The organism is Methanococcus vannielii SB (assembly GCF_000017165.1).
In the GTDB taxonomy this organism is placed as follows: domain Archaea; phylum AGJL01; class Methanococci; order Methanococcales; family Methanococcaceae; genus Methanococcus; species Methanococcus vannielii.
On the sequence record NC_009634.1, the window covers coordinates 1,152,417 to 1,210,087 of the forward strand.

At 31.8% G+C, this 57,671-nt stretch carries 53 protein-coding genes, 1 tRNA gene and 2 pseudogenes (2 of these 56 cut by a window edge); 28 read left to right on the forward strand and 28 right to left on the reverse strand.

Features of this window, described 5'->3' with window-relative positions; translation table 11 throughout:
* The 4 genes and pseudogenes from MEVAN_RS05870 to MEVAN_RS05890 all read left to right on the forward strand — a co-directional run.
* Positions 1 to 471, forward strand: the 3' portion of a protein-coding gene (locus tag MEVAN_RS05870) for a 3-isopropylmalate dehydratase small subunit (protein WP_012065956.1). 33 nt of this gene lie to the left of the window's left edge; only the last 471 of its 504 coding nucleotides appear in the window; its start codon lies off the left edge, out of view; the stop codon is at positions 469 to 471.
* A 54-nt stretch (positions 472 to 525) separates the two neighbouring features.
* Positions 526 to 1,533 carry a deoxyhypusine synthase gene (locus MEVAN_RS05875; protein WP_012065957.1) on the forward strand — a complete coding sequence of 336 codons (1,008 nt, stop codon included), beginning with the start codon at positions 526 to 528 and terminating at the stop codon, positions 1,531 to 1,533.
* A gap of 540 nt (positions 1,534 to 2,073) precedes the next feature.
* Positions 2,074 to 4,105, forward strand: a pseudogene (gene fdhF, locus MEVAN_RS05885) (formate dehydrogenase subunit alpha).
* Between the two features lie 21 nt (positions 4,106 to 4,126).
* On the forward strand, positions 4,127 to 5,254 hold the full coding sequence (locus MEVAN_RS05890; RefSeq protein ID WP_012065958.1) for a Coenzyme F420 hydrogenase/dehydrogenase, beta subunit C-terminal domain: 1,128 nt from the start codon (positions 4,127 to 4,129) through the stop codon (positions 5,252 to 5,254).
* A gap of 205 nt (positions 5,255 to 5,459) precedes the next feature.
* Here MEVAN_RS05890 and hypF read toward each other — a convergent pair whose 3' ends face one another.
* The 8 genes from hypF to nifH all read right to left on the reverse strand — a co-directional run bounded on the left by hypF (position 5,460) and on the right by nifH (position 15,000).
* Entirely contained in the window at positions 5,460 to 7,787 is a 2,328-nt protein-coding gene (hypF, locus tag MEVAN_RS05895; RefSeq protein ID WP_012065959.1) for a carbamoyltransferase HypF, read from the reverse strand.
* 43 nt (positions 7,788 to 7,830) lie between these two features.
* Positions 7,831 to 8,706 (reverse strand): topoisomerase DNA-binding C4 zinc finger domain-containing protein, encoded by an 876-nt coding sequence (locus MEVAN_RS05900; protein ID WP_048059162.1) that lies wholly within the window; start codon positions 8,704 to 8,706, stop codon positions 7,831 to 7,833.
* Positions 8,707 to 8,731: 25 nt separating this feature from the next.
* Positions 8,732 to 10,237: a thiamine pyrophosphate-binding protein gene (locus MEVAN_RS05905; protein WP_012065961.1), complete on the reverse strand. Its 1,506-nt coding sequence runs from the start codon at positions 10,235 to 10,237 to the stop codon at positions 8,732 to 8,734.
* Positions 10,238 to 10,271: 34 nt separating this feature from the next.
* On the reverse strand, positions 10,272 to 11,396 hold the full coding sequence (locus MEVAN_RS05910; protein WP_012065962.1) for a DUF2117 domain-containing protein: 1,125 nt from the start codon (positions 11,394 to 11,396) through the stop codon (positions 10,272 to 10,274).
* Between the two features lie 99 nt (positions 11,397 to 11,495).
* On the reverse strand, positions 11,496 to 12,104 hold the full coding sequence (locus MEVAN_RS05915) for a fumarylacetoacetate hydrolase family protein (RefSeq protein ID WP_012065963.1): 609 nt from the start codon (positions 12,102 to 12,104) through the stop codon (positions 11,496 to 11,498).
* 12 nt (positions 12,105 to 12,116) lie between these two features.
* On the reverse strand, positions 12,117 to 12,674 hold the full coding sequence (hpt, locus tag MEVAN_RS05920; protein ID WP_012065964.1) for a hypoxanthine/guanine phosphoribosyltransferase: 558 nt from the start codon (positions 12,672 to 12,674) through the stop codon (positions 12,117 to 12,119).
* Between the two features lie 38 nt (positions 12,675 to 12,712).
* Positions 12,713 to 14,110: an FAD-dependent oxidoreductase gene (locus tag MEVAN_RS05925; protein ID WP_012065965.1), complete on the reverse strand. Its 1,398-nt coding sequence runs from the start codon at positions 14,108 to 14,110 to the stop codon at positions 12,713 to 12,715.
* 11 nt (positions 14,111 to 14,121) lie between these two features.
* The gene (gene nifH / locus MEVAN_RS05930; protein WP_012065966.1) at positions 14,122 to 15,000 is read right to left on the reverse strand and encodes a nitrogenase iron protein; all 879 of its coding nucleotides are present in this window, start codon (positions 14,998 to 15,000) and stop codon (positions 14,122 to 14,124) included.
* 352 nt (positions 15,001 to 15,352) lie between these two features.
* Here nifH and acs point away from each other — a divergent pair.
* A pseudogene (gene acs, locus MEVAN_RS05935) lies at positions 15,353 to 17,262 on the forward strand (acetate--CoA ligase).
* 45 nt (positions 17,263 to 17,307) lie between these two features.
* On the opposite strand, the gene MEVAN_RS05940 reads toward acs, so the two are convergent.
* Positions 17,308 to 18,360, reverse strand: coding sequence for a DNA methyltransferase (locus MEVAN_RS05940; protein WP_048059163.1), 1,053 nt, complete (start codon positions 18,358 to 18,360; stop codon positions 17,308 to 17,310).
* Between the two features lie 68 nt (positions 18,361 to 18,428).
* On the opposite strand from MEVAN_RS05940, the gene MEVAN_RS05945 reads away from it, so the two are divergent.
* The 3 genes from MEVAN_RS05945 to MEVAN_RS05955 all read left to right on the forward strand — a co-directional run bounded on the left by MEVAN_RS05945 (position 18,429) and on the right by MEVAN_RS05955 (position 20,611).
* Positions 18,429 to 18,944, forward strand: coding sequence for a DUF367 family protein (locus MEVAN_RS05945; protein ID WP_012065968.1), 516 nt, complete (start codon positions 18,429 to 18,431; stop codon positions 18,942 to 18,944).
* A gap of 4 nt (positions 18,945 to 18,948) precedes the next feature.
* The gene (locus MEVAN_RS05950) at positions 18,949 to 19,092 is read left to right on the forward strand and encodes a 50S ribosomal protein L40e (RefSeq protein WP_012065969.1); all 144 of its coding nucleotides are present in this window, start codon (positions 18,949 to 18,951) and stop codon (positions 19,090 to 19,092) included.
* Between the two features lie 175 nt (positions 19,093 to 19,267).
* Positions 19,268 to 20,611 (forward strand): SLC13 family permease, encoded by a 1,344-nt coding sequence (locus MEVAN_RS05955; RefSeq protein WP_012065970.1) that lies wholly within the window; start codon positions 19,268 to 19,270, stop codon positions 20,609 to 20,611.
* A 245-nt stretch (positions 20,612 to 20,856) separates the two neighbouring features.
* On the opposite strand, the gene MEVAN_RS09000 is transcribed toward MEVAN_RS05955, so the two are convergent.
* The 3 genes from MEVAN_RS09000 to mmp3 all read right to left on the reverse strand — a co-directional run bounded on the left by MEVAN_RS09000 (position 20,857) and on the right by mmp3 (position 23,782).
* Positions 20,857 to 21,018: a hypothetical protein gene (locus MEVAN_RS09000; protein WP_198002517.1), complete on the reverse strand. Its 162-nt coding sequence runs from the start codon at positions 21,016 to 21,018 to the stop codon at positions 20,857 to 20,859.
* Positions 21,019 to 21,048: 30 nt separating this feature from the next.
* Positions 21,049 to 22,209 carry a homocitrate synthase family protein gene (locus MEVAN_RS05960; protein WP_012065971.1) on the reverse strand — a complete coding sequence of 387 codons (1,161 nt, stop codon included), beginning with the start codon at positions 22,207 to 22,209 and terminating at the stop codon, positions 21,049 to 21,051.
* Positions 22,210 to 22,279: 70 nt separating this feature from the next.
* On the reverse strand, positions 22,280 to 23,782 hold the full coding sequence (gene mmp3 / locus MEVAN_RS05965; protein WP_012065972.1) for a methyl-coenzyme M reductase-associated protein Mmp3: 1,503 nt from the start codon (positions 23,780 to 23,782) through the stop codon (positions 22,280 to 22,282).
* A gap of 249 nt (positions 23,783 to 24,031) precedes the next feature.
* Between mmp3 and yhbY the strand changes: the two genes are divergently transcribed.
* From yhbY to MEVAN_RS05990, 5 genes are all read left to right on the forward strand, one after another.
* Positions 24,032 to 24,415 carry a ribosome assembly RNA-binding protein YhbY gene (yhbY, locus tag MEVAN_RS05970; RefSeq protein WP_156769224.1) on the forward strand — a complete coding sequence of 128 codons (384 nt, stop codon included), beginning with the start codon at positions 24,032 to 24,034 and terminating at the stop codon, positions 24,413 to 24,415.
* 224 nt (positions 24,416 to 24,639) lie between these two features.
* On the forward strand, positions 24,640 to 25,065 hold the full coding sequence (locus tag MEVAN_RS05975; protein ID WP_012065974.1) for a 30S ribosomal protein S19e: 426 nt from the start codon (positions 24,640 to 24,642) through the stop codon (positions 25,063 to 25,065).
* A 28-nt stretch (positions 25,066 to 25,093) separates the two neighbouring features.
* Positions 25,094 to 25,435 (forward strand): DNA-binding protein, encoded by a 342-nt coding sequence (locus MEVAN_RS05980; RefSeq protein ID WP_012065975.1) that lies wholly within the window; start codon positions 25,094 to 25,096, stop codon positions 25,433 to 25,435.
* A gap of 8 nt (positions 25,436 to 25,443) precedes the next feature.
* Positions 25,444 to 26,037 (forward strand): DUF7411 family protein, encoded by a 594-nt coding sequence (locus MEVAN_RS05985; protein WP_083755780.1) that lies wholly within the window; start codon positions 25,444 to 25,446, stop codon positions 26,035 to 26,037.
* A gap of 73 nt (positions 26,038 to 26,110) precedes the next feature.
* Positions 26,111 to 26,266 carry a 50S ribosomal protein L39e gene (locus MEVAN_RS05990; RefSeq protein WP_012065977.1) on the forward strand — a complete coding sequence of 52 codons (156 nt, stop codon included), beginning with the start codon at positions 26,111 to 26,113 and terminating at the stop codon, positions 26,264 to 26,266.
* Between the two features lie 131 nt (positions 26,267 to 26,397).
* On the opposite strand, the gene MEVAN_RS05995 is transcribed toward MEVAN_RS05990, so the two are convergent.
* A complete protein-coding gene (locus MEVAN_RS05995; RefSeq protein ID WP_012065978.1) occupies positions 26,398 to 27,699 on the reverse strand; it encodes a phenylacetate--CoA ligase family protein in 1,302 nt (433 codons plus the stop codon).
* Positions 27,700 to 27,827: 128 nt separating this feature from the next.
* Positions 27,828 to 28,574, reverse strand: coding sequence for a 2-phosphosulfolactate phosphatase (gene comB / locus MEVAN_RS06000; RefSeq protein WP_012065979.1), 747 nt, complete (start codon positions 28,572 to 28,574; stop codon positions 27,828 to 27,830).
* A gap of 19 nt (positions 28,575 to 28,593) precedes the next feature.
* Between comB and MEVAN_RS06005 the strand changes: the two genes are divergently transcribed.
* Together MEVAN_RS06005 and MEVAN_RS06010 are read left to right on the forward strand one after the other, a co-directional pair.
* Positions 28,594 to 29,238: a DUF116 domain-containing protein gene (locus MEVAN_RS06005; protein WP_012065980.1), complete on the forward strand. Its 645-nt coding sequence runs from the start codon at positions 28,594 to 28,596 to the stop codon at positions 29,236 to 29,238.
* 61 nt (positions 29,239 to 29,299) lie between these two features.
* The gene (locus MEVAN_RS06010) at positions 29,300 to 30,337 is read left to right on the forward strand and encodes a TRC40/GET3/ArsA family transport-energizing ATPase (RefSeq protein ID WP_012065981.1); all 1,038 of its coding nucleotides are present in this window, start codon (positions 29,300 to 29,302) and stop codon (positions 30,335 to 30,337) included.
* Positions 30,338 to 30,381: 44 nt separating this feature from the next.
* Here the strand turns inward: MEVAN_RS06010 and cfbA are convergent, their stop codons facing one another.
* From cfbA to MEVAN_RS06035, 5 genes are all read right to left on the reverse strand, one after another.
* Positions 30,382 to 30,834: a sirohydrochlorin nickelochelatase gene (gene cfbA, locus MEVAN_RS06015; protein WP_012065982.1), complete on the reverse strand. Its 453-nt coding sequence runs from the start codon at positions 30,832 to 30,834 to the stop codon at positions 30,382 to 30,384.
* A 96-nt stretch (positions 30,835 to 30,930) separates the two neighbouring features.
* Positions 30,931 to 31,692 carry an ABC transporter permease gene (locus MEVAN_RS06020; RefSeq protein WP_012065983.1) on the reverse strand — a complete coding sequence of 254 codons (762 nt, stop codon included), beginning with the start codon at positions 31,690 to 31,692 and terminating at the stop codon, positions 30,931 to 30,933.
* A gap of 20 nt (positions 31,693 to 31,712) precedes the next feature.
* Positions 31,713 to 33,086: an MATE family efflux transporter gene (locus tag MEVAN_RS06025; protein WP_012065984.1), complete on the reverse strand. Its 1,374-nt coding sequence runs from the start codon at positions 33,084 to 33,086 to the stop codon at positions 31,713 to 31,715.
* Positions 33,087 to 34,058 carry an ATP-binding cassette domain-containing protein gene (locus MEVAN_RS06030; RefSeq protein WP_012065985.1) on the reverse strand — a complete coding sequence of 324 codons (972 nt, stop codon included), beginning with the start codon at positions 34,056 to 34,058 and terminating at the stop codon, positions 33,087 to 33,089. It abuts the gene before it with no gap.
* Between the two features lie 65 nt (positions 34,059 to 34,123).
* Positions 34,124 to 34,519 (reverse strand): PadR family transcriptional regulator, encoded by a 396-nt coding sequence (locus MEVAN_RS06035; RefSeq protein ID WP_012065986.1) that lies wholly within the window; start codon positions 34,517 to 34,519, stop codon positions 34,124 to 34,126.
* Positions 34,520 to 34,628: 109 nt separating this feature from the next.
* Here MEVAN_RS06035 and MEVAN_RS06040 point away from each other — a divergent pair, with 109 nt between their 5' ends.
* From MEVAN_RS06040 to cfbE, 4 genes are all read left to right on the forward strand, one after another.
* A complete protein-coding gene (locus tag MEVAN_RS06040) occupies positions 34,629 to 35,756 on the forward strand; it encodes a site-2 protease family protein (protein ID WP_012065987.1) in 1,128 nt (375 codons plus the stop codon).
* Between the two features lie 87 nt (positions 35,757 to 35,843).
* Positions 35,844 to 36,701, forward strand: coding sequence for a coenzyme gamma-F420-2:alpha-L-glutamate ligase (cofF, locus tag MEVAN_RS06045; protein WP_012065988.1), 858 nt, complete (start codon positions 35,844 to 35,846; stop codon positions 36,699 to 36,701).
* 17 nt (positions 36,702 to 36,718) lie between these two features.
* A complete protein-coding gene (locus MEVAN_RS06050) occupies positions 36,719 to 37,456 on the forward strand; it encodes an ABC transporter permease (protein ID WP_048059164.1) in 738 nt (245 codons plus the stop codon).
* 56 nt (positions 37,457 to 37,512) lie between these two features.
* A complete protein-coding gene (cfbE, locus tag MEVAN_RS06055) occupies positions 37,513 to 38,733 on the forward strand; it encodes a coenzyme F430 synthase (protein ID WP_012065990.1) in 1,221 nt (406 codons plus the stop codon).
* A 17-nt stretch (positions 38,734 to 38,750) separates the two neighbouring features.
* Here the strand turns inward: cfbE and MEVAN_RS06060 are convergent, their stop codons facing one another.
* Positions 38,751 to 40,127 (reverse strand): HD domain-containing protein, encoded by a 1,377-nt coding sequence (locus tag MEVAN_RS06060; protein ID WP_012065991.1) that lies wholly within the window; start codon positions 40,125 to 40,127, stop codon positions 38,751 to 38,753.
* 188 nt (positions 40,128 to 40,315) lie between these two features.
* Here MEVAN_RS06060 and MEVAN_RS06065 point away from each other — a divergent pair, with 188 nt between their 5' ends.
* Complete coding sequence (locus MEVAN_RS06065) at positions 40,316 to 40,792, forward strand: DUF3012 domain-containing protein (protein ID WP_048059165.1); 477 nt, start codon at positions 40,316 to 40,318, stop codon at positions 40,790 to 40,792.
* Between the two features lie 34 nt (positions 40,793 to 40,826).
* On the opposite strand, the gene MEVAN_RS06070 is transcribed toward MEVAN_RS06065, so the two are convergent.
* The 7 genes from MEVAN_RS06070 to ribK form a co-directional block, all read right to left on the reverse strand.
* Complete coding sequence (locus tag MEVAN_RS06070; protein ID WP_012065993.1) at positions 40,827 to 43,172, reverse strand: CDC48 family AAA ATPase; 2,346 nt, start codon at positions 43,170 to 43,172, stop codon at positions 40,827 to 40,829.
* Between the two features lie 112 nt (positions 43,173 to 43,284).
* Positions 43,285 to 43,644: a hypothetical protein gene (locus tag MEVAN_RS06075; protein WP_012065994.1), complete on the reverse strand. Its 360-nt coding sequence runs from the start codon at positions 43,642 to 43,644 to the stop codon at positions 43,285 to 43,287.
* A 121-nt stretch (positions 43,645 to 43,765) separates the two neighbouring features.
* Entirely contained in the window at positions 43,766 to 44,575 is an 810-nt protein-coding gene (purQ, locus tag MEVAN_RS06080; protein ID WP_012065995.1) for a phosphoribosylformylglycinamidine synthase I, read from the reverse strand.
* A gap of 19 nt (positions 44,576 to 44,594) precedes the next feature.
* On the reverse strand, positions 44,595 to 47,576 hold the full coding sequence (locus MEVAN_RS06085; protein WP_012065996.1) for a phosphoribosylformylglycinamidine synthase subunit PurL: 2,982 nt from the start codon (positions 47,574 to 47,576) through the stop codon (positions 44,595 to 44,597).
* A gap of 170 nt (positions 47,577 to 47,746) precedes the next feature.
* Positions 47,747 to 48,217, reverse strand: a complete 471-nt coding sequence (gene ribC, locus MEVAN_RS06090) for a riboflavin synthase (RefSeq protein ID WP_012065997.1) — start codon at positions 48,215 to 48,217, stop codon at positions 47,747 to 47,749.
* Positions 48,218 to 48,794: 577 nt separating this feature from the next.
* Entirely contained in the window at positions 48,795 to 49,478 is a 684-nt protein-coding gene (gene ribB / locus MEVAN_RS06100; protein ID WP_012065998.1) for a 3,4-dihydroxy-2-butanone-4-phosphate synthase, read from the reverse strand.
* A 173-nt stretch (positions 49,479 to 49,651) separates the two neighbouring features.
* Entirely contained in the window at positions 49,652 to 50,044 is a 393-nt protein-coding gene (ribK, locus tag MEVAN_RS06105; protein ID WP_012065999.1) for a CTP-dependent riboflavin kinase, read from the reverse strand.
* Positions 50,045 to 50,152: 108 nt separating this feature from the next.
* On the opposite strand from ribK, the gene MEVAN_RS06110 reads away from it, so the two are divergent.
* Positions 50,153 to 50,914, forward strand: a complete 762-nt coding sequence (locus MEVAN_RS06110) for an MTAP family purine nucleoside phosphorylase (RefSeq protein ID WP_012066000.1) — start codon at positions 50,153 to 50,155, stop codon at positions 50,912 to 50,914.
* Between the two features lie 12 nt (positions 50,915 to 50,926).
* The gene (locus MEVAN_RS06115; protein WP_012066001.1) at positions 50,927 to 51,544 is read left to right on the forward strand and encodes an L-threonylcarbamoyladenylate synthase; all 618 of its coding nucleotides are present in this window, start codon (positions 50,927 to 50,929) and stop codon (positions 51,542 to 51,544) included.
* 48 nt (positions 51,545 to 51,592) lie between these two features.
* Here MEVAN_RS06115 and thiC read toward each other — a convergent pair whose 3' ends face one another.
* Complete coding sequence (gene thiC, locus MEVAN_RS06120) at positions 51,593 to 52,873, reverse strand: phosphomethylpyrimidine synthase (protein ID WP_012066002.1); 1,281 nt, start codon at positions 52,871 to 52,873, stop codon at positions 51,593 to 51,595.
* Positions 52,874 to 52,958: 85 nt separating this feature from the next.
* Here thiC and dph2 point away from each other — a divergent pair, with 85 nt between their 5' ends.
* From dph2 to MEVAN_RS06150, 6 genes are all read left to right on the forward strand, one after another.
* A complete protein-coding gene (gene dph2, locus MEVAN_RS06125; protein ID WP_012066003.1) occupies positions 52,959 to 53,888 on the forward strand; it encodes a diphthamide biosynthesis enzyme Dph2 in 930 nt (309 codons plus the stop codon).
* A gap of 91 nt (positions 53,889 to 53,979) precedes the next feature.
* Positions 53,980 to 54,064: transfer RNA gene (locus tag MEVAN_RS06130), tRNA-Leu, on the forward strand.
* A gap of 358 nt (positions 54,065 to 54,422) precedes the next feature.
* Complete coding sequence (locus MEVAN_RS06135) at positions 54,423 to 54,671, forward strand: FeoA family protein (protein WP_012066004.1); 249 nt, start codon at positions 54,423 to 54,425, stop codon at positions 54,669 to 54,671.
* 13 nt (positions 54,672 to 54,684) lie between these two features.
* Complete coding sequence (locus tag MEVAN_RS08805; protein WP_012066005.1) at positions 54,685 to 55,218, forward strand: nicotianamine synthase family protein; 534 nt, start codon at positions 54,685 to 54,687, stop codon at positions 55,216 to 55,218.
* A gap of 143 nt (positions 55,219 to 55,361) precedes the next feature.
* Positions 55,362 to 56,399, forward strand: coding sequence for a lysylphosphatidylglycerol synthase transmembrane domain-containing protein (locus MEVAN_RS06145; RefSeq protein WP_012066006.1), 1,038 nt, complete (start codon positions 55,362 to 55,364; stop codon positions 56,397 to 56,399).
* 15 nt (positions 56,400 to 56,414) lie between these two features.
* Positions 56,415 to 57,671 carry the 5' portion of a ferrous iron transporter B gene (locus MEVAN_RS06150; RefSeq protein ID WP_012066007.1) on the forward strand. Its footprint extends 564 nt past the window's final position, so only the first 1,257 of its 1,821 coding nucleotides appear in the window; the start codon lies at positions 56,415 to 56,417; the stop codon falls past the right edge of the window.

Here is a 57,671-nt window from a genome sequence, read left to right on the forward strand (position 1 = left end):
TTTGGGGATAATATCGATACTGATGCGATACTTCCTGCAAGATACTTGATATATACTACAGAAGAGCAACTTGCAAAATATGCAATGACTGGAACTGACCCAGAATTTCCTGAGAAGGCGTTATTTGGCGATATAATCGTGGGGGGCAAAAATTTTGGCTGTGGAAGTTCAAGAGAACACGCACCAATGGGTTTAAAAGGTTTAGGGATTTCTTTAGTTATTGCAGAGAGTTTTGCAAGAATTTTTTATAGGAATTCAATAAATATTGGATTTCCGCTTCTTGAATGCAAGGATATTTCAAAATACGTAAAAGAAGGAGACATTTTAAGGGTAGACTTGGATAAAGGACTCATTAAAAATGTAACGACTAATGTAGAATTAACTGGACAAAATCTTCCCGATTTCATGATGGAGATTTTAAATAATGGCGGTTTAATGCCCCACTTAAAGAAAAAACTATTAGAAATTTAATTTTTTTAAATTTTTTTATTTTATCGTATTTATTTTATTTTTACGGTGATTTTAATGTCTGACCCAAAAAATGTGATTTTTAAAGAAAGTGAATGTTTAGAGGGCATTTTTATCGAAGGGCCCGATTTTGATAAAGATATTGATTTAAAGGCTGTTTTAACTGATTATTATGAAAAAATTGGTTTTCAAGCAACTCACCTTGGAAAAGCAGTCAAAATTTGGAAAAAAATTGAAAAATTGAAAAAAGAAGAAGAAATGGTAGTTTTTTTAGGATACACCTCAAATATGGTTTCATCAGGGCTAAGAGAACTTATATCATACCTTGTAAGGCATAAAAAGGTTGATGTTTTAGTTACAACAGCAGGGGGAATTGAAGAAGATTTTATAAAGTGTATAAAACCTTTTGTTCTCGGGGATTGGAATTTAAATGGGGCCATACTGCGTGAAAAGGGAATAAATAGAATTGGAAATGTATTTGTTCCAAATGACCGTTATATCGAATTTGAAACTTACATGACAAGATTTTTTGATATTTTGTCCAAAAAACAAAATTCGGAGAATAAAATCCTAAGTGCAAGCGAGTTTTGTTTTGAACTTGGAAAATTCATGGACGAAAATTTAGGAAATGAAAAGGAAAAATCAATAGTTTATCATGCATATAAAAACAAAATCCCGATATTTTGCCCAGCAATTACTGATGGTTCAATTGGAGATATGCTCTACTTTTATAAAAAAAATGAAAAAGATGGTAATTTACTAATAGATGTTGCAAACGACATTGTTAAATTAAATGACATGGCAATTGACGCAAATAAAACTGCATGCATTGTTTTAGGAGGTTCTCTTCCAAAACACAGTATAATAAATGCTAATCTATTTCGTGAGGGGACTGATTATGCAATATACATTACAACTGCAATTCCATGGGACGGCTCATTAAGTGGTGCACCGCCTGAAGAAGGGGTTTCATGGGGTAAAATTCAGGAAAAAGCAGATTTTGTTGAGATATGGGCGGATGCAACAATAGTATTTCCAATGCTCGTATACGGAGTATTTAAATAAAATCAATATGACAAACTTGATAATTATTTTTAAATTTTTTTAAATGATTAAAAAAGTCATTTCTTTTAGAAGATAAAAGATAGGTGTCTTTTATCTACCTATTGTTGTTGGGACAATATATATTTTTGGATGATCTTTAAAAAGTGGAATACTTTATAGGTGTCACTTTTTGTGCAACTTATGCACATTACCCCATAGTAATGTTGTAATATATATACATTACTATATGGCTTTATGTAATCCATATTTAAAGAAGTATTATCTCCAATTTTTATTTTTAAAATTTAAACGACATTTTGTAACAATTATCAGAAATATTATTTTTTAGATTAGCTATATTAACAAGTTATGATTACATTCAAATAGGTAAGTAATTATATATGATTAAAATATATGTGATGGTGTGGGCCCACAATACCACAATAAAATAAGTGCTAGTTGATGCCTAACTCCTAGAAATTTTAAGATAGTTAATTAAAAAATTTCAAAAGGTTCAAGTTTGGTACGTAAATACAGTTTATAATTTCAAAAGGTGAACAAATGGCTGAATTTAAGGTTGTTCATACTATATGCCCCTACTGCGGAACCGGTTGCGGTATTGACTTAGTAGTACGGGATGGGAAAGTAGTGGACACGCATCCATTCAAGAGACACCCTGTAAACGAGGGAAAAGTGTGTATAAAAGGAAACTACTGTCATGAGTTTATTGATAGTGACGAAAGATTAAAAAAACCCCTTATAAAGAAAAATGGTCAGTTTGTGGAGTCTACGTGGGACGAAGCAATAGGTCTTATTTCGGAAAAATTAAAACAATATTCTTCTAATGAAGTGGCATTTTTTTCATGTGCAAGAGGCACAAATGAAGAAAACTATTCAGTACAGAAATTTGCAAGAACGGTGATGAAAACAAATAACGTGGACCACTGTGCAAGAATATGACACGCACCTACAGTTACAGGACTTGGAGAATGTTTCGGGTCAGGTGCAATGACAAATTCAATCAATGATTTAGCAAAAGCAGATTTATTATTGATCTATGGTTCAAATACTTTTGAAGCACACCCTTTAATTGCAAGAAGTATTATAAGAGCCAAAGAAAACGGTGCAAAAATAATAGTAATTGATCCAAGAACCACACACACTGCAAAAATGGCAGATTTACATTTAAAATTAATTCCTGGGTCAAACATTGATTTGATAAATACAATTACAAATGTAATTATTCAAGAAGGCCTCATTGATGAAGAATTTATTAAAAATCGAACTGAAGGCTATACTGAATTAAAAGAAGTTCTTAAAAAGTATACTCCTAAAAAAACTGCTGAAATCTCTGGAATTCCTGAAGAACAGATAATTGAAGCTGCAAAAATGTATGGAACTGCAAAAAATGCGGCCATAATGTACTGTTTAGGAGTTACCGAGTATACTTTTGGAGTAGATAACGTTAAATCCTGCTGTAATCTTGCAATGGTTACTGGAAATCTTGGGAGGCCTGGAACTGGGGTAAATCCACTAAGGGGCCAAAATAATGTTCAAGGGGCCTGCGACATGGGTGCTCTCCCAAACGTATTCCCAGGATACCAGAAGGTAGAGGAAGCATACGAAAAATTCCAAGAACTATGGGGAACAGCAGATTTGGATAGAAAAACAGGATTAACAAGTCCTGAAGTATTAAATAGTGCTGGAAAGCAAATAAAATACTTGCATATCGTTGGGGAAGACCCAATGGTTGCAGATGCAGATATAAATCATGTTGAAAAAGCTATAAAAAGTCTTGACTTTTTTGTAGTGCAAGATATATTCTTAACCGAAACAGCAAAGCTTGCGGATGTTGTCCTTCCTGCAGCATGTTGGGCTGAAAAAGATGGAACATTTACAAACTCAGAAAGAAGAGTTCAAAAGGTAAGAAAAGCAGTAGATGCACCCGGTGAAGCACTTCCAGACTGGCTTATTATTAAAAAACTCGCTGAAAAAAATGGGACATGGCGAAAAATTCAACTTTGAAAATTCAGAAGATATATTTAGCGAAATGTCAAAAGCAATACCTCAATATGCAGGAATGTCATATGAACGGCTTGGAATTGATGGACTTCAATGGCCATGTAAAACCACAGACGACCCAGGTACTCCAATCCTACATCGGGAACGGTTTTTAAGGCCGAATGGATTGGGTAAATTTGTACCGGTTGAACATATTGATCCTGCAGAAATGACAGACAAGGAGTATCCGCTTATACTCACAACGGGTAGAATAATATTCCATTACAACTCGGGAACAATGACTAGACGATGTGAAAGCATAGTAAATGAAATAGATGAAAACTTTATCGAAATTAATACTGAAGATGCAAAAACCCTGAATATTAAAAATGGGGATACTGTTAAGGTTTCTTCAAGACGAGGAACTGTAAATGCATTAGTAAGGGTAACGGAAAATATTATAAAAGGGGTAGTTTACATGTCTTTTCACTTTTTAGAGGAGGCAACAAATAAAGTCACAAATTCAGCATACGACCCCGTATCAAAAACCGCAGAAGTTAAAATATGTGCCGTTAAAGTTGAAAAAATTTAAGTTATGCCCTGAGGTGATAAAATGAACTATTATTTAGTTCAATCAACGGATGAAGATATTTTAAAGTATGCGGAATGTGGAGGAGCAGTTACTGCAATCTTTAAATATCTTTTGGATAAAAAAATGGTTGATGGCGTATTAAGCTTGAAAAAAGGAGAAGATGTCTACGATGGAATTCCAAATCTAGTCATCAACCCAAAAGAACTAGTGGAAACATGCGGTTCGCTTCATTGCGCTCCAACAATGTTTGGAAAATTAATAAGTAAACACATGAAAGACTTAAATCTTGCAGTGGCCGTAAAACCTTGTGACGCAATGGCAATAAAAGAACTTGAAAAAAGACACCAGATTGACAAGGATAAGTTATACACTATCGGTTTAAATTGTGGCGGAACAATACCTCCTCAAACTGCGAGAAAAATGGTTGAATTATTTTATGGCGTAGACCCAATTGACGTAGTAAAAGAAGAAATTGACAAGGGAAAGTTTATTATTGAGTTAAAAGATGGAACTGAAAAATCCGTAAAAATGGATGAACTTGAAGAAAATGGATATGGCAGACGAAAAAACTGCCAAAGATGTGAACTAAAAGTTCCAAGAAATGCAGATATTGCATGTGGAAATTGGGGTTCTGAAAAAAGATGGACATTTGTAGAAATATGTTCTGAAAAAGGAAAAGAATTACTTAAAAATGCAGAAAAAGAAGGTTACGTGAATATAAAGTCACCTTCTGAAAAGTCGCTAGAAATTCGTGGAAAAATTGAAAAATCCATGATAACTCTCGGTAAAAAATATAAAAAAGAACAATTGGATGAAAGTTACCCTACAACTGATAAATGGAATGAATATTGGAGTCGCTGTATCAAGTGTTACAGCTGTAAGGATGTATGTCCAGTATGTTTTTGTAAAGAATGTGCTTTAACTGAAGACTATTTAGATAAAGGAACTATCCCTCCAAATCCCGTAATGTTCCAAGGAATTAGGCTTTCACACATGAGTTTTAGCTGTATAAATTGTGGTCAGTGTGAAGATGTATGTCCTGTTGAAATTCCTCTTTCCAGCATATATCATAGAGCTCAGCAAAAGCTTCAAAACGCTACCGGGTTTATTCCGGGAGTTGATGATTCAATGCCTTTTTTATATAAATAACTTGTAAATATGAGATTAACTATAAAATTTAAAAATATAAATAAAAATTATTTATTTTTTTAAATTTACAACTAAATAATGCTAATAAGATACTAAAAGAACCATTAATACTGCAATAAATACGTTAAGTTCATTTTTAATGTCATTAACTTATTTCATTTCTATAAATTAACATTTATATTCCTAGATATATTAATATGAATATTTATATTTTATCGTACTTATCCAAATTTAAGAGATAGCCAACAGCCTGTCCAAAGGAAATTCCTCCATCCCCATTTGGAATTTTTTCGTGAAATAGTGGCTTTAAAGATTCCTTTTCTATGTTTTCAATAATTCTTTCGCAAATTATTTTATTATATGATACCCCCCCAGTTATTCCCACGTACTCAATACTGTATTTTTTAGCATTCTCTATCGCAATCTTTGATAGCCCATCTGAAAGTGCAATATGTGCAAAATATGCAATTTTCTCAACGGGCTCGTGGTAGATTAGCATTTCATAGCACTTTTGAACGATTTTAGTTGTATTCAATACATTACCTGTTATTTCGATAGATTCCTTAACAGCATTTTCAATTTCCGCATTTAAACCGGAGTAAGAATTAGCAAGGGCTTCAAGCCTGATTGATGGTTCACCATCGTAAGTTTTTTCAAAACAAACTGATAAAAGGGCAGAAATTGAATCTAGAATCCTTCCAGTGGATGTAGTTTTTGAAACATTGATGCCCTTTTCAAGCTGAAATATAAGTATTTTAAGCTCTTTTTCTGAAAAGTATCCGTAGCGACTTATAAATTCTAAAAGCTCTTTTACCTCTAAAAACTCCTTTAAAATTGATAAAAGCATTCTTAAAGGATATTTTGATGCAAGGTCTCCTCCGGGCTGGAAATGCTCTTTTAAATGGCCTATTCTTTCTATATTTTTATCTTTAAATAAGAATATTTCACCCCCCCAGATATTTCCATCATTACCGTACCCTAAACCGTCTATTGCAATTGTTATGTTATTTTTAAAATTATCCGAGTCTCCAATTAAAGAATAAGCATGACTTTCATGATGTTGGATTTGTACAACTTTACAACCGTACTTTTTACCAAGTTCATTTGCAAAATGGGTTGAATTAAACTCAGGATGTAAATCACAGACTATTGCATCTATTTTATTGGTATTTGTAATTTTTATAAGGTTTAAAACAGCACTTTTTAGGTAGTTAAATGTCTCGTATTTTCCAGTGTTTCCAATATACTGTGTTAAGTAAAACTTATTATTTTTAACAAGGCAGGCGACGGAGTTTAATTCGGGCCCTAATGCAAGAATATTTTTTTTATTGTATTTTATATTTTCTTGATTTATTATTTCAACAGGTTCTGGCGCATATCCTCTAGAACGCCTTAAAAATATCATTTTTTTGTTTATTTCTTTTAATACGCTGTCATCACACCTATTAATTATTTTCCTATCATGAAGTAAAAAATAATCTGCAATATCCCCTAATTTTTCTAAAATTTGGTCGTTATCTACTGACATCGGCAGTCCTGGAAGATTTGCAGAAGTCATTATATAAGAAATTTCGTTAGTGTTTTCAAATAATAAGTAATGGAGCCCTGAATACGGGAGCATTACGCCAATAGTATCCAAATTTGAAACATGCGCTGAAAAATAGTTTTTATAAAATTTATTCTTTTTCAATGCAACAATGGGCCTTTTAGGGGATAAAATAGTATTTAATTCAACTTTAGAGGTATCCGAAAAGTAATTGATATATTCTACCTTAGTCATGATGGCAAATGCTTGAGTTGGCCTATTAAGTCTTTTCCTTAACTCCAATACGGCCGTATCTGAGCTTGAAGAACATACGAGATGGGTTCCACCAATTCCCTTAATTGCAAGTATTTTACCATTTTCAAGAAATTTTACGGCATCATAAATGGACTTACTTATTATTTTTCCATATTTGTCAGTTATAAATAAGTTTGGGCCACAGTTTTTACAACAAGTTGCTTGAGCATGAAATCTGCGGTCTTTCGGGTTTTCATATTCAAGTTTACACGCTTCACAGAGCGAAAAATCATCCATTGATGTGTTTTCCCTATCATAGGGTAGTTTTTCAATTACTGTAAATCTTGGGCCACAGTTTGTACATGCCGTAAATGCGTAACCTTCCCTTCTATCATTTTTATTCATAATTTCGTATAGGCATTCGTCACAAATTGAAATATCGGGTGGAATTGTACCTTCTTCTTCATTTTCTGTCTTTTCACTTAATTTTATAAAAAAATCACTGTAAATTTCTTTTGAAGTAATATTTGTAATTTTTATATCATTTAAATGTGAAAGTGGCGGTTTTTTCGAGATTAAATCCGATAAAAATAGAGATATATCGTTAGAATTACCTTGAACTAATATTTCAACGTAATTCCCCATATTTTTAACATGGCCTTTTAACTTGTTTTCTCTAGCAATTCTGTAGACAAAAGGTCGAAATCCAACTCCCTGAACGATGCCTTTGACATCTATTCTTTTTAATTCCATCACAGTCACCAAAAAAAAAGAATAAATAAAATTTAAAGAAGAATCACTGTTTTTTATTTAAAAACCGCCTGTATAAACACGTTGGGTATGATGAACATCCTAAAAATTCTCCTTTTTTAGTCCTAATTAATTTCAATTTTTCACTGCACCATGGGCAGGTATTTTCATCATTGTGCTTTTTTAATTCTTCTGCAAGCGAATATCCTGAAGTACAGAGTCTTTCACCATTGTATCTTACAACACTATTTTTCGTATCTACGTATATCAAGTAATTTTCAAATACATCGGTATTTTCGAGGTCTACTGTTAAATCACATTCATCTTCATTAAAGCCGTTAGTTAATTCCATCTGGGTTTTTAAAGGAATTAACCAGTAACCCTGTCCTGAATAATTAAATAACTTGCCTTTGTATTTTAATCTGCCGATTAACCAGTTATAATCTCTGTTTGCAATATACTGTGCACTTTCTTCAACTGACTCAAAGACATTTCTATCTTTCATTCTTTCTAAAACTTCTATCGTATGCAAATCTCCTCTTTGGTAGTCTTCAAGGAGCATATTTTTAAAAGTACTTATAAATTCAGTTTTTCCTATTTTTATTGCGAGTAAAAGCCCGTTAAATCCATTTGCAACAACGTACTTTTCTTTTTCAGTAATTGTATCTTTACAAAATCTAAAGTATACTCTTGCATTGATGTATTTGTTTCCATTTTCTGAAGTTCCTTTTTTTAATACAAAATTTGTCCTGTAGTTTTCAGTAACTCCATAGTAAAATACTGGTCTTTTACCGTTTTTAAGGCCTGCAATTGTAATAAGGTATTCTGGAACTATCCAGTTCTGATTCCACGTTTTTCTACCTAATTCTGTCACGTTAAAATGGATATTGCTCGTAAGGGTTTCAAATAATTCGTTTGACATATTTTCACCGAAATAAATATAATTTTTAAATAAACGGCTTTGGAAGTTTTTCATTTTCGCATTCTACGACCATGACGTAAGGTTTGTTATTTTTCAAAAAGTAATGCACATTTTCACAAATTTCGTCTGCATTTTGGATGTATACACTGTCTATCCCGTATGCATCGGCAATTTTGTTGAAATCTGGGTTTTTAATTCTGCCAAACATGTTTAAATGATTGTTCTTCATTACTATAATGAGTATTTTTAAATTGTTTTCAAAAACGGTTCCAAGTTCTTGAATATTCATTGAAAAACCGCCATCTCCACTAATGGATATGACTTCACGATTTATATTATAATCAAGACATCCAAATTTGACACCAATAGATGCTGAAAGTCCAAAACCCATAGTACCCATTGAATGAGACGATATAATGTTTTTTGGAGCCACGCATTTTTTTAATAGTGAAACAAAAACAGTATGGTTTCCTGCATCTGTCGTTATTATCGCATTATCTGGTAAATTTACCAGTATTTCATTTATTTTATTTGAATAATCGCCAAATTGGAACTTATTATGGCGTAAGTCTGGAAAATCAGTTTTAAGGGCCTTTGAAAAGGTTTCATTGAAACTGTTTACAATAGTTGAAATATTACTGGTACTATTGATACCAAAATTAAGGGGAACGACCTTATATAAAATTTTATCCCTGATACTTTCAAAAAGTGTATTGTAAGAAAAGCTTGAACCAATTGAAAATATAGTATCTGCACTTAAAAGGGCGCAATTTGATACACTGTTTCCCCTCCTACCTATAAGTCCAAAACAATTTTCTAAACTTTCATCAACAACCCCTCTTGCAGGATAAGTCGTTACAATGGGCATTTCAAGATTTTTTAAAATATCATTTAGATCCCCTATTTCATTATACGATAAATTTCCATATATTCCTTGGCCAATTAGTAAAACAGGGTTTTTCGAATGTTCATGTTTTTTAATATCATTTAATGCAGTTTCTATTTTGCAATTGTCAAAACATTCATCAAGATTCATTTTGGAAGTTATTGTATTTTCATAGTACATGTTAGAAGGAATGTTTATTTGAATTGGTTTTTTAAGATTTTTTGAATTTGTAAAAGCTTCTTTAAAATAACATAAATCCGCAACTTTAGTGAAGTATCCTGAACTAAAATTTAAAAATTCCATTGGGAGTTCTTGAAAATAGTTTTTACCAATATACTTTTTATCACAACGCCCAGTAATTGCAATTATTGACGAAGAGTCTTTAAAAGCAGTTGCAATTCCAGTTGTTAGGTTAGTTGCACCAGGGCCTGCAGTTGAAAGACATATTCCTGTTTTATTGGTTATTCTAAAATATCCATCAGCAGCATGGGCTGAAGACTGCTCATGTTTTACGTCAATACATTTTATATTACTATTTTCATGTAATTTCCTATAAAGTGGCAGTATTTGTTCGCCAGGATATGAAAAAATCGTTTTTACATGATTATTTTCAAAAAAATCAATTATGGATTCGACATATTTCATAAATTCACTTTCAATAATTTAATGAGTTAATAATTTAATAAGTTATTTCTTCAAACTCAATATTATTTTTAACCATAGTATCTTTTATATTTTCTATATAATAGTCAAAAGATTCAAAATTTTTATCTTTTAATGTTAAATGTATAAGTTTTCCAACATCGTCGTCTTTATGGTTTTTAATTAAAAATATGGCCGAACCCTTTGTTATTGCAGGATTTTTTAAAATATCGTCTTTATCACCGTTAGTTATCCCAATGATTTTAACGCCAAACCTCGCAAGAATATCTCCGCAAATTGTTGTTGTATCATCACCTACGGTAATTACAGCACATATTTTTTTATCTTTTATACGGTCTAAAGTGTCTTCTCCAGCATGGTTTATAAAAATCAATTCACCTACATTTGAATTCAAATCATACTTTGGACTTTCAAAATTTTTTGAAGGATTTTTTCTTAAAATTCCCGTTTTAATAACTGCTTTTTTTAAATCAATATGTCCTAATTTTTCGATTCCATGCACCTTTATAATTCCGCCAATAATATCTACAATTTTTCCGTTTTTTGAAACAATTACTAATTCATTATTTAACGCTTTTCCAATAATGATTCCATTTAGCATAATTGACTCATTGGCATCTACCCCATGTATTCTTCTAAATGACATATTTCCATCGGTAAAAAAAGAAATGCCCTCACTTATGCAGTTTTCAACATTCAGTTTTAAACTCTCTTTTAAAATTAGTATGACTTCTGAAATTTCATTAAAATCTTTTGATTTTTCTAAATATTCACTATTCCATATTAAAATGGTTCCATCCTCTTCTCCGGGCCTTTCAACTTGAATAATTGGCTTTTTAACTGCTGACCTTTCAATAACAATTTTTCCAAAAGTATGCCCTGTAATTTTTGATTTTCCATAATTTAAAATAATTAAAACATCATTATTTTCAAGTTTTTTTAATGAATCTGATGGAAATAGCTTTTCAGAAATATCTATTGTATTTTCAAGGTTTTTATCGATTACTGCAACTCTACCGATTGTACCGCCTAACTTAATCTGTAAATTAATATTAGTATTTTGTCTTAAAATCTCAAAAATTCTTTCTGCAAATCCTGAATCAATGATTTCAGGCCCGTGAACAACAATTCCTACATTCATACTATCACAAAATAATTTAAATTATAAAATTAAAATAAGACTAAAATTTGGATTAAATTCTTTAAAACTAATTATTTAGAATTAATTATTTATATTAAATTATTCTACAAAATTTCGTAAAATACCAATATTTTCAATTTCAATTTCAACCGTATCCCCTTTAAATAGTTGTCCAACTCCAGGTGGCGTTCCAGTAGATATTATATCATCAGGATAAAGTGTCATTATTGAAGAGACGAATTCTACTATTTTATAAACATTAAATACCATTTTTTCAGTGTTTGATTGCTGTCTTATTTCCCCATTTACTTTTAACTTAATGTTAAGATTTTCAGGGTTAATATCCGATACAATTCTAGGCCCAATTGGGCAAAACGTGTCAAAAGATTTTGCACGAGTCCACTGAATGTCTTTATTCTGCAAATCCCGTGCAGTAATATCGTTTAGTATTGTGTAGCCTTTAATGTATTTTTTAGCTTCTTCTTTTTTAACCGACTTACAGGTTTTTTGTATAACGATTGCAAGTTCTGCTTCGTAATCTATCTGTTTTGACATTTCTGGAATTTTTATCCTGTCATTATTATATATTATCGAAGAAACTGGCTTTAAAAATATCACAGGTTCCTTTGGAAGGTCCATATTTAGCTCTTTTGCATGGTCTATGTAATTTAATCCTATACAAACGATTTTTGTAGGATTTATCTTCACGGTTCCACCAAATCATTCTAAAATTTTTACTTTACCATCAACAACTTCAATTTTTACAAGAGTTTTTACTTTATAACCCGTTTCTTTTTCAACAATATTTTTACCTTGGCCCCTATCAATAATGCACACTACATCTTTAATGTCGGCACCCGCTCTTTTTAATGCACGAATTATTGCAACAAGAGTTCCTCCTGTTGAAATAACATCATCAAGGATTACAACCTTGTCTCCTTTATTTATTCCATTTAAATAGAGTTCTCCTTTACTGTATCCTGTTTCTTGATGGACTGGAACTTCACCTTCAAGCAAATATTCTCTTTTTCTCATTATTACATAGGGAATATCTGTTGCAATAGATACAGCAGTTACAATCGGGATTCCCATAGCTTCAGCAGTTACTATTTTATCAACATTTGTATCAATCATTTTTATTACCCTTGTTGACACATCCCTTAAAAGTTCGGGCTCAACTAGTGGCACGCCATCGGATATTGGATGGATAAAATAATGATATGGGCCTCTTTTTACAATGGGGCATGTTTCTAACGAATTTTCAAGTAACCTTTTCATAATTTCACCGTTTTAAAGTTCGAAGTTAGTTTTTTTGTTTATATGTTTTTTGGAGTATCGTATACATTTTTGAATTCAGAAATCATGACTTCTACAGAGTATGCGGCCCTTGTAATGCCCATACTTCTTGGGTCTGCATCCGTTCCCACAACATAAAAACTGTCATCTATTTTTGGATACACAAAAAACTGCCCAATTGAACAGGAAGCTTGTTCAGGGATAGTTTCTTGAACATATACCATGTCGGCTTTATCTAGGTTAATATTTAATTTATTTTCAATAGTTTCGAGTGCTCTTTCTTTTGTTGAATTTACGAAAGAAAATCCCATCAAATGTTTCCCTTTTGGAGCAAGGGATTCATCATAATTTGAAACCGTTGAAGCCCAGCATGGATTATCAATCCATATTTCAGAACCCATGTATGGAAAATAGTTTGTTTTGTCCCCTACCCAAATTGTGGTTGACTTTGTAAATTTGATATTTTTCAATTTTTCCTTATTTCTTTGAATTTTATCTATTTTTGCAATTTTTGGAAGTAAATACGAAGGTGCAGAGTAAATTATAGTATCTGCAATATATTCTCCTTCATTTGTCTTTACAACGTATTTTTTGCCATCTTTTACTATTTTTTTTACTTCTTCATTTTTTATTTTAGTACTTTTAAGTGAGTATGTAATGCAGTTACAAATAGACTGAACTCCTCCAATAGGGTACCCTTGTGTCCAGTATCGCTGTTCATTTGTAAATTTATTAATGTATTTTTTTGATCCGTTTTTAATGGATGTTAAAAAACCATCATTTAGGATATTAATGATTCTTTCAGTACCGAATTTCTTTACAATGGTTGATTTCAACGGATTTATTTTCATATCCTTATATATAAAGGGCAATATATCGTCTTCAGGAATGTACCCTGCCCCCGTAAAAAATCTCCAAAGAGGCGTATTTTTCATATCTTCCCCACTTAAAAAGTAGGAAATCGTGTTAAAGAAGTTTATCGAAGTTTCGTTTAACCCCATGTCTTTTATAATATCGTAAACAGAAGCTTCTTTTGTAAATCCTGTTGTCATAAGGTCCATAATTTTTGAAGTAACCAGTATTTTATCCTTATTTGGAATTATTGGCGTAGTCATCCATTCATGCATCGAAACGGGTACTTTATTTAATTTATCCGTTTTAACATAATATTCTCCGTAATTTTTAAAATTTGGAATATATCTCGAATACTTATTTAATATACGGATTAATGGGCCGTTGTTTAACATAGTAATTGCATGAACTCCAATATCTACAGTGTAATCCCCTATTTTTTCGCTCCTACATAATCCTCCAATAACGTCTTCCTTTTCAAATATTGTTACATTATGCCCTTCTTTTTCCATTACTAGGGCGGATAGAAGTCCAGACGTTCCCCCACCAATTATAATTATATCCATACAATCACCTTTTATTCTAAAATCCTCTCTTTTTTAAGCCTTTCCTTAATCATTTTTCCAATCTGCATTATTTGAATATTTTCAAGTGGTTTTGGAACTGTTCCAGAATTGTTTTCGTAAATTTTTTTTGAAAGTTCTATGTAAATATTACTTATTTCTGAATCAGGCGAATATTCAATCGCAGTTTTTCCATCAATTTCTGCTTCATTTATTATTGACGAATTTGGAACCTTTCCAATTATTTTACCATTTAAATGTTTTGCAAATTCATCAACGATATCAAAGGCGTCCATTGAACCCCTAACGTTATAAATAATGCCGCCTAAATTGCTCCCGCCACGAACGGCAAATTGACTCATTCCATTACATATATTATTTGCAGCATATAATGCCATGTAGTCTGAAGATGTTACAACATACACTTGGTCGGCTAATCCCATTCTTAAGGGCATTGCAAATCCTCCACAAACAACATCTCCTAAAACGTCATAAAGAACAATATCAACGCCTAAATCTTTAAAAACATTCATTTTTTTAAGTAAATCAATAACTACAATAACTCCTCGCCCTGCACAACCGTATCCGGGTTTAGGGCCCCCAGCTTCAACGCAGTATATGCCATTAAATCCTTTGTAAAGTATATCTTCTTTTTTAAGCAAATTTTCATGAATTATTGTATCTATTCCCAACGTATCTATTCCTTTTTCTCTTAAAATGTCTAAAACGGTTGGAATTTCTATTCCACCTCTTAAATTTGATGTACAGTCATGTTTTGGATCACAACCAACGACAATAACCTTTTTTCCGCTTTTTGACAGTGCTGCGGCTAAGTTACATACTGTAGTTGACTTTCCAATCCCTCCTTTTCCGTAAAATGCAATCTGTTTCAATATATCACCAGGAAATAATCAATCAATCTATTGTAAAGTTGTGCAATTCGCTTAAAAATTCCATTTAGTCTGTTAATTAAAAGTAAGATACATATCATACTAAACACTAATATAATTTATTATTAGTCCAAACATGGTAGCTGTAAACATATTCTAACAATCTTTAAACTAAGTTATCGATTGAACCATTAGTTAACTCATATTAAACTACCAACTGAGCTATTTCTTAAATTTAGGTAGTAATACTAAAGAATATTCGATTCTTGACGTATCAGAAATATTTAAATCAAAATTTATATATACTTTGTCGTATCTATAATGATTAATAATGATAAATTATATGAGGGATAAAATGCAAACTGACGACAAATATATAATGCTTGAAAAATACTCTTCCCTTCAAAAGGAAGCACGAGATGACCCTGAAAAATTTTGGGGAGAACATGCAAAGTGTTTAGAATGGGAAAAAACTGGGATAAAGTCTTAGAATGGGATCCCCCATATGCAAAATGGTTTAAAGGGGGAATATTAAATGCAAGCTACAACTGCGTTGATAGACATATTAAAGGAAACCGCAGAAACAAAGCAGCAATAATTTGTGAAAATGAAGATGGAACATGCGGAATTTTAACCTATTATGAATTATATCGGCAGGTAAATAAGTTTGCAAACGTTTTAGAGAACTTAGGCGTTGAAAAAGGTGACGTTGTAACAATTTATATGCCAATGATGACTGAAGCAATTATTTCAATGCTTGCATGTTCTAGAATTGGTGCAATCCACAACGTTGTATTTTCTGGATTTTCATCTGAAGCACTTTCTGACAGGATTAATGATTCAAAGTCAAAGGTAATTGTTACTTCAAACATTTTATACCGGCGTGGAAAAGAAGTAAATTTGAAAAAAATAGTTGATAAAGCTATATTTAATTGTAATTCAATAAAACACGTGGTTTATGTTCAAAGGGGTAATGAGGAGTTAAAATTAGATTCAGGACGTGATTACTACTGGCACGAACTTATGGAGGGTGCTAAAAGCTACGTTGAACCAGTTCCCGTCGATTCAAACCATCCACTTTTTATATTATATACCAGTGGTACAACTGGAAGTCCAAAAGGTGTAGTTCATTCTACGGGCGGTTATTTAACCTATGCATCAAAAACAATGGACTGGACATGGGGATTAAATGAAATGGACGTGTTTTGGTGTACTGCTGACATAGGTTGGATTACCGGACACTCTTATGTGGTATATGGGCCGCTTTCCCTTGGGGCCACAATTGTATTATATGAGGGAGCAATTGATTATCCTGAGCCAGATCGACTTTGGAAGACTGTTGAAAGGCATGGAGTTACAATATTATATACTGCACCAACTGCAATAAGAATGCTAATGATGTATGGTGAAAAATGGGTAAATAAAAATGATTTATCAACATTAAGACTTTTAGGGAGTGTCGGGGAGCCAATAAATCCTAGGGCATGGAAATGGTATTACAAAACAGTCGGAAATGAAAAATGTCCAATATGCGATTGCTACTGGCAAACTGAAACCGGAGGGCACATGATATATCCCCCAATAGGGATACAATCAGTTCCATTAAAACCGGGTTCTGCAACGTTTCCAGGAATTGGAATTGATTTAGATGTCGTTGATAACGATGGAAATCCGGTATCTCCAGATACTAAAGGAAATTTGATTATAAAAAGCCCTTGGCCAGGAATGTTAATGGGCCTTTGGAATAACGATTCAAGATACCGAAATGCTTACTGGGAAAGATTTAAAAACAAATTTTCAACTTCAGATTATGCTATAAAAGATAAAGATGGATATATTTGGGTACTTGGACGTGCTGATGAAGTTTTAAATGTTGCAGGACATCGGATTGGTACAGCAGAACTTGAACACGAATTAGTTTCAAATAAAATGGTTGCAGAAGCAGCAGTAATTGGAAAACCTGACGATATAAAAGGTGAAGTCCCAGTTGCATTTATAATATTAAATGAAAATTACCGGGATTTACCTTCAGATGAATTGAAATCTACCCTTATAAACCATGTTCGAGATACCGTAGGCCCGGTTGGAGCTCCTTCAATGATTTTCTTTGTAAATAAGCTTCCAAAAACAAGAAGTGGAAAAATTATGAGAAGAATATTGAAAAAATTAATAATGGGGGAAGAACTTGGGGATGTTACGACTTTAGAGGATAATACAAGTTTAGAAGAAGTTAAAAAAGAACTTGAAGACTTTAAATATGATTAAAAAACTTATAAATATTTTTTTATTAATTTTTTAATGGTTCTCTAATTATTTTTTGTAAACATGAATGTATCTTGTAAGGCTTTTATGAACCCTCATTTCATAAAATTCGGTTAATTCTAAATTTAATTTCATTTTATTTGGGGCAGCAAACACTAAATAATCTCCTTTTTTTAATATTTCCACTATTCCTTCAAATATTTCCAAAATATCCCCTTTTTTTGAAGTTGATATTCCATAGGGCGGATCAGTGACAACAGCATCTATTTTCTCGATATTGAGGCTTTTTAGGTAGTCTAATATATTTTTTGCATTCCATTTTTTGATTGATATTGTTTTTTTAGATAAGTCGTAAGTATTTAGATTTAAAATGGCACCGTTTACCATTTGTTCATCTATATCACTTCCAATTACATTACATCCTATTAATCCGGCTTCTATTAAAAAACCGCCAGTTCCACAAAACGGATCAAGTAAAATATCATTTTCGTTAATCCTTGAAAGATTTACCATGCAGCGTGCAAGCTTTGGCATTATGCACCCTGGATGAAAGTAAGCTCTTAAATGTGGCCGGTTATTTTGAAAGTATTCAACATCCCTTTTTTCAAGAACTACTGACACATATGCTAAATTATCCGAAATTACGATTTTTATGGTTTTTTCAGGGTTTTTAAGATTAACGCTCGAAAAGGTTTTACTTTTTATGATAGAACCCATTTTTCTTTCTATTTCCATGGATTTAGCAACTTTTTCACGGTCTAACTTATGTACTCTAACTGCAAAAGTTTCATTTTTAGAAATTGGAAAATCCGTAATTTCGGAAATTCTATAAAGTTCTTCGATACTTTTTTCTAAGTTAAATTCATCAAAGGGACACTCAAAAAGAATTAAATGCCCTTCGTTAATATATCCTCCTCTTTTTACTATATTTTGAATATTTTCTTTTGAAATAATTCCATTAAATACAGCATAATTTTTAAATATTTTTAAATTTTCAGCTTTAATATTAAATATTTCTAAAAGGGCATTTAATTCTGAAAAGGGGAGATGTTCATGTTCGCCACTTAATAAAAACCCTGCATACTCATTTTTTAAATTCAATTTATCACCAGTAGGTTTAAATTTCAAAACATCATAAGTCATTTATCATATATATCTTGTGATTTCCAATGAAACTTTTCATATATCATGAAAAACAGTGCGACCCAAAGCGATGCACCGCATTAAAAATGGGAAAGTTGAATTATGCTTCAATAATAACTAACGTAAAAAAAGTTCCAAGAAATGCAATTTTGTTAAACCCGTATTCTGAAAAAACTGTTTCTATAGAAGATAGGGATATTATTGAAAAATACGGTATATTGGGCCTTGATTGTTCATGGAAACAGGCTGAAGTAGTATTTAAAAAAACAAATGCAAAAAATCAGCGAGTTTTACCCTTTTTAATTGCAGCAAATCCTGTAAATTACGGAAAACCCTGTAAGCTGACTACATTAGAAGCAATAGTTGCAACACTATACATAGCAAACTATAAAAATGAGGCCCTCTCTTTATTAGATGGTTTCAAATGGGCAAACACTTTTATAGAAGTTAATAAAGAATTACTTGAAAAGTATTGTGGAAAAACATCTGAAGAAATCATACGTATTCAGAACGAAATTTTAAACACTACGCGAAACAGGTGAAATTATGGCATTTGAAGAAGCAATCAAAAGAGTATTCATGAAAAGGATATGCATGAAGTGTAATGCAAGAAACTCATGGAAAGCAGAAAAATGTAGAAAATGTGGCTACAGCAACTTACGGCCTAAAGCTAAGGAAGCTAGAGCATAACCTTTTTACTTTTTTTACCTTTTTTATTTTCCTTTATTTTCAAGTTAATGTTAAAATTCTTTTTAAAAATCTTCAAATTCAAATGGCTATACATAAATATTACGATTTTTAAATAGTATCAAGCTAGCATTTTTAAATATATTAGATGAATATAACTTGGATAAAGGTAAAATGCATGAAAAAATCAGCATGGATAATAATACTATTTTCATTACTATTAATGGGATTTACAAAGATTTCTTACCCTGAAGGAACCTCTGAAGACGGGATAAATCACCAAAATGCAGTAATAACGTTAATAATTTTAGTTACTGCGGCAGCACTTTTTTTTACCGAAGCAATACCATTACCTGTAACGGCAATGCTTGTTCCAGTTTTACTAAGTTTTCCAGGGATAGAAATAATGTCGAGTGCATCTGCATTTAAAGACTTTGGAAACAGTTGGGTAGTACTCTTTATGGCGGCATTTATTCTTGGTGAAGCCGTATTTAGAACCGGTTTTGCCGATAAAGTCGGGCAAATTACAATAAAACTTGCAGGAAAGGACCCCGTAAAATTAATCGTACTTACAATGTTTTCTATTGGATTAATGTCAGCGTTTTTATCAAATACTGGAACTACAGCTGCATTTATACCGATAATAATTGGAATATGTGCATCTGCAAGTCTTTCACCTAAAAAATTTTTAATACCTATGGCATATGCGGCATCTTTAGGGGGAACGCTAACTTTGATTGGAACTCCTCCAAACTTACTTGTAAATGATGCCCTTGAAAAATCAGGTATTGCCCCTTTTGGATTTTTTGAATTTGCAAAACTAGGAATATTTTTATTTATTTCAGGGATTGCTTATTACGCAACTATTGGCCATAAATTACTTTCAAATGAAAAAAAGGGCATAGTGGATTATTCAAAAAGTACTATTGAATACAGACATGATAAAATGAAGATAGCACTGGTTGTATTTTTATTTGTACTTTTAATGTCTGCAACTGAAACAATTCCCTTAGTAACGGCTTTTATGCTTGGAGCGTGTGTAGTTATAATGTTTGGATGTATTACTATGGAAGAGGCTTTTAAAAGTATTTCTTGGACAACCATATTTTTATTTGCAGGAATGCTTCCATTGGGGTCCGCAATGAGTTCAACTGGGGCTGCAACCCTAATTTCAAATGCGGTACTTTCATACATTCAAAGTCCAGTTCTTCTACTCATTGCAATCTATGTTTTAACTGCTTTAATAACATCTGCAATGTCAAATACTGCTACAGCAGCGTTGATGATTCCAATTGGCATTGCAATGGCAGATTCTTTTGGAATAAGTGTTAGGCCAATATTAATGGCAATTGCAGTATCCTCATCAGCATGTTTTTTAACCCCTATATCTACGCCCCCAAACATGATAGTATTGGCTCCAGGGGGTTATTCATTTAAGGACTATGTAAAATCAGGCTGGCCACTTCAGGTAATTAGTGCTGTAGTGTCAATATTACTAATTCCACTAATTTGGCCGTTTTAACTAGGTAATTTAAAAAATCTATTTTTAATTTTTTTCAACTAAATATTTATTTAACAGTTTATCGACATTATTAGTATGATTTTTTTTAAATTCGTAATACTTATATACCAGTAGTGCATATTATAATACGGGTTGCAAAGTCATCAATAAAAAATTGCTAAACCTATTTTATTACGTACAAAATACTTTCTCTTAGTCACCACTCCAGAAAAAGGTAAAAATTATTTTTTATTTTTTATTTTAGATTAAAAAAAAGGCATGAACATACTAACAACATACACTAAAAGAATTATTGCTATAACTAATAATACTAGTTTTACAGTTGTAAACACCATTTTAAATATGAATTTTAATATTAAAAATACAATTAATGCAACTATTATTCCTGTAACGATAAGTTCTAACAATATCCCACCTTTAAAAAAATTGTAAATATTTTAATTTAAAATATGTGTTACAATGTTTTTAAATACTTCGTCACTTATTTCGGTTCCTTGTTCTCTCGTTTCCTTAGTTTTTTTAACAATTTCCCAGAGTTCATCACGAGTCGCTTCAAATCCAAGTTCATTTAATCTATATGCAACGGCTCTGCATCCAGAATGTTTTCCAAGCACAATTTTTCGTTTTTGACCGATTTTTTCAGGTAAAAACGGCTCATAGGTTAAAGGATTTTCTAAAACTGCATCAACGTGTATTCCGCTTTCATGATAAAATACCATTTCGCCAACAAGAGGCTTATTTTCTGGAACCTTGATTTTTGAATATGTTTCAACTAACTTTGAAGTTTCCATTATAAGTTCAGTATTTAGCCCCATATCGTAATTATAAAGTACTTTTAAAGCCATTACTACCTCTTCTAGTGCTGCATTTCCGGCCCTTTCTCCAATGCCATTAACAGTAGTTGAAACTGCCTTTGCACCACCCATAAGTCCGTATATTGAATTTATGGCTGCAAATCCAAAATCATTATGGCAATGAACTCCAATATGTGCTTTTTTCAGGCTTTTATTCAGTTCAGAACATATTTGGTACATTGATTGAGGTGTTGCACATCCAAGTGTATCTGCAATATGGACCCTATCTGCACCGTAATCTTCTGCATTTTTATGAATTTTTATGATATTTTCAATCGAGGTTCTTGTTGCATCTTCTGCAGAAAACGCAACAAAAAGGCCATGATCTTTTGCATACTCGATAGCTTTCATTCCCATTTCTTCAACTTCTTCAAAAGACTTATGTAGCTTATATTTTAGGTGCATAGGCGAAGTTGCAACAAAAGTGATTATTCCATCAACATCGCATTCAATCGCCCTATCGATATCTTCCTTTAAAACTCTTGATAGCGCCAAAATATCCGCATTAAGTCCTTCAGAGGAAATTGATTTAATACATTTTCTTTCATTTTCAGAAACCGTTGGAAAACCGGCTTCAATTTGTTTTATTCCAAGGTCATCTAATTTTTTAGCAATTTCAAGCTTTTGATTACCCGTAAAACAAACTCCAGGAGTCTGTTCACCATCCCTTAATGTAGTATCATATACATAACATTCTTTTAAGTCTAATTTAGGATTATATTGAGAAACTTCTTTCCAATCCATAACAAATCCTCCCAATAAAAAATAGAAAATTACTTTTAAAATATTAAAATAATATATTACATTAAAATAATTATTTATTAACTTCTAAAATGTATATATTTTCACCCTGTTTGATATTTTTTAATATTTCTATATTTTTGACAACTTTTCCAACAACGTTTGTTCCTTCAAAAGTTTCTCCTGTAGGGCCATATTTATCATTTTTCAGTGTTCTTATTCCAATGTACCCTTTGTATTTTTTAACCATATTGGTAACTGCAATTGTTCCACCCTCAAGAGCAGTATTTGGGATATTTTCTGGCAAAAGTCCTTTTGAATATTCTGAATTTCTATCAAACATTGAAATGTCACCATGTTTAAAATAAACCTTCATAACTCCAATTTTTTTGGTCGTAAGTCCGGTAGTTTTTCTAAAGTACCACGCCGTATTAGGTGCCTTATCATCAAATATCGTAATATAAATCAGTTTTTCAGGAGAAATTCCCTTTACAGTAACTTCCTTGTTTTTTAATATTTCCATCGTGTATTCTGGAATCTGTTCAACAATTATGGAATTATCATCTACGTGTCCGTCTATATTTAAAGATACTCCATGCTTTTCAAATAGCATTTTAGCTTCTTTCTGTGTTTTTCCAACCGCATTTAATCGTTCAGGGTTAGATTTTATAGAAATTCGCCCCTTATCTGAAAAGTCAATTAATTCAATACCGTTATTGATTTTTCCAACAACCGTATGTGAAAGCGATGAAACACGGCTTTCTTGGTAGATATATAACTTTCCAACACCATTACCGATATTTCTAACTGTAATAGTGCCCCTATCTCTTTCTTCAGGATTTTCTTCATCTATTAATAGTGTTTGAAGCCTACAGTCAGTAACATACGTATTTGTATTTTCCGAAATTTCAAATGTCCCATTCTCTAAAATTGCAAGGGCATGTTCAACACTTTTTGAAGGTCCGTTAAACTCTACAGTGCAGTAGGTATATATTTTCCAACCTTCTTCAAGATTTAAATTTAAATCTGTAGTTAAGAGGTAATTAACATGTTCTTTTGACTCGCGAATTCTTTCAATAGAGACAATCAAGTCATTAGATGTAAGTGCTTTTAGAACTCGTTTACCTCCGATTAAAATACCTATTTTTGGATTTTTAAGCCCATAACTTTCTGAGGTATCCCTTTGAACAAATATTAAATTTCCTTCCGATTTATCAAGGCCGGAAACACTAAGTACAACGTCCCACTTTTTAAAATGTTTCTTTTCACTAGTTATGTCGAGATCTATTTCAATATTTCCAAAAGCAACATCAGAAACACTTTTCCAGATGATTGGCTTATTTTCAAAGGATTTATAGTTTTCATTCCAAAAGTTTACAGTTTCATTTTCATCACTTATTCCAATTACAAAAGAGCCTTTTGTGGTCTTTATATGGTATTTTTTTGATTCTTTTTCAGTTTCAGTCCGGGTTTCCTTTATTATAACAATATTTGCCCCATCTACATAATATTCTCCTGAAATAACATCTTTAAGAGTTTTTCCAGATTTTTTGTTATTGTTCACGATTACATCCATATAACCAGCCTCTTAATGGCTTAAATAATAGGAAATGAGTAAACCAGGTCTTTACTTACCTGCACCATCAAAACTATTTTATACTTAAATAACATACTATGTTGACTAACTGTACATTATATATATGATATTTTAAATAGCTTAGCGGACAGATTAATTTATTGATTACTGTAATGAGTTTACTGTTTTAATTGAAAGATTAATTGAGGCTTTAAAAACAATATTTAACCGAAAAGGAGCGAGAATATGATTGAAAATAATACTGAAATAAAAATATCATCTAAAGCTAAGAAAATTCTAAGGTCACAATCCCATGAAATTGAGCCAGTTGTTTGGATTGGAAAAGAAGGGATGGATAAAACGATTGAAGAAATTAAAAGGCAAGTAAAAGATAAGAGCCTTATAAAAATTAAAATACGAACTAGTGCACTTGAAAGTGAAGATAAGGCTGAAATGGCAGAGAAAATTGCCAAAGAGACTGGTGCAGAAGTAATTAGTTTGGTAGGAAATGTAATAACTATTTTTAAGCCGAAAGAAGGCTGGAAAAAGTATGGAACAAAGAAAATTAAGCAGGAAAAATATATCGAAGAATTCGAAGGATTACGGTCAAAAAAATCACTCCTCCGGAAATAATCGGTTAAATACCTATAAAGCCTGTATTTTAATCTTTTTTCTATTTTATGCTTTTTTAAGATTTTTAACAAACATGGGAAAATATTATATACATGTTTTTATTATTATAATAAGATTGCTCGGTCTTAAGGATTTTAAAGATTTTTATGAATCCGTTAATTGTCCAGGTTATCCAGATATGAGTTACAAAAGGATGAACTGAACGTAAATATTGAGGTGTTTGCATGGTAACTGTTTACGATGTACCAGCTAATGAATTGATTGCAAAATTAGCAGAGAAGTTAAAAGAAATGGGCGTAGAAGAGCCAGAATGGGCAATGTTTGTTAAAACTGGTGCTCATAAAGAAAGAAGGCCAGACGATGTAGAATGGTGGTACAAAAGATGTGCTGCTATTTTAAGAAAAGTCTACATGAATGGACCAGTTGGCGTTGAAAGATTAAGGAGCGCTTACGGTGGAAGAAAGAACCGGGGAAGTGCACCTGAAAGAACCGTTAAAGGTAGCGGTAACATCATCAGAACAGCATTCCAAGCTTTAGAAGCTAAAAACTTATTAGCTAAAGCGGAAAAAGGCGGAAGAATTATTGCACCAAAAGGCCAATCCTTAGTTGACAACACTGCAAAAGAAGTAAAAGAAGCTTTATCACAATAATTTACCTTTTTATTCGGGGGTTTTTTAAATGGACCCAGAAGAAATAAAACAAAAAAAATTGCAGGAAATGCAAGCAAAAGCCCAAGATCCAGAGTATCAAAGGCAAATGCAAGAGCAACAAATGCAGTATGAAATGCAAAAACAAAAAGTACTTAGGCAAATCCTTTCTGAAGAAGCAAGGTCTAGGCTAGCAAGAATAAAACTTGCAAAACCGGAATTTGCACGGCAGGTGGAATCTCAGTTGATACAACTTGCTCAAGCAGGTAGGCTTCCGGTTCCGCTTACTGATGAGTACTTTAAGGGACTTCTCGATAAAATATACGAGATGAATAAATCTACAAAAAGAGAAGTTACAATAACTAGAAGATAATGATATTCATGAAAGCTCATGTTTTATTTAGTGGTGGAAAAGATAGTTCCCTTTCTGCCATAATTTTGCATAATTTAGGCTACGAAATCCAGTTAATAACTGTGAATTTTGGAGTAATGGATTCATATCTTCATGCAAGGGAAACTGCAAATGTAATTGGCTTTCCACACGAAGTCGAGTTACTTGATATGGAATTAATTGAAAAATCTGTGGACATGATTTTAAAAGACGGCTATCCTGGAAACGGGATACAATTTTTACACAAGTCCGTTTTAGATATTCTTTCAGAAAAATACTGCGTAATTGCTGATGGGACGAGAAGGGATGATAGGGTTCCAAAACTAACCCATTCTGAAATTCAGAGTCTGGAAATGAGAAAAAATATTGAATACGTAACTCCTTTGATGGGTTTTGGCCACAAAACCATACGGAGTCTTGTAAATAATTATTTCGTAATATCCGAACTTGAAAGTGAAGATCTTTTAAAGTCCGATTACGAAACGGAAATAAGGGAAATAATAAGAAATAGGGGAGAAAATCCACTTTCTTATTTTCCAAAACATATTCAATCGAGAGTTACTGGCTTAAAAAGATACTTGTAGTTTAAAATTAAGCTATGGTATCATGAAAGCGCTTAATAGTACTTAAAGCTAGATTTGCACGAAAGGTGAAAGCATGGCAGGAAATAAACCTTTGGGTAAAAAATTAAGACTTGCAAAAGCTTTAAAACAAAATAGGAGAGTTCCTATGTTTGCAATTGCAAGAACAAAAGGAAGCGTTAAGCAACACCCAAAAATGAGACACTGGAGAAGAAATACTCTTAAAAAATAATCACATACAAAATTCTTTTTTTATTTATATAAAAATTTAAAACATAAAAAGAAATTATGATGTTAAAAAATAATCAAATTTAGTTAAAATTTAGTTAATATAAATGTTTTAAAAAAGTTTAATTTATTGGATTATTCGTTATCTCTTAAGTCTTTTACCCGTCTTGCTTTTCCTTCAAACCGTTCTAAGGTTCTGGGTTGGGCTATATTTATTTTTGAACTCAATCCTAAAACAGTTTTTAACTTATGGTCTACTTTTTTACTTATCTGTTCAAGACAGCGGTACGTTTCAAGAAACTTTCCATCGGCAAGCTCAATGTTTATTGTTAATTCATCCATATGGCCTTTTTTTGTAACAATTATTTCATAATGTGGCCCAATTTCTTCAATACTTTCAAGTACACTTTCAATTTGTGAAGGGAATACATTTACCCCCCTAATAATTAACATGTCGTCGCTTCTACCTTTAATTTTATTCATTCTTACAGTAGTTCTTCCACACTTGCATTTTTTATAATTTAAAGACGTCAGGTCTTTAGTCCGGTATCTTAAAACAGGGAGTGCCTCTTTTGTAAGTGCAGTAATTACGAGTTCTCCAACTTCCCCTTCAGGCAAAACTTCGCCTGTTTTAGGGTCAATAATTTCTGCAATAAAATGATCTTCTGAAATATGCATACCAACCTTGTATTCGCATTCTCCAGAAACTCCTGGCCCCATTAATTCACTCATTCCGTAGTTTGATGTTGCAAGCATCAAAAATCGTGATTCGAGTTCTTTTCTGGCAGATTCTGAAAGACCTTCCCCTCCAAAAAGACCGATTTTTATTTTTAAATCTTTTTTAGGGTCAATACCCATTTTTTCAGCAACTTCTGCAATGTGAAGTGCATATGATGGAGTGCATATTAAAACCGTAGTTTCAAAATCTTTCATTAGCATTATCTGCTTTTCAGTGTTTCCACTTGACATTGGAACTACCGTTACCCCAACTTTTTCAAGCCCGTAGTGAAGTCCAAATCCTCCAGTAAATAACCCGTATCCAAATGCTACTTGTGCAGTATCTTCGTTAGTTACTCCCGTAGCACTTATAACTCGTGCAACGAGTTCTGACCATGTTTCAATGTCTTTTTTAGTATATCCTACAACCGTGGGTTTTCCAGTTGTTCCGGAAGATCCGTGTATTCGTATAATTTCTTTTTTTGGAACAGCAAACATTTTAAACGGATAATTTTCCCTAAAATCTTCCTTAGTTGTAAACGGAACTTTTTTAAGGTCTTCAAGCGAATTTATGTCATCAGGTTTTAAATTTACGCTATCAAATTTGTTCCTGTAAAGGGGCACGTTATTATAGGCCCGTTTTACAGCATTTTTTAATCTTTCAAGCTGTATTTTTTCGATATCCTCTCTATCTAGAGTTTCTTCTCTGGACCAAATCAATTTAGTCTCCTCCTTTACGTTTTTAGCAGTCCAACTTAAATGGTAAAATGGCGGGTTTAAAATAATTCCCCGCAAAAGTTAGAATATTAATTATAAAAGCCTTTTTTAATTATATATCATTTTCTAAATTAAATAGATGTTATAATTCCTAAGCTTTTATCGTAAACTCCAACGGACTTTTGACTGTTTTTAGAAACTGAAAATAAAATATCTTCATAGTAGCCTAAGATTTTTAAATTTTTAGCAGAATTTGACTCAAATACTTTTCTCACCCAGTCTGTTTTTGTTAAGGTTCTTGATGGTATAAGTCCTTCAAAACTTTCTGAATCTATTTCTTCCTTAGAATACTTTAAGATGTAATCTGCAATTAATCCTGCACATATGTAATCTTCAATTGCAAATTTTCCACCCCTATGTGCAGGAACAAGAGTTATGTCTTTATTACTTTTAAAAGCAATTTCACAAGCTTTTTTAGAAACATATTTAGCGTTTGTAATCGAGCCAATAAGTGTGTAGTTTGAAGAAATATTTTCAAGAACCCGTGTTCCGTTAGTCGTTGTAAGAACAATATTTCCGCCATTTTCCACGTATTTTTTTATTTCTAATTTATTAGATAATAATTCAACAGGGGAGTTTCCAAAATTGAAGCCATCTATTTTTTTACCGTTTCTTTCCCCTATCTTTATAGAATTTTCGATTTTGTTGGCTTTCTCGATACAGTCTGTTATATATATCTTATTGCACAACTCAATTAATGTACAAATTGTGGTAGATGCACGTAAAACATCTATTACAACAGCACAAGAATTTTCTAAATTAACTCTTGAGCCATATTTTTCTTGGCATTGAAAATCATAAGAAATAGAAACGTTCAATTTACTCACCCGTGATAAAATGGTTTTAAGTAACATAAATATTTTTGAATATCTTGGAATTATTCTAGTACTTCTTATACTAACTATTATACTACTCGCAACAACAGCAGTGGTACTTGGTTATTACTTGATTAAAAAGAACAAAATCCTTTTTCCAAAATTATCTCTTTATATTACAAATAACTTTTACTCAATACTTTTAAAGATATTTTTGCTTGTAGGTACTGAAGATACATTTTATAAAGTTGCAAGTGAATTTTATAACCGTTACTACTGTGAATCATTTAAAAAAGCTAAAAATAAAATTTTAATTTTACCGCACTGTTTAAGGGATTTAAAATGCCCTGGAAAATTGGGTGTTGATGGAATAGAATGTTTATTTTGCAGTAAATGTCCAGTTGGGGAAATTATTAAAGTTGCAAAGGAAAATGGCTATGAAGTATACATTGTTCCCGGTTCAACGTTTTTAAAGCGATTAGTGAAAGAGAAAAATCCTGATGGTGTTTTTGCAGTTGCATGTTACAATGACTTATTTCATGGAATGAACTCACTATCTAGAAAAAATATACCAATTCAAGGGCAATTATTAATGAAAGATGGCTGTATTCTGACCCTTGTAGATGTTGAAGAATTAATAAATCGTCTTAAAAATAAACCTTGCTAATTAAAAACATATAAAAACTTGTAGCAACTAATTAACTTAGATTATTAATTAAGGTGATATTTTGGTATTATCCAAATTAAAGGAATCATTAAAGGGGATTACCTCTAAAAAGCTTGAAAAAGAAAATGGAACAAAGTACATAATGTTCGGTGGAAAAGGCGGTGTTGGTAAAACGACAATGAGTGCAGCAACAGGGATATTCTGTGCAGAACAGGGTTTAAAGACAGTTGTAGTTTCAACAGACCCTGCACACTCACTAAGAGACAGTTTTGAGCAATCTTTTGGTCATGAACCAACAAAAGTAAATGGAATTGACAATTTGTATGTGGTAGAAATCGATCCAGAAGTTGCAATGTCCGAATATAAAACTAAATTAAAGGCACAAATGGATGAAAACCCGATGATGGGGGGAATGCTTGAAGACCAATTAGAAATGGCGTCATTAGCTCCTGGAACTGATGAAAGTGCTGCATTTGATGTATTTTTAAAATACATGGACAGTAATGAATTTGACGTTGTTGTATTCGATACTGCACCAACTGGGCACACTTTAAGGTTTTTAGGGCTTCCTGAAATTATGGATAAATACATGTCAAAAATGATAAAGTTCAAAAAGCAGATGAGTGGCTTTATGAACATGATGAAAAAGATGATGCCATTTGGTGGAAAAGGCGAAGACATTGATTATGATAAGGCCTTAGAAGAAATGGAAACAATGAAAGCTAAAATTACAAAAGCAAGAGGAATTTTAGCAAACCCTGAAAGAACCGCATTTAGACTCGTTGTAATCCCTGAAGAAATGAGTATTTTAGAGAGTGAAAGGGCAATGAAAGCTCTTGAAAAATATAAGATACCGGTTGATTCAGTTGTAGTAAACCAGTTAATCCCTGAAGACGTTGAATGCGGTTTCTGTAAGGCAAGAAGGTCACTACAAGAAAAGAGACTCCAAATGATTGAAGAGAAATTTGGAAATAAAGTTATTGCAAGACTAGACCTTTTAAGAACCGAGGCAAAAGGGTTAGAAACCTTAAAAATACTTGCAAAAAAGCTATATGTTGATTCTGAAGAAAAAAAGGAAAAAGAAGTAATTGTAGCTTAAATTATAAAATTCCTACTTTTTTATTTTTTAAAATAAAAGTTGTTTTAAAGACCTTTTGTTCTATCTAAAACAATATCAACGATTCTATCATCTGCACCCATTGGTTTTCTATATATTATTTCAACATCGCTTGGAATTTCAAGTTCTTCGCAATGATGGTGGTGATGGTGATGTCCATCGCATTCATGCCCGTGTTCATGATGGTGGTGATGTCCACTACAACCATTATCTCCTTTATATATTCCCAATATTTTTGGAATATCCCTTTCAGTATGGTTTCCAGGGGCTAAAAATACAGGTGTTACTATTATCTTTTTTGCACCCATATCAATCACTTTTCTAATTGCTTGAGGAATTGTAGGTTCGTTAAACTCCATCATTCCAACTTCAACAATATCATAATCCTCTCTCAATTTTATCTTTTCTGCAACTTCATTTACAACACTTTTTGAGTGAGGGAGCCTGCTTCCATGGCCTACCAAAACTAAAGCTTCCATAACTTACACCTGTAATATTTTTGAATTCATTTTTAATATTCATGTTTATTTTGATATACCGAAATATATATGTTTCTATTTTTTTAAAATAGTTGCTTAATCAATTACAGCTTTTTCAAATGAGTACATCGCTAAACATACGAGTATAACGCTTAGACTAAATAGAATTGATATATTTGTAAATATTTCAAATTTTGAAACGCCGGTTAAAAAATAACGTGCGGAATCAACTGCATAAGTTAAAGGATTTATGTATGACAAAACCTTCATCCAAAGGGGCATCGCATCTATTGGGTAAAATGCCCCACTTAAAAATATTAGTGGTTGCATCATTAGTCCAAAAATTAGGTGAAATCCCTCCTGACTGTTTATTTTTAGGCCCAATGTTATTCCAACGCTTGAAAATGCCACCGCAAGGATAAAACCCACAATTATGGTAGGAATCATTCCGTAAATATTTAAAGATACTAAACTTAAACTAAATATCATTATTAAAACGCCCTGTAAAAGTGCAGTAATGGAATCACCAATAATGCGCCCTAAAATAGCTTCACTTCTTGAAGTAGGGGCAACCAATGTTTCTTTTAAAAATCCAAACTGTTTATCCCATATTACAGTAACTCCACTTATAAAGCTACCGCTAAAAATTGTCATTGAAACTACCCCCGGTATTAAGTAGCTTAAATAATCCACCCCTCCAAAGATTTCTCTTGCAGCAGGAAAATTAAATGCTCTACTCCAACCAACTCCAAAGAATAATAACCATACAATTGGGTTTAAAAGTGAACCAAAAACTCTAGATTTGGCTCTTGTAAATCTTTTCAATTGCCGATAACTCATTGCCAAAAATGCGTTCATAAACTCACCTGATTTTAAAACTATGTACTTTCATGATTTAATGTATTTTTAAACTCTTTTATTGTATATATTCCAATTAAAAATGCAATAAATACGGCTATAACGTGCCCTAAAATCATTCCAACCCAAACACCCGTTAGCCCCTTTTTAAAGGTTATTCCAAATATATATGCCATTGGGATTTGTAATATTATTGTTCTTAAAAGTGAAATAAAAAGGGAATTTTTACCTTTTGAAACGCCCTGAAACATTGCAGCAGTTAGCATTCCAAGTGGGAGAGTTGGGTAAAATAAAAACATATATTTCAAAAATACGAGTAAATCGTCAAGTATGTGGGCAGAAGTTTCAGAGTAAGTAAATAAATACGTAATCGGATTTGCAAAAATTAATATTAATGTAGCAATAATTAATTCAATTAATATTCCGATTTTTATTGCGTATATATAAGATATTTCTAACTTTTCAGGGTTTTTGGAGCCATATGCTGCACCAGTTACTGCAGTAACTCCAGTTGCAAGCCCTACGAGTGGGATTGTGCCCATTGAAACTATTCTCCAACCCGTTGAAAATACCGCAATTCCGTCGTTTCCGCCAGCTTTTGATACAATATATGTCAGTAAAAACATTGAAAAAGCCATAGTAAGCTGTGAAACAGATGCAGGAATACCTATACTAAATATCTCTTTTACAATTTTTAAATCGAATTTAAAGTCTTTAAGGGATATACTAACGTAAGTATCTTTTTTTATAAAAACCCAGTATATAAATAGAAAACTAGTAACTAACATCGAGATTAGTGTTGCAATAGCTGCACCTACTATTCCCATGTCAAGTACGTAAATAAATATTGGGTCAAGTAAAATATTTAGTACGGAACCAAGTATTATTGCATACATTGATCGCTTAGCATCTCCTTCTCCCCTAAGTATTGCATTTACGATATTTGTAAATAAAAGTAAAACTCCCCCCCCAAATAATATGGAAGAATACTGAACAGCCATACGTACTGTTTCACCGGAAGCTCCAATTAATGAATATATTATACTTAAAAAAGGGATTACTCCAATTAATAAAATTCCAATAATTAATCCAAGAATTATCGAGTGGACTGCTATATTATCTGCTGCAATTTTATTATTCTGCCCAATTCTCCTTGAAATTGCAGAACTTCCTCCAACTCCGACACCGTTTGAAATTGCCATTAGTGCAAACATAAATGGAAAAAATAATCCTATTGCAGCAAGTGCATCAGACCCAAGTCCTGCAACCCATACTGCATCAACTACGTTATAAAGTGATTGAAATGACATTGCAATAACCATCGGGATTGAAACTTTTCTAATGGCTTTTTTAGGGTCGCCAAGTAGGTTCTGAACTCCTATGGTAGTTTTCATTTAAAATCCTCTCCTCCCCATCATCATGGGGCGAATGTTTACTTTTGAGTTTTCTTTCTCCCCTCGAATTTCACGACCCGTAAGTTTTATAAAAACATCATTTAAATTCGGCTTTTTATAGCTTATTTCCAGAATTTTCAGGTTGTTTTTCATTGCAAACTCGAATATTTTTGGAATTTCTAAATCTGCATTTTCAGTACATATGCTAACAATGCCATCATCAATTAATGAATAATTTTTGTAAATAACTTCTTTTGGAATTTTTTCAAATTTTACATACACTAAATCATTTCCAACAATTTTTTTAAGTTCATTTACAGTTCCTTCTGCAATAATTTTACCGTGGTCAATAATTGCAATACGGTTTGAAAGTAGCTCTGCTTCTTCCATGTAGTGGGTGGTTAAAAAGATTGTCATATTTTTTTTATCTTTCATTTTTTGAATGTAGTCCCAAATATGGGCTCTTGTCTGAGGATCTAGTCCAATTGTTGGTTCATCTAAAAATAAAATATCGGGTTCATGAATCAAAGACCTTGCAATTTCAAGTCTTCTTATCATTCCACCACTAAAATTTTTAACAACTTTATCTTTAACTTCCAAAAGTTCTACAAAATCTAAAAGCTCATTTATGCGGTTTTTCAATAGTTCCCCGCCATAACCATATATTTTTCCGTGAATGTATAAATTTTCATAAGCTGTTAATTGGTTATCAAGTGTAGAGTCCTGAAATACAATTCCAATCGCTTTTCTAACTTTTTTAGGTTCTTTTAAGACGTTATATCCCGATATTTTTGCAAACCCTGAACTCGGTCTTAAAAGCGTAGTAAGCATATTTATGGTAGTGCTCTTTCCGGCTCCATTTGGGCCCAAAAATGCGAAAATTTCGCCTTTTTTTACATTAAAAGAGATTTCTTTTACAGCAACATCTTTACCAAATTTTTTTTCTAAATTCACTACTTCAATTGCATACATAACTTACTCTTCCTCGTAATCTATGATAAACATGATATCTTTTGCACATTTACGCATTAATTCGCCTATTTTTTTTTCTTATTCTCATCTAAATTTACAAATTCCTTTATTGCAGTATGTAGTGCATTTTTAAGTTCAAGTCCGCCATTAAAATGAAAATGAAAAAGAGCATCGGATTTTTTTAATGCATATTCAACTTTTTCACTGTTTTCGTATAGGAATTTTGAGCCGTTTTCAGTAAGTCGGTAAACTTTTTTACCTCTTACATCTGTTTTTTCAATTTCAATTAATCCTTTAGTTTTTAAAGAAGATAATATCGGGTAAATCATGCTTGCACTCATGGAAATCCCTAATTTATCCCCTAATTTTGAAATTAAAGAGTATCCATGAAGGGGCTCTTTTTCTAAATCGTGCATGATTAAAATTTTTACAAGTTCTTTAATTTTTTTCATTTTTGACATTATATCACACAATATATCTTAAGATATATTTTAGGGTATAGCATATAAAAAGTTAAGTACTCCAAAATATATTCTAGATAGTGTTAATAATTAAAAATCGGTGAACATTATGGAAATTACTTCAAACATAGTATTGTTAGTTTTTTTGTTGTTTTGGACAGTACTGTATGTTGTAAATTATAAAAAAGAGCAATTGGGTATTAATTTAGATTTAAAGACATATCTTGGAATTTTCGGTATTTTGAGAACCCAGTTAGGCATGAAAACTATAAACAAACTAGGAAAATATAAAATCTGGCAAAAACTATCGTATTTAGCAATTCCATTATGTGTCGTAATTAGCATATATACGTTTTACGCATTTATTGTATCTACCGTAGGATTATTCGATGGAACAGTCCAAAAAGAGGCAGCTAAACCAATTATATTTTTATTTGGGAGTACTATCCCGTGGATTCCAGGTCTTTTAGCGATAATAATTGGAATTACAATTCACGAGTTTTCACATGGAATAGCTGCGGCTTCTTTTGGGCAGAAAATAAAAAGTTCTGGGTTACTGCTTGCACTAGGGATTCCAATGGGTGCGTTTGTTGAACTTGGCGATGAATTTAAGAATGAGAAGCCAAAAGTAAGAGGGGCAATTGCAGCAGCAGGGCCAATTTCAAATGTTGTCGTATTCTTTTTGGTACTCTTCTTAATGCCATTTACAATGTCAATCGGGTCGCCGCTAACGATAGTCGAAGTTTTAGAGGATGCGCCTGCCTTTGGAATAATTTATTCAGGCGATGTAATTCAATCGATAAACGGGAAAACTATAAACTCGTTAACGGATTTTTACAGTGCAATTTCAGATATTCGACCAGAACAGGTTGTAAATATCGTAATATTGCGAAATAATGAGGTATTAACATATGAAATAACGACTGCAACTGACGGGAAAATTGGAATAATTTCAGAGCCTAAAAAAAGCGTATCATTTGTATTACAGACACTGTACTGGACTTCACTTTTAAATATGCTTTTAGGATTTTTTAACCTTTTGCCTGCACTTCCGCTTGATGGCTACCATATATGGATGGCATTACCTGATGCAATTGGCGATTTTAAGAAAAATAACCGGCTTTTATCCAAAGTATCTGAGCTTATAAAAATAATCATAAACGAAAGAAATTTAAGCTCGATAAGTATATTTGTGTGGTTGGCAATACTAGCATCAATGTTTTATTCATTTTTATAGTCATTCTAAAACTGTAGAAAAAGTATAGTTTTTAAATGAAATTCGATTTCATAAACTACCCTTTTAAACTTTATTTTCAGGTGAAAAATGATAACAATAGCTTGTGCAGAAGGTGGGTCTACAATACACTCTTTAAAAAAGTCTGTTGAAGAATTAGGAGAGAAATGCAACATTTTTTTACTTTCCGATACTAATTTACTAGTAGATGATAATTTCAACATTGAAACAGATTTAATACATTCAAGATGCGGTATAGGGGATTATTTTGATAGACTAACCCTTTTTTCATGGCAGGTACTTAAAAATTTGGAATCAGAAGGATATACATTTATAAATCCGCTAGATACGATATATAACTCGTCAGACAAGTTTAAAACAATAAAAATGCTAAATAAAAAGGGTATAACTACTCCAAAAACCGCACTTATACGAGATTTTGAAGATTCTAAAAAGTTTTTAGAAGTAAAAAACATGAATTTCCCAGTTATATTAAAAAATTCGTTTTCAAAATGCGGTGTCAAGGTTGAAAAGGCGAACTGTTTTCACGATCTTGAAAAAATGACTAAAAATGCAATATGGGAAAATAAAATTATTCAGGAATATATAGATTTTAATGAAATAGGAATTTATAAAGATATGAGGGTACTTGTTGTAGATGGCGAGGTTATTGGAGGATACAGGAGGGTTAGCAATAATTTTATTACTAATCTTCATGTTGGCGGTAAAATTGAACCATTAGATATTTCTGAAGAAATTTCGGAACTTGCACTAAAATGTGCAGAATGTATGAATGGATATATAATGGGTATAGATATACTACCTAAAAACGGGCAGTATTACGTAATTGAAGTAAACACCGCACCTGGAACAAAGGGTTTTCGGGAACTTGGAATTGATGTTGATAAAAAAATTGCAGAATGCCTTATAAAATACCGAAAAAACTGAAAAAATAGGCGGTAACCATGTTTGAAGCCCTTTTATTTTCTTTTTCTTTTGTGTTACTTTCCCTCTTAATAATATTTAAAGAAAAGCTTGGATTTTCCAAAGAAATATTTATTGCAGAAATTTTGGCACTTTTACAGCTTGTAATTTTAGGATACATTATTGGAATTATTTTTAGTTTGAACTTAACTTATACCTTTTTATTAATAACGGTAATGATAATAATCGCTTCATTCATGGTTGAAGGAAACGTTACAAAATCAAAGGATAAAAAAATAATTTTATCCTCTTTTTTTGCAATTTTTATCTCAACAGCCGTTTCTACAATGATTTTGGTATTTTCCGGGACCATAATTTTTGAATCACAGTATTTAATACCTTTACTTGGAATGGTTATTGGGAATTCAACAAATGCGGTTTCAATTGCGTTAGAACGATTTTTAAACGATTTAAAGGCTGAAAAAGATGTTTTATGGGGTTATCTTGCACTTGGGGCAACTGAAAGACAGTCAGTATCCCCCTATATTAAAAAGTCAGTAAAAGCTTCAATAACGCCCCATTTAAATTCAACAAGGGCTGTAGGTTTGATATTTATACCTGGAGCAATGGTTGGATTATTAATTGCAGGAATAGACCCTATTGAAGCTGCAAAAATTCAGGTAACCATAATGTGGATGATAATGTTTTCAAGTATATTTTCAAGTACTCTTTCATGCTGCCTTCTTTACCGGAACTTTATACATAAAACATCTAACTAATGAAGCAGTATTAAACCTACTCATTTTTAAATTAAATCTTAAAACAGGGGATATTTATGGAAGTGCTTTTAATTGATGTAAACCATGGGGCTTTAGATCTTTCAAGGGAATATTTAGAATTTTCAAAAGTCAGTGTTTGGGATATTTATGGAAAACTCGAAAAAGACCAAAAATTTAAGGAAAAAAATATTGAAGTTATTTCCAAAATAAAAATAATTCCAAAAAATACTATTCCAGTTTTTTCAGAATATTCTTCAGTAATTGCACCGGTTCACACTCCAATCGACTTTAAATTTAAAACATTCCATGAAGCGGTTTCAGAAATTATAACTAAAAAATATCCAGAATTTTATGAAAAAATGATAACAGTTACTGGAGTTAAAGGAAAAACTACAACTACTGAACTTTTAACTCATATCTTATCTTCAAAATACCGTGTATATCTACACAATAGTAATAAAGGTTCTATTACTCCCGTAACTGTTTTAAACAAATTAAAAGACTTGGAAAAAAATAAAAATATTGAAAATTACGATTTTTTAATTTTTGAAATATCTTTAGGGGTAGTTTCTTCAAAATATTCTGTTCTAACAAATATTATTGAGAATTACGATATTGCAGGAGGTAGGAAAACTGCATCGGTTAAAATAGACTCCCTTAAAAATTCTGAGATAGTATTAATTAATCGAGAAACTTTTGATAATTATAACTGCTTAAAACAGGTAAATTTAAAAAATTTAAAAATTATTGAAAATGATATAAAAATTATTTCTAAATATCCTCTAAGGTATACGTATAATGAACAAACCTATGAATTTAGTGATTTCGTGCTTGGTTTTCATTTTATTGAAAATGCAAACTTTGCAGTTGAAATCTGTCGGGAATTTATGGAGTTCAACGATATTAAAAGCGCAGTAAAAACATTTCAAATTTCTAACAGGATGGAAGTATTAAAAACTGGAAATTTCGTAACGGTTAAAAATATGAACCCAGGACTTGATTTAAAGGCGATTAAATATGCGATAGACGACTTTTTAAAAGTTTTTGAAACAGGAATTCTGGTCATTGGAGGGGACTTTGGATGCACGTGTGAGGAAATAGATTTAATCAAATTACGTGAATTAATAATGTCTTATGACGCTAAAAAACTTAACGTTCTGCTTTCAGGTGACATTGGATATGAGTTAAAAAAGTATTTGGACTCAACTATCATTGATATTAATAAAAAAGTGTTTAATGACAATTCATTAATAATTTATAGGTCAAAAATAGATTAAATATATCTACATACATTTTAACTTTCTGTGTATATACTTTTATAATCGTATCGAAAAGTGCCCCTAACAGGTTCTATTTTTTTAGTCACTAATCCACAAAATATCAGTTTTTGAAGTTCCAAATGGAATTCTGGATCATTTGCACTTTTTTTAACAAGGTTTGAAAGTTTAGTAACTCCTTGGACTGTCCCGTGTTCATTTAATACATCAAGTATTGGATTTTTTATCGGCGTATTTTCTATAAATTTAAATAAAAACTTATTTCCATCCTTTAAAAGTTCGGGCATTTTATTAAATGTTTCAGATTCTAAATAAATCATCATGCTCCAAGATTTTTTATATGCATTTTTTAAACTTTCCGCTAAGGGAGAAATTTCATCTAAACGGTATTTTTTATCATCCATTAGGACAGTAATTCTATGTTCCACCATTTTAGGCGGTTTTGGAATGTCTAAAAAAATTCTAGTTTCGTAAAATTCTGAAATTTCAGTTTCAAGGCGATGTTTGCTACTTTCAGATAAATTTATCAATGTCCATCTTTCTTTTGGTGATAAATCACTGTATCTGAGGGTAGTGATATTTTTAAATAACTTTCTTTTATCTATTCTTTTTATAATTTCTTTAGGGGTTCCTTCAGAGTTTCTAAGTGTACTTATAAGGTCAATATCATCCATTTCTGATAAATCCTCTAATTTGAATATTTTATCATGAATGGCATCTAATGTAGCATTTTTTATCATTGTTTCAGAAATTCTGGATGCAGGGTGCATGTAAACGGTTGGATACATCTGGTATCTTGCAGTAAGGAGTGATTCTACAGTATTTCTTCCTTTTTCAGATATTCCAAGTTTATTTGAATCTTCAATTATTACAATACTCCTTATAAGTCTTGGAATGTCGATTGTTCCGTATGCAACGCCCGTATGATGGCTATCTCTCACAAGATAGTCCATCCTATCAGCATCAACGTCACCGTGAATTAAAGAACCCTCAATACCTTTTGAAGAATAAACCTCTAAAATTTCCTTAGGGGAATAATTTGTAAAATCCATTTTTTTTATTTTTTCACGTGTAAATTCTTCATGAGAGTACCCTTCAACTTCTAAGGTATGTGAAAAAGGAGAATGCCCAATATCATGGAGCAATGCAACAATTTTTGTTAATTCAGTATCTATATTTTCTAAATTTTTCGCAATTTCGCCTGCAACGTGCATTGTTCCAATAGAATGTTCAAATCGTGAATGATTAGCACTTGGGTAAACTAAGCAAGTAAGTCCCGTTTGTTTGATATTTCTAAGCCTTTGGACTTCTGGAGTATCCACTATTGAAATCTCTTCTTCGTTAAGTTTAATGTCTTTATGGATTGGATCTCGTATTATTTTTAATTTTGGCATACTGGATAATATCTTTGATCCAATATATAAATTTATATGGATATATTGATAATATACCCATAAATACTGAAACAGCAGTAATTAAAGTGCTAAATAATACTTTAGAAACTGGCAAAAATATGAAATAAATTATAAACTAAAAATAATAAACTAGATATATAATAACTCTAATCTTTTTGGTAGATAACATGGATATTTTAAAAAATGCCCTTTTTGAAGAGATATCTTCTCCAAATATTTCTATTTCATCAGCAATTTCAAAATATATTTTAAAACTAAGGGATTACGAAAAAAACGAATGGAATTTAAATGACCCTTATGAATATGCTAAATTTTGTATACACACGATGTTTATAATTAGGATGATTGAAAAGGAGATAAATGTTTCAAATTTAACCAAAAAAGAGAAAGAAACTCTTGAAATTGTTAAAAAATATAAATTTAGGGAATTGGTGGAGCCTTACGAAAAAAACTATGTCCGATTTTCAGTCTGGAAAAATCGGGAAGGAACTCTACTTTATAAACTAAGCGACTATCGACAAAAACTTCCTGAGGAAAATTCTTGGGAGCAAGTGTATTCTTATTTTGTTATACACCCGAAAAAATTTCCAGAAATTAAAAGTATAGTTTTAAAAACGGTAAAAGAAAAAAATTTAATTTTATAATAATTTTATTTTAAACTTTATTTAAATATTAATTTTATTCTTTATTTTCGTCTTTTTCACTTTCAATGCTTCTTCCGTATTCTCTTGCAAGGTCTTTATATGCGTCCATGTCATCATCCTTTACAGATGGTGCAATTCTATTTAATGCACCTTTAAAGTGCTTTAAAAATACTTCTTTTGAATTAATGTCTTCCCTAAGTGCAATCATTGCAGCTTCCCTACATACTGCTTCAATATCCGCACCGGTATATCCTTTAGTTTCGGTTGCAAGCGCTTTTAAATCAACATCTTTTGAAAGAGGCATTGATTTTGCATGTACTTTGAATATTTCATACCTTGCATTTTCATCAGGCACTTGAACTAAAACTATCCTATCAAGTCTTCCAGGTCTTAATAAAGCTTGGTCTAAAATATCGGGCCTATTTGTTGCAGCAATTATCACGACATCTTTTGGTTCTTCAAGGCCATCAAGTTCGGTTAAAAGCTGATTTACGACCTTTTCAGTAACTCCACTACTTCCAAAGTCCATTCCTCTTTTTGGGGCAACAGAATCGATTTCATCAAAGAATACTACTGTTGGAGCAGCCTGCCGTGCCTTTCTAAATATTTCACGAATTGCCTTTTCACTTTCTCCAACCCACTTACTGAAAATTTCAGGGCCTTTGACACTTATAAAGTTTGCTTCGCTTTCATTTGCAACTGCTTTTGCAAGTAGTGTTTTTCCAGTTCCAGGTGGCCCAAATAATAAAACGCCTTTTGGAGGCCTTATGCCCATTCGTTCAAATATTTCTCTATTTTTAATTGGCCATTCAACAGCTTCTTTTAAATCTTGCTTTATTTCTTCAAGGCCACCTATATCATTCCACCTTACGTTTGGAACTTCTACAAGTACTTCTCTTAATGCAGATGGTTCAACTTCTTTCAATCCGCCAAAAAAGTCGTCTCTTGTAACTTTAATTTTGTCAAGAACCTCTCTTGGAATTTCTTCCTTTTCAAGGTCTATATCTGGTAAAATTCTTCGCAATGTTTTCATCGCAGCTTCTTTTGAAAGTGCTGCTAAGTCAGCCCCTGCAAAACCATGTGTTTTATCTGCAAGTTCCTTTATCATCATTTGGTTAAGTTTTAACTTTACCTTATCTTCCAAATCGTTTTCTTTAAGTATTTTTTCAATCAGTTCTTCTTTGGCAGAATTTTCAACTTTTTTAACTACTTCTTCAATTTTATTTCTATCTAATTCACCAATGAGTTCATTTAATACTGAAATAACATTATTTTTTTCATAATCTGGTTGAAGAGGCATATTTCTTGTATGAATTTGAAGAATTTCTTTTCTTGCAGTTCTATCAGGAATACCTATTGTAAGCTCACGGTCAAGCCTTCCAGGTCTTCTAAGCGCCATATCTATTGAATCAGGTCTATTAGTTGCAGCAAGGATTACAACCTGGCCCCTACTTTCAAGACCATCTAATAATGTTAAAAGCTGTGCAACCATTCTTCTTTCAACTTCACCGCTTGCTTCATCTCTTTTTGGTGCAACTGCATCGATTTCATCGATAAATATTATTGAAGGCGAGTTTTCTTCTGCTTCTTCAAATATCTTTCTTAAGTTTTCTTCAGTTTCTCCAACGTACTTACTCATGATTTCTGGGCCGTTAATAGTGTAGAAATTAGCACCAGCTTCATTTGCAACTGCTTTTGCAAGTAGTGTTTTTCCAGTTCCAGGGGGCCCTGCAAGTAAAACTCCTTTTGGAGGTTCGATTCCAAGTTTATCAAATAATTCAGGGTACCGCATTGGAAGTTCAACCATTTCCCTGATTTTTTTAACTTCTTCTTTTAATCCACCGATATCTTCATATGTTACATTTGGAACTTTAGTTTCTTTTAATTCAGTAACAGGTTCGGTTTTAAGTTCAATTTGGGTGTATTCGTTAATTTTTACCGGCCCTTTTGGCGTAGTGCCCGTTACAATGAAAGGGAACGCTGTTCCAAGTACCCCTATTACTACTTTTGAACCTTTATCTACAACTTGTTCAACTAGCCTACTTCCAACGTAACTTTCAAAGCCAGTACTAAATCTTACGGCCTGCATTGGAGCTAAAGTTATTTTTTTAGCTTCTTTTACTTCTACTACAGTAATTTTTACCTTATCGCCGATTCCTGCTTTGGTATTCTGTCTTAAAATACCATCCATCCTTATTATACCCTTTCCTTGGTCTTCAATGTATCCTCTCCAGACTGTTGCATAGGTTTTTTCTTTTCCAGAAATTTCTATTGCATCACCGGGCTTTAAAGATAACTTTTCCATTGTTAATGGGTCAATTCTTACGATTCCTTTTCCTACATCGCCTTGATAAGCTTCAGCAACCATTAAATCTACCATAGGCACACCTCGCAGATAATTTCGATAACTGTTGATATTTTTCTTAATTAAACATAATAATCATTTGAAGTTCTATATAAATATTTCGTTTTTACGTTAAAATACAATGACACTAAGATTCCCTATTTGAGTCTTGCATATGGTAACGGTAGTATCTTGTAAATCCACAATTCCTACATCGAACATATATTCCATTTTCTGTAATTAATATGTCTTGAGGCCCAAATATTTCGCAACTGTGGCACGTTACATCTTTTTGAAGTATCCAGTTGTCATACTTTCTTTTTGTAGTTAATTCTTCTTTTATGGTACGTTCATCTTCAATATCTGCTTTTTTAATTATATAATATCTTGTAGCATTACAGTTAGCACATTTGACGAAAGATTGACTTGGATAGATTTCGATGATTTGGTCTATTATTTTCCCACAGTTATAACATTTTGTTACATGGCTTAATCTCCAGTTTTCCATGAAATCCCCCCTTTTGTTATAAATTTAAATTATATGGGTGAGAATATTTATAAATTTCTAAAAAACGTTAAAAGATGTTATGTTAGTAAATATTTTGAAAAAAAGCAAGAAAAAAGCGAAATTACTTTTTAAAGTAATTTACAGCATTTTTAAATATTTGCATATTGCATTCAATAAATTTTGAAAGCATTTCACCATTTCTTTTTGCAATTTCACGTTTAAGGTGGAATTCAGGTTCATTAGTTGAATATAATGCTCTTTCAGGGTGTGGCATTAATCCAAATATTCGCCCAGTTTCATCACAAATTCCCGCAATATCATAAAGTGCACCATTTGGATTTAAAGGGTACTCTAAATTTGCAAAATCTCCTGATTCGTTACAGTAAGTAAATACAATTTGGTTATTTTCCTTTAACTTTTCAAATGTTTCAATATCACAATAAAATCTACCTTCACCGTGAGCTATTGGGACATGGAGAACATCGATACCCTTTGTAAATATACATATGGAGTTATTTTCTTTAATATGAACCCATCTACATTCATATCTATTATTTAAATTTGATTGAAGTGCAGAAATCCTATCTCCATAATTTTTGTCAGGTATTTTAAACAAACCTAGATTAGTCATAACCTGAAAACCGTTACAAATACCAAGAATGAGTTTTCCAGAGTCAATAAATTCTTTCAGGTCTTCAAACAAGTTATTTTTAATTTTGTTCGCAAATGCATTTCCTGAACCGGTATCATCCCCGTATGAAAATCCGCCTGGAAACATTATTATTTCATAATCTTTCATTTTCTTTTTTCCGGCTATTAAATCGTTAATATGCACAATATCTGTTTTTGCACCTGCCAATTGAAATGCATGTGCAGTTTCTGCTTCGCAGTTTATGCCGTATCCAGACATTATAAGTACTTTTGGAACCACTTTTATCACCAGAATATTATTAAAAGTCCTTAAATCTCTTTTTATATACTTCTTCCATTCTTTCAAGGCTCGTATTTATTATTATTTCGTTTTTATGTTTAACTACGAAGTCTTTTTCAGTAACCTTGCCTATTTTTTGAATTTCAAATTCTTCCATTAATTTTTCAAATTCTTTTTCGTTTTCAGGTGCGACAGTCACGATAAATCTTGACTGAGTTTCTGAATAGAGTATTTTTTCTAAGGATAAAGACTCATTTGGAATAACTGCAGAATCAATAACCGCACCAAGTTTTCCAGCAATTGCCATTTTTGAAAGAGTAATTAATATGCCTCCTAACGTAACTGACGCACATGAACTTAAAATCTTATTATTACTTAACTCGTAAATCCTTTCATAGAGTTTTCTTGCATATTTAGCATCTACTTTTGGAGATTTTGAACCGAGTTTTGAAAATGCATGGTAAAACTCGCTTCCCCCGCATTCGTCGTAAGTTTTACCGATTATATAAATTGAATCACCAACTAATTTAAACTCCATTGTATTGGTGTTTTCCACATCATCTATTACTGAAAGTGCAGAAATCATGAGTGTTGGAAGTGCAGAAATTTTTATTGGATTGTTATTTTCGTCAAATCCTTTAAAGTCATTGAACATACTATCTTTTCCAGATATAAACGGTGTTAAATATATTTTTGCGTAATCATAGCATGCCCTAGCAGTTTCTTTTAACTGGAAAAGTCTTTCAGGTTCATCAGAACTGCACCAGCAGAAGTTGTCCATTATTGCAAGGTGGTTTATATTTCCGCCAACAGCAACACAGTTTCTAATTGCAGTATCGATTGCACAAGCTGCCATATCATAGCAGTTTATTTCGCTTAACCTTGGATAGAGCGATTGACTCATAACAAGTCCTTTTTTGCTTGTTAAAACTGGTTTTATAACTGAAGCAGTTCCATTTACCCGGCCAATTCCTTGAAGCGGTTTTACTACGGAATTGTTTTGGACTTCATGATCGTACTGTTTTGAAATATATTCAAAACTGCAGTTATTGTGGTTTCCAAGTATTTTTTCAAAAATTTCCAAGTGGTTTATAATATTAATTTCTGGTTCTTCTTTATTGTACAAATAAGGTATTGTATGAAGTTTTTTCTTTGGAAGGCCTTCGTGTAAAAACTCCATATCTAAATCCATTATGGTTTTATTATTATATTTTACAACAGCCCTATCTGTCTCATTAAATTTACCAATTACGACAGATTCAACGCCTCTTATTTTCATAAGTTCCATGAATTCGTTTAATTTTTCATCGGGAACGGAAAGGGTTATTCTTTCTTGAGATTCGCTTATCCATATTTCCCAAGGTTCTAATCCCGGATACTTTAAAGGAACTTTTTCAAGTTCTACAACAAATCCTCCGCATTCTTTTGCCATTTCAGCAACAGAACATGAAATTCCGCCTGCACCGTTATCGGTAATACTATTATAAAGTCCTAAATCCCTAGCTTCTTTTATTATTGCATCAGATGCTTTTTTCTGGGTTATTGGGTCACCAATCTGAACTGCTGTTGCAGGGCTTCCTTCATCCATAGCCTCCGAAGAAAACGTTGCACCATGAATTCCGTCTTTTCCAACCCTTCCACCAATTACAACGATATTATCTCCTTTCTGGGCCTGTTTTTCATGACTTAACGCCCCATTTGGAAGTTTTCTTGGGATTAATCCAATCGTTCCAACAAAAACAAGTGGTTTTCCTTTGTAGGAATCATCGAAATAAACAAAACCAGTTGGTGTTGGAATTCCTGAATGATTTCCACCAACATTTACTCCGTGTACAACTCCTTCAAGAATTTTTTTAGGAAGTAATGCAGGATTGCTTTTATTTTTCCCCCTATAGACTATATTCCTATCTTCCGGCCTTCCAACACAAAAACCGTACTTATTTGCAATTGGAAGGGCGCCAAGTCCAAAACCCATCGTATCACGATTTACCCCAACAATTCCAGTAATTGCCCCACCAAATGGGTCGAGTGCAGAAGGGCTGTTATGGGTCTCAGCTTTGTCAGTTACCATCCAATTTTCATCAAATATGATTCCACCGGAATTATCTGAAAATACAGATATACAAAAATCCCTTTCACCGAGCTCTTTTCTAATTTCATTTGTGGCATTTCGGATATATTTTTTAAATATCCCTTCTTTTACATCCTCGTCAATTTCTGATGCAAAAATAGTATGCTTACAGTGTTCTGACCACGTTTGAGCAATAGCTTCAATTTCAATATCATTTGGATTTCTTCCTTCTTTTTTAAAGTAGTCTTTAATTGCAGTAAGGTATTCAATGTCAAGTGCTAATGGCCCTCGTCTTTCTAAGGTATCGGGATCTAAAATTCCTTTTTTACCTATTTCAATTAATTCTTCATCGCTAACGTTTAGATTTACTTCAATTACTTTTGGTTTGGCTGTTAAATGTACTTTTGGAACAATAAATTCCATTCCATTATTTTTAACATATTCATCGTAGGTTTTTATATGATATCTTTCGATTAAAACGTTTATTAGTTCTTTAGCCAGCTTTTCAACGTCTTCATAGGTTAATTTTTTTAAATTTCCAGTAATATACACCGTTTTTGAAGAAAAGACTTTACTAAGCCCTATATCGATTTTTAAAAGGTCGTTAATTATTTCAGTAGTTGTATTTGCAACATTATCTGTAACGCCTGGTAAAAACCCTAATTCAAGTGCAAAATCAAACTTTTTATTAAATGGCGTATTTACTCTTGAAAATTCTATAACTGGATTATAAAGGGAATTTGCAATCATTTGAATTTCTTCACTTGAAAAATCGTAATCTAGCGTATAAATTCTACTTACATCAATAGATACGTTGTATCCAAGTCCTAAAAGCTTTTTTTCAATATTCACTGCTTCAGAACTTTTTTCTTTCGTATCGATTGCGATTCTAAATGTTTTCTGTCCTTTTTTAGTACTTTCAATCTGCATGAATAAATCCCTCTTATTAGTCAAAGGTAGTAGTAACTTAACGTATAAATTTTTATGTCAAATACCAATAATAGTAAAAATTAGATGAATTCAAGGTTTAAATAAATAACATAATACAAATAAATTAAAGTTTAAACCATATTTTAAATGTAAAAACTTGAAAAAAGTATTTATTTTTTTGCGGCGCCTGCATCCTCAAAACCCTGTCTTAAGCCTTTTCCAGCATTTTTCTGTAAAAATTCCGGTTTAAATAGTATATAATATACATTTTCGGCATGCTCTTCTGCCCGCTTTTTTGCAAGCCAGTCCAGTTCTTTTCCATCTTTTGCTTCGTCTTCATGGACAAATACTTCTATAATGTGCTTATTTGTAAGCAGTTGGGCTACCATGAGTCCTTGCGATGCCTCATGCGCACAAACTTTATCTTTATCTTTTCCACCGGGCATTCCAAGTGCCATTGTAATTTCGCAGCCTCTTTCGTCCATTAATTTTTTACAAGCTACGGGTAAATCCTTCATTCCTGGAACCGTATATCTTATTATTTCTATTTTTGAAGTAAGTTCATTTAACTTTTTTATCGCAGCAGAGGCCATATCTACCCTTGCAAACGTAGTATCTACAATACCAACTTTGATAGCCATATTTATCCCTAGTTTAACATTATTAAAATAAATTAATAATTTAAACTATAAAAACATGCCTTTGGAATTTTTTAGAACCTAACTTGATTAAATGAGCAATTATTTAAAAACAGTGATATTAAACATGGCTTTTAAAGCCATTAAAAATAACTATAATATACTTATATTTAAATTAATTATTTTTTTATGCTTTTTCTACCTTTTTTTAGCTTTTTAGTGATATTTTCGCGTTTTTTAAGTCTAAAAACTGTAGAACGATATAACTCGGTATAAGAACCCATTTTGTTAACTAATTCTTTTATCCTATTCATATTTTTTTCCGATTTTATTGAATTTCTAATTTTTAAATTTATCAAGGTATTTTTCGTAGTTAATGGTAACAGTAATTGCACATTCTCCCTCGCATTAGTTTACGTTATTATTTCTATTTTTCGTAGTATTTATCCATATGTATGGATTATTGACTATAACTACATTAAAATCAGTAAATAATAAAAAAACAGCCATATATTGTTTAAACTATAAAAACAGCTATTTAAATGATTAAAAAATTAATAAATAATGATTAAAAAATATTCTATTGTTTTAAGAATTCATTTATATAGTAATCAATCAATTCCTTGCCATTTATTGTTACAAAGTTATTTTCTTCTGAATATTTTTTTACAAGGTCTTTTGAAAGAGCTTTTCCATTGTCGCCCATCATTTCACAAATTGTAGTTATGGGGGTCAATCCGGCCATTTCTGCAAGTGCAACCGTCATTTCAGTATGCCCCTGTCGTTTTGTTACAAGACCTTTTGTGGCACGTAAAAGTGCAACGTGTCCGGGACACCTGAATTCTTTTCCAAAGTCAGAAAATCTTTCACTACTGCACAAGTCCGTTAATTTTTTAATAGTAAATGCCCGATCATTATCCGTAATTCCTGTAAAAGTCATTCTATGGTTTGCATATAATGCAAATGTTGACTTTTCATCATATGGAATGTCATTTGGATATAATTCTTTTAAAACAGGGTATTTTTCGGCTGCAATATCTAATATGTCAACCATAAACGGAATTCCAAGTTTATCACAGAAGTCCGGATGGATGCAGGTGCATATTAATCCCCCTGCATTCTTCCTCATTTCCCGAATAGTTTCTGGAGTTATAAATTCAGAAGCTATGACCATGTCAGTCTCCCCTTCTCTATCATCGCTATCATAAAGAAGAACAATTTTACCTTTTTTAAGTGCATCTATTGCATTTTTAATGTTTGAAATATTTTCACCCGTATTGGTTGAGTTCTCGCATTTTTTTAATCCATAATTTAGTATTCGTTATTAACATAATGTAGTATCAAAGCTTTTAACAATCTGTTTTAAAGGGTATATATCTTTTAGGATATGTACTTTTGAATAAATACTTTAAAATTAAGTAGTACTAAAAATAATATCTATTTTAGGGCTTGAATAATTTTTACAATGTCTAAATTTTTTAAAGATAAGAATTTTCTTAAATTAACTGGCGCAATAATTTCTAACGTTTTTTTTGAGTGGTCAGTTTTTTTTGGAGAAACTATTGCACAATCCACAAATTTCCCTGATTTATTAAATAGTGTTACTAGAAGTACTTTCCCACCAAAATACTCTTTCCCATCGATTTCAAAGCCATCAAACTCCAATGGATCATATTTATCTATATCAAAATAAGTTTTTAATTTTATATTTAAAGTTCCTTCATAAGGTGTGAATCCAGTTAACTCTTTAAATTTATTTTTATACGGAATTAAACCAACAAAATATTTCCCTTCTCCAAAACCACTTACTACACGTCCAAAAATTTTCAAAATACCACCTTTACTATATATACATTAAAATCATTAAAATTTAAAACAAATCTAAATTGTATTAAATATGTTACGTTCTATATTGAAATACATTATAGTGGTGAGTATATGATTGGAATTATCGGCGGAACAGGAATCTCTTCTATATTAAATAAGGGAGAAGAAAAGATAATTAGCACAAAATACGGAAATTCAAAAGTTTTAATTGATAACGAAAACGATACCGTTCTTTTATTCCGGCACGGGGCTGAACATAACACCCCGCCACATAAGATAAACTATCTTGCAAATATATATGCTTTAAAAACACTTGGTGTTGACCGTATTCTTGCATTAAGTTGTGTAGGCTCTTTAAGGGACGATGTAATCCCTGGAGACTTCTTTATTCCTTATGACTTTTTAGAATTTACTAAATTAAGAAAAAGTACTTTTTATGACGGTGATGATGGAAAAGTTGCCCACGTTGATGCATCTGAACCCTACTGTTTAGAACTTCAAAAAATCACTAAAGAGATACTTAAAAAAAGAAATTACAAATTTGACGAAGGAGTTTACGTCTGTACCGAAGGCCCAAGGTTTGAAACAAAAACTGAAATTCAAATGTATAAGCCACTAGGACACGTTGTAGGAATGACTGCGTACCCTGAAGTAGTTTTAGCACGAGAAATGGAAATATGTTATACTTCAATCTGCAACGTTTCAAATTATGCGACTGGAATTTCAAAAAACATATTAACAGTTGATGAAGTCCTTGAAACGTTAAAAGAAATGGAAGAAAAGATTTTAAATGTTTTAAACGACTTCATTACGTATGATTTCAAAGAAAGAACATGTTTTTGCAAATCTGCACTTAAAAATGCCATAATGTAAAAAAGGGATACTATGATAACTTTTAAGATTTCAGAAGATAATCTTAACAAATTTGAAAAAGAAATTGAAATCGTTAAAAAAGTAGTACTTGAAGGTGGCGTAATTTTATGTGGTACGGATACACTATACGGGCTTTCAACAAATGCTTTAGATGAAAATGCAATCGAAAAAATCTACAAAATAAAAAAAAGAGACCCTAATAAGCCTATATCAATAAGTTTGGGCGAAAAATATCAGGTTGAAAAATACGTTTATGTGGACGATACTGCAAGAAAACTAATTGATAAATTTATGCCCGGCCCAATTACGATTATACTAAAGAAAAAAGATATACTTCCAGATATTTTGGGAAAAAATGATGTTGGCGTTAGAATTCCCGATAATGACGTTATAAGGAAAATTTCGGTAGTTCCATTAACAACAACAAGTGCAAATATTAGCGGGGAAGTATCTCCAATAGCTCTTGAGGAAGTAGACCCCAAGGTAAAAGAAAAAGTAGATTTAATAATAGACAGCGGTACCTGTAAACATAGGATGCAGTCTACAATTATAAAAGTGATTGATGGAAAAATAGAATTAATAAGAGAAGGAAAAATTCCTTTTGAAGATATTTTAAAAGCTTTAGAATGATATTTTTTATTATTTTAAATAACAAATAAACCTTAAATATCTTTAAACCTATCGTTTTCCAAGTTCTTCAACCATTAAAAGAGCACAGTAGTCTCCACATACACTACATGCTTTTTCGTCTTTTGAAGGAATTTCTTCCCTCATTTTTTTTGGTTTATCGCTATCAAGTGCAATTTCAAACTGCCTTTCCCAGTCATGTTTTATTCTTGCATCTGCCATCTGTCTTTCCTTGTTCCATGCAACAGGATTTCCCTTTGCAACATCAGCAGCTTGGGCTGCAATTTTTGATGCAATTAATCCTTCTTTTACTTCTTCTTCTTTCATGAGTCTGACGTGTTCAGCAGGAGTTACATAACATAAAAAATTTGCACCACTTACCGCTGCAAGGGTTCCACCGATTGCAGCTGTAATATGGTCGTATCCTGGCGCTAAATCAGTTACAATCGGGCCTAAAACGTAGAATGGTGCGTTTTTACAGATTGTTTTTTGAATTTGCATGTTCGCTTGAATATTATTGTAAGGGACGTGTCCAGGACCTTCAACCATAACTTGAACCCCTTTTTCTCTACATCTATCTACTAACTCCCCTAGAGTTATTAATTCCTGTATTTGGGCTCTATCCGTATTGTCCTGCAAACATCCGGGCCTCATTCCATCGCCAAGACTTAAAGTTACGTCATGTTCTTTTAAAATTTCAAGTAGGTAGTCAAAATCTCTATAAAGGGGATTTTCCTTGTTGTGGTACATTATATACGCAGTTAAAAATGCACCTCCTCTACTTACCACCCCCATTTTTCTAGGGTCTTTATTCAATGTGTCAACGCTCTGTTTTGTAATGCCGCAGTGCAGTGTCATAAAATCAACACCTTCTTGGGCTTGCCTTTCAATAACGTTAAAAATCAGGTCTTCATCCATATCTATGACTCGACCGTACTTTTCTTTTGAATCAACACCAACTTCATAGATTGGAACAGTCCCAATTGGAAGATTCGTGTTTTTCATAATTTGACTTCTAATTTCTGGAAGATTTCCACCGGTACTTAAGTCCATAATTGCGTCAGCACCGTATTTATTTGAAATTTCAACTTTTTTAAGTTCACAAGAAATATCAATAAAATCAGGTGAGGTACCTAAATTTACATTAACTTTTGTTCGTAAGTTATCCCCAATTCCAACGGGCTTCGTTTTTCGGTTTATATTTTTTGGAATTACCACGTAACCTTTTTCAATAAGTTTTCTAAGGTAATTAACGTCAATTTTTTCCTCGTCGGCTACAAACTTCATCTCTTCAGTAACTATTCCTGATTTTGCATCAGTTAACTGGGTCATAATATCACTTTTATAGTTTATTAATAATATTGGAGTAACTATATAGTATGTATTGATTATTTAAATAAATATTTGACGTGGTATTATGTGGGATTTAGAGACTAATAAAGTTTTAAATGCGATAACATCAAAAAATGCGACAAAAGTATTGTTTCAAGCACCCGAAGGACTTAAAAGGGCCGTTGAAAAAGAGATAGAATATTTAAAAACAAAAACAAGTGTTGAACTTATGATTTGGGGTGAAACTTGTTTTGGAGCTTGTGATTTATGCGACGAAGAAGTTAAAATTTTAGGAATAGATTTAATTATTCATTATGGACACGAAGAACTCGCCTATGTTCATTCAGAAATTCCTGTATTATTTATTCACGCTTATTTTATGGAAAATGAATATTTTTTACAAGATGTTAAAAATATTCTTGAAGATATGGAAAATACAACCGTTACAACAACAATTCAATTTAAAAAAGCCCTTAAAATGTTTAACCCGGTTGTAATTTTAGGATGTAGGGCGCCGGTTGAAAATGCGGAAAAAGTTTTATTTGTTGGAACTGGAAGATTTCACCCGCTAATGATGGCGTATAAACTTAAAAAAACTGTTAAAATATATAACCCAATTACAAGAGAAATTTCTGAAATAAATGATCAAGAAATAAAAAAATTGATAAAATTAAGAGTTGGGAGAGTTTCAAAATTACTTCTAAACCCGCCTAAAAAAATAGGCGTAGTTTTATCAACAAAAAAAGGACAATGTAGATTAAAATCATTTGAAAAAGTAATTGAACTTTTAAGGAAAAATAACATTGAATACATTCCAATAGTATTAAATAACATTTCTCAAAGCTATTTAATTTATAATGTAGATGCATATATTATCTGTGCATGTCCAAGAATTGTGATGGATGACTATACTAATTATGAAAGTACGCTAATTACCCCTGAAGAACTTAAAATGTATATTTCAAAAGATTTTGAGTACAAATTCGATGAAATTTTAGAAAACAATTTCTACTAAATTTTTTAATTTTAATCTTAATTTTAATTATAAACGAAAAGTATATATATTAGATTTCTATAGGTATAGATGCGAAGTAATATGTTTCATTGGAGGGATTGCCAAGCCTGGTCAAAGGCGTCGGACTTAAGATCCGATCCGGTAGCGGTTCGGGGGTTCAAATCCCCTTCCCTCCACTTTTTCGAATAACGTGCTATTTTCTGGTTTCTTTCAAGACCGTAGATTTTTAAAGCGATTTAGCTCTTTTGCAGTATTTTACATCTAAAGGATCCTTAACAGTTCCTCAAAATAAATCGGATTTTTACCAATTGCAACGATTTTTAATGATTTTTAACGTTTTTCACTATTCTGATCTATCGATTCTTAAAAATTTTGAAGTCATATTTTAGAAAAATATATATACTTTAAGTAAGATTACAATTTTTAAATAAACTTAAAAAATTTTATATTAAAAATAAATTTAACATAAATTAAAGATTTAAGACATTTTAAAACGCAATAATCTTTATTTTTCGTTTAAAGTGGTGAAAAATTATGAAATCAGATACTCTAAAAAATGAAACAATTTTACTAATTGATTTACCACATGGACAAAAAGGAATAATCCTTGAACAATATGGAAATCAATTTTTAGCATCTTTAGGGCTTAGAAAAGGAAAAATAATACAGTTAGTTGCAAAGCAAATTTATGGTGGGCCATTAGTCTGTTCAATAGATGACCGGAAAATTGCAATAGGAAAAGACATAGCAAAATTAATCCAAGTAAAACCATTTATCGCCTAATTAGGGGTGAATTATGAAAAAATTCTTTGCAAATCTTGAAAAAATTAGCTGTAATATTTACCCTGTTTTTTACAGCTACTGTAAATATTATGAAAAAACAGTTAAACGGGAAATTGAGCTAGCAAATATTACTTCAAAAGACAAAGTTCTTGTAATAGGCTCAGGTTCTATACCATTTACTGCAATACACGTAAGTAAACTTACCGGGGCAAACGTTACTGCTGTTGATATTGATAAAGAGGCAGTTGAAAAGTCAAAATCTTGCATAAAGAAGTATAATTTTAATAATATAACTGTATTAAACGAAAATGGATTAAATGTGGATTGCAATAACTATGATGTTATAATCATTGCACTTCAGGTTTTTGAAAAAGAAGAGATTTTATCAAAAATAATTGATAACGGAATTTCAAAAAGAGTTATAGTGCGTCAACCGGCGGAAAATTATGCAAAAATATATGGTGAACTTCCAAAAAATTATAAGCCTAAGTCATACGTTATTCAGAATATGAAAACATTTAAAAAATCATGTATGTATGGAGTTTAAATTTTGAAATATTAAAATCCGATGCTTTAGAAAATAAAAAAGTTTTAACTAAAATTTAACTAAATTTTAGTTAAATTAAATTTTTACATAATTTACATAAAATCTCTTTTAAAGAACATGGAATAATTTAAATGGTGTAATTTTTGGAAAAAACCAATTTAGTAACTTTGGGAATTATAGGATTTAAAAAAATTTCATTTTTAATCCTTGGAATGGCAGTAATTACAGCTATTGCTTTGAAATTAGGTTTAGAAGATGTTTATCACATAATAGTTGGAATTTCACTTTATGGGATTTTTTTCATGGTGATATTACAGGTGATTTCATTATTTCTTAGTGCATATTCGCTCTATATACTTCTAATTGAAAAAAGTACGAATTGTTCAATGTATGAAGTTTTTAAAATACAGCTTATAGGTTCGTTTGTAGAAAGTATAACTCCTTCAGTTAAACTTGGTGGAGAACCTGTTAAAATATATTTACTCAAGCAAAGTACCGGACTTTCATACTCTGAACTTACTGCAATGCTACTGGTTACTAAATTTTATTCATTACTATCTTTTTTAGCGATTTTAGCAGCTGCTTTACTAATCGGAATCATGTATTTAGAACTGCCGTCCATAATATATTTTTCATTTGCAGGACTAATTGGCTTTTTAATCCTATTTTACACATTTTTTAACATCAACAAGTTTTTTCCAAAAAATAAAAACGACGTAAAAAAAGAAAAAAGAAATTTCATGTCTAATTTAAGACTGGTAAAAAAAGTTAATTCCTTCCTGGATACTATGGCAAACTTTTTACTTAAAACATCAAAATGTTCCGAAGAAATGTTAAAAGATTATAAAAAGGCATTGAAATTATTAGTTATATCTTCAATAGTGTGGATGTTATACCCATTAAAGGTAGTGCTTGTAGCATATTTGCTTGGGTTTTCAATAAATCCCATAATTTCAGTAATCGGGACTTTTGGAGCTTATGCAGTCAGTATGCTACCATTATTTCCAGGAGGACTTGTATCTTTTGAAGGTACACTAACATTTATTCTGTCATTAGATTCATTAATGCCTTATGAAGCATTTTCAGTTTCAGTAGTAACGAGAATTATTACGTTTTGGATTCCCTTAATTTTTTCAGGCATCGTAAGTTTAAATTTATTATATGGGAATTCTAAAAAATAGAAAAAGGTGGTTTTAATGGTAAAAGCTGATATGGATAGCGTATTACTAATGGGCCCTCCAAATATTGGTAAAAGTGTTATTTTTAATGCCCTAACCGGAATAAATGTAAGTATGGCTAATTACGTTGGTACAACTGTTGAATACACAAAAGGAGTTATGACGCTAAATAACAGGGAATTAATTCTTATCGACGTTCCAGGGACTTATACTCTAGATGCCACAAACGATGCCGAAAAAGTGGCGGTTGATATGCTTAAAGGAAATCTTGTTGAGAAGAATGGTAAATCATGTCATAGGGCGTCTCAAAATAACTCTGAAACCTTAAAAAGTCCTTCTGCAGTAATAAGTGTTATTGATTCTTGTAATCTTGAAAGCAGTCTTTACTTACTTTTTCAGGTTTTAGAATACGGTATTCCAACAATTGCAGTATTAAACAGGATGGATATTTTAGAAGAAAGGGGGGATATTATAAATATCCCACTACTTGAAAAAGAATTGGGAATAAAAGTAATACCTACGGTTGCAATCGAAAAAAAGGGAATTAAAGAACTTAAGGAAGAATTGGGAAATTTATTAAATGAAGTTATTAAAAAGAATTTAAAAGCCACTATCAAACCTGAAAAATCTAAAAACGAATCTAAAAACGATGAAATATGGGAAAAAGCAGAGTTACTGTCTAAAAAAGTAATGAATAAGATTGAAAACCGTAAAAAAAGTAAACGTGAAGTATTTGGGGAATTATTGACAAAGCCATGGCCTGGCCTACCAATTAGTATTTTAATTTTAGGGATTTCATTTGGAATTATTATTGGATTTGGAATGGGCCTTAGAAAGTATATATTACTTCCGATAGTTAGGGGGTTGATAATTCCAGAAATAGAGCGTTTAATCAATCTTATACTTTCAGATGGGATGATAAAAAATATTTTTATTGGGGACTACGGATTTTTAGTTAAAGGTTTAGAGTGGCCATTTACTTTAGTATTCCCGTACGTGATTTCTTTTTATCTTGCTCTTAGCTTACTTGAAGATAGCGGATATTTACCAAGGCTTGGAGTTTTACTTGATGGATTATTAAATAAAATGGGATTACCTGGCGCAAGTATAATTCCACTATTACTTGGATATGGATGTGGGATTCCTGCAATTATGTCTACAAGATCATTAAATACAAATAAAGAACGAATACTTGCATCTACATTGATATGTTTGAGTATTCCTTGTATTGCACAATCTGGTGCATTTATATCCCTTCTTGCAGAACGCTCAATT

Coding starts and splice junctions, on each gene's coding strand:
- MEVAN_RS05875 (WP_012065957.1), top strand. CDS start 526: ATGTCTGACCCAAAAAATGTGATTTTTAAAGAAAGTGAATGTTTAGAG.
- MEVAN_RS05890 (WP_012065958.1), top strand. CDS start 4,127: ATGAACTATTATTTAGTTCAATCAACGGATGAAGATATTTTAAAGTAT.
- hypF (WP_012065959.1), bottom strand. CDS start 7,787: ATGGAATTAAAAAGAATAGATGTCAAAGGCATCGTTCAGGGAGTTGGA.
- MEVAN_RS05900 (WP_048059162.1), bottom strand. CDS start 8,706: ATGTCAAACGAATTATTTGAAACCCTTACGAGCAATATCCATTTTAAC.
- MEVAN_RS05905 (WP_012065961.1), bottom strand. CDS start 10,237: ATGAAATATGTCGAATCCATAATTGATTTTTTTGAAAATAATCATGTA.
- MEVAN_RS05910 (WP_012065962.1), bottom strand. CDS start 11,396: ATGAATGTAGGAATTGTTGTTCACGGGCCTGAAATCATTGATTCAGGA.
- hpt (WP_012065964.1), bottom strand. CDS start 12,674: ATGAAAAGGTTACTTGAAAATTCGTTAGAAACATGCCCCATTGTAAAA.
- MEVAN_RS05925 (WP_012065965.1), bottom strand. CDS start 14,110: ATGGATATAATTATAATTGGTGGGGGAACGTCTGGACTTCTATCCGCC.
- MEVAN_RS05945 (WP_012065968.1), top strand. CDS start 18,429: ATGAAACTTTTCATATATCATGAAAAACAGTGCGACCCAAAGCGATGC.
- MEVAN_RS05950 (WP_012065969.1), top strand. CDS start 18,949: ATGGCATTTGAAGAAGCAATCAAAAGAGTATTCATGAAAAGGATATGC.
- MEVAN_RS05955 (WP_012065970.1), top strand. CDS start 19,268: ATGAAAAAATCAGCATGGATAATAATACTATTTTCATTACTATTAATG.
- MEVAN_RS05960 (WP_012065971.1), bottom strand. CDS start 22,209: ATGGATTGGAAAGAAGTTTCTCAATATAATCCTAAATTAGACTTAAAA.
- mmp3 (WP_012065972.1), bottom strand. CDS start 23,782: ATGGATGTAATCGTGAACAATAACAAAAAATCTGGAAAAACTCTTAAA.
- MEVAN_RS05975 (WP_012065974.1), top strand. CDS start 24,640: ATGGTAACTGTTTACGATGTACCAGCTAATGAATTGATTGCAAAATTA.
- MEVAN_RS05980 (WP_012065975.1), top strand. CDS start 25,094: ATGGACCCAGAAGAAATAAAACAAAAAAAATTGCAGGAAATGCAAGCA.
- MEVAN_RS05985 (WP_083755780.1), top strand. CDS start 25,444: ATGAAAGCTCATGTTTTATTTAGTGGTGGAAAAGATAGTTCCCTTTCT.
- MEVAN_RS05990 (WP_012065977.1), top strand. CDS start 26,111: ATGGCAGGAAATAAACCTTTGGGTAAAAAATTAAGACTTGCAAAAGCT.
- MEVAN_RS06005 (WP_012065980.1), top strand. CDS start 28,594: ATGGTTTTAAGTAACATAAATATTTTTGAATATCTTGGAATTATTCTA.
- cfbA (WP_012065982.1), bottom strand. CDS start 30,834: ATGGAAGCTTTAGTTTTGGTAGGCCATGGAAGCAGGCTCCCTCACTCA.
- MEVAN_RS06020 (WP_012065983.1), bottom strand. CDS start 31,692: ATGAACGCATTTTTGGCAATGAGTTATCGGCAATTGAAAAGATTTACA.
- MEVAN_RS06025 (WP_012065984.1), bottom strand. CDS start 33,086: ATGAAAACTACCATAGGAGTTCAGAACCTACTTGGCGACCCTAAAAAA.
- MEVAN_RS06030 (WP_012065985.1), bottom strand. CDS start 34,058: ATGTATGCAATTGAAGTAGTGAATTTAGAAAAAAAATTTGGTAAAGAT.
- MEVAN_RS06035 (WP_012065986.1), bottom strand. CDS start 34,519: ATGTCAAAAATGAAAAAAATTAAAGAACTTGTAAAAATTTTAATCATG.
- MEVAN_RS06040 (WP_012065987.1), top strand. CDS start 34,629: ATGGAAATTACTTCAAACATAGTATTGTTAGTTTTTTTGTTGTTTTGG.
- cofF (WP_012065988.1), top strand. CDS start 35,844: ATGATAACAATAGCTTGTGCAGAAGGTGGGTCTACAATACACTCTTTA.
- MEVAN_RS06050 (WP_048059164.1), top strand. CDS start 36,719: ATGTTTGAAGCCCTTTTATTTTCTTTTTCTTTTGTGTTACTTTCCCTC.
- cfbE (WP_012065990.1), top strand. CDS start 37,513: ATGGAAGTGCTTTTAATTGATGTAAACCATGGGGCTTTAGATCTTTCA.
- MEVAN_RS06060 (WP_012065991.1), bottom strand. CDS start 40,127: ATGCCAAAATTAAAAATAATACGAGATCCAATCCATAAAGACATTAAA.
- MEVAN_RS06065 (WP_048059165.1), top strand. CDS start 40,316: ATGGATATTTTAAAAAATGCCCTTTTTGAAGAGATATCTTCTCCAAAT.
- MEVAN_RS06070 (WP_012065993.1), bottom strand. CDS start 43,172: ATGGTAGATTTAATGGTTGCTGAAGCTTATCAAGGCGATGTAGGAAAA.
- MEVAN_RS06075 (WP_012065994.1), bottom strand. CDS start 43,644: ATGGAAAACTGGAGATTAAGCCATGTAACAAAATGTTATAACTGTGGG.
- MEVAN_RS06085 (WP_012065996.1), bottom strand. CDS start 47,576: ATGCAGATTGAAAGTACTAAAAAAGGACAGAAAACATTTAGAATCGCA.
- ribC (WP_012065997.1), bottom strand. CDS start 48,217: ATGGCTATCAAAGTTGGTATTGTAGATACTACGTTTGCAAGGGTAGAT.
- MEVAN_RS06110 (WP_012066000.1), top strand. CDS start 50,153: ATGATTGGAATTATCGGCGGAACAGGAATCTCTTCTATATTAAATAAG.
- MEVAN_RS06115 (WP_012066001.1), top strand. CDS start 50,927: ATGATAACTTTTAAGATTTCAGAAGATAATCTTAACAAATTTGAAAAA.
- thiC (WP_012066002.1), bottom strand. CDS start 52,873: ATGACCCAGTTAACTGATGCAAAATCAGGAATAGTTACTGAAGAGATG.
- dph2 (WP_012066003.1), top strand. CDS start 52,959: ATGTGGGATTTAGAGACTAATAAAGTTTTAAATGCGATAACATCAAAA.
- MEVAN_RS06135 (WP_012066004.1), top strand. CDS start 54,423: ATGAAATCAGATACTCTAAAAAATGAAACAATTTTACTAATTGATTTA.
- MEVAN_RS08805 (WP_012066005.1), top strand. CDS start 54,685: ATGAAAAAATTCTTTGCAAATCTTGAAAAAATTAGCTGTAATATTTAC.